At 71.4% G+C, this 57,671-nt stretch carries 47 protein-coding genes (2 of these 47 running past the window's edge); 23 read left to right on the top strand and 24 right to left on the bottom strand.

What is annotated here, in order from left to right:
- Positions 1–611: the 5' portion of a TetR family transcriptional regulator gene (locus NUT86_RS18085; RefSeq protein WP_026170093.1), read on the bottom strand. It extends 37 nt beyond the left edge of the window; 611 of the gene's 648 nt are visible here — the first part of the coding sequence; its start codon is at positions 609–611; its stop codon lies beyond the left edge, outside the window.
- Between the two features lie 930 nt (positions 612–1,541).
- On the opposite strand from NUT86_RS18085, the gene NUT86_RS18080 reads away from it, so the two are divergent.
- Complete coding sequence (locus NUT86_RS18080; protein ID WP_274736390.1) at positions 1,542–4,190, top strand: outer membrane protein assembly factor BamB family protein; 2,649 nt, start codon at positions 1,542–1,544, stop codon at positions 4,188–4,190.
- A 48-nt stretch (positions 4,191–4,238) separates the two neighbouring features.
- On the opposite strand, the gene NUT86_RS40460 is transcribed toward NUT86_RS18080, so the two are convergent.
- Positions 4,239–5,186 carry a hypothetical protein gene (locus NUT86_RS40460; RefSeq protein WP_342456250.1) on the bottom strand — a complete coding sequence of 316 codons (948 nt, stop codon included), beginning with the start codon at positions 5,184–5,186 and terminating at the stop codon, positions 4,239–4,241.
- Positions 5,187–5,392: 206 nt separating this feature from the next.
- On the opposite strand from NUT86_RS40460, the gene NUT86_RS18070 reads away from it, so the two are divergent.
- A complete protein-coding gene (locus NUT86_RS18070; RefSeq protein ID WP_234017637.1) occupies positions 5,393–5,932 on the top strand; it encodes a hypothetical protein in 540 nt (179 codons plus the stop codon).
- 18 nt (positions 5,933–5,950) lie between these two features.
- Here the strand turns inward: NUT86_RS18070 and NUT86_RS18065 are convergent, their stop codons facing one another.
- The 3 genes from NUT86_RS18065 to NUT86_RS18055 form a co-directional block, all read right to left on the bottom strand.
- Positions 5,951–6,793 (bottom strand): enoyl-CoA hydratase/isomerase family protein, encoded by an 843-nt coding sequence (locus NUT86_RS18065; RefSeq protein WP_274736386.1) that lies wholly within the window; start codon positions 6,791–6,793, stop codon positions 5,951–5,953.
- A complete protein-coding gene (locus tag NUT86_RS18060; protein WP_018092269.1) occupies positions 6,790–7,272 on the bottom strand; it encodes a Zn-ribbon domain-containing OB-fold protein in 483 nt (160 codons plus the stop codon). The genes NUT86_RS18065 and NUT86_RS18060 overlap by 4 nt, the downstream gene beginning before the upstream one ends.
- A gap of 72 nt (positions 7,273–7,344) precedes the next feature.
- A complete protein-coding gene (locus tag NUT86_RS18055; RefSeq protein ID WP_159487819.1) occupies positions 7,345–8,496 on the bottom strand; it encodes a lipid-transfer protein in 1,152 nt (383 codons plus the stop codon).
- Between the two features lie 105 nt (positions 8,497–8,601).
- Between NUT86_RS18055 and NUT86_RS18050 the strand changes: the two genes are divergently transcribed.
- Complete coding sequence (locus tag NUT86_RS18050) at positions 8,602–10,239, top strand: FadD3 family acyl-CoA ligase (protein ID WP_159487821.1); 1,638 nt, start codon at positions 8,602–8,604, stop codon at positions 10,237–10,239.
- 210 nt (positions 10,240–10,449) lie between these two features.
- Here the strand turns inward: NUT86_RS18050 and NUT86_RS18045 are convergent, their stop codons facing one another.
- The 5 genes from NUT86_RS18045 to NUT86_RS18025 form a co-directional block, all read right to left on the bottom strand.
- Positions 10,450–11,037: a TIGR03086 family metal-binding protein gene (locus NUT86_RS18045; RefSeq protein WP_093639739.1), complete on the bottom strand. Its 588-nt coding sequence runs from the start codon at positions 11,035–11,037 to the stop codon at positions 10,450–10,452.
- 161 nt (positions 11,038–11,198) lie between these two features.
- Positions 11,199–12,749, bottom strand: a complete 1,551-nt coding sequence (locus NUT86_RS18040; RefSeq protein WP_159487823.1) for a class I adenylate-forming enzyme family protein — start codon at positions 12,747–12,749, stop codon at positions 11,199–11,201.
- Between the two features lie 209 nt (positions 12,750–12,958).
- The gene (locus NUT86_RS18035) at positions 12,959–13,162 is read right to left on the bottom strand and encodes a hypothetical protein (RefSeq protein ID WP_018092264.1); all 204 of its coding nucleotides are present in this window, start codon (positions 13,160–13,162) and stop codon (positions 12,959–12,961) included.
- Positions 13,163–13,543: 381 nt separating this feature from the next.
- Entirely contained in the window at positions 13,544–13,834 is a 291-nt protein-coding gene (locus NUT86_RS18030) for a laminin G (RefSeq protein ID WP_093639733.1), read from the bottom strand.
- 210 nt (positions 13,835–14,044) lie between these two features.
- Positions 14,045–16,987 (bottom strand): AfsR/SARP family transcriptional regulator, encoded by a 2,943-nt coding sequence (locus NUT86_RS18025; RefSeq protein WP_274736381.1) that lies wholly within the window; start codon positions 16,985–16,987, stop codon positions 14,045–14,047.
- 358 nt (positions 16,988–17,345) lie between these two features.
- On the opposite strand from NUT86_RS18025, the gene NUT86_RS18020 reads away from it, so the two are divergent.
- The 6 genes from NUT86_RS18020 to NUT86_RS17995 all read left to right on the top strand — a co-directional run bounded on the left by NUT86_RS18020 (position 17,346) and on the right by NUT86_RS17995 (position 25,288).
- Positions 17,346–18,572, top strand: a complete 1,227-nt coding sequence (locus NUT86_RS18020) for an amidohydrolase family protein (RefSeq protein WP_274736380.1) — start codon at positions 17,346–17,348, stop codon at positions 18,570–18,572.
- 229 nt (positions 18,573–18,801) lie between these two features.
- Positions 18,802–19,713, top strand: a complete 912-nt coding sequence (locus tag NUT86_RS18015; RefSeq protein ID WP_274740527.1) for an LLM class F420-dependent oxidoreductase — start codon at positions 18,802–18,804, stop codon at positions 19,711–19,713.
- A 123-nt stretch (positions 19,714–19,836) separates the two neighbouring features.
- A complete protein-coding gene (locus NUT86_RS18010; RefSeq protein WP_159487829.1) occupies positions 19,837–20,622 on the top strand; it encodes an SDR family NAD(P)-dependent oxidoreductase in 786 nt (261 codons plus the stop codon).
- A 115-nt stretch (positions 20,623–20,737) separates the two neighbouring features.
- A complete protein-coding gene (locus NUT86_RS18005) occupies positions 20,738–21,862 on the top strand; it encodes an LLM class flavin-dependent oxidoreductase (protein ID WP_274736377.1) in 1,125 nt (374 codons plus the stop codon).
- A 28-nt stretch (positions 21,863–21,890) separates the two neighbouring features.
- The gene (locus NUT86_RS18000; RefSeq protein WP_274736375.1) at positions 21,891–23,630 is read left to right on the top strand and encodes an N-acyl-D-amino-acid deacylase family protein; all 1,740 of its coding nucleotides are present in this window, start codon (positions 21,891–21,893) and stop codon (positions 23,628–23,630) included.
- Between the two features lie 197 nt (positions 23,631–23,827).
- Positions 23,828–25,288 carry an aldehyde dehydrogenase family protein gene (locus tag NUT86_RS17995; protein WP_274736373.1) on the top strand — a complete coding sequence of 487 codons (1,461 nt, stop codon included), beginning with the start codon at positions 23,828–23,830 and terminating at the stop codon, positions 25,286–25,288.
- 227 nt (positions 25,289–25,515) lie between these two features.
- On the opposite strand, the gene NUT86_RS17990 is transcribed toward NUT86_RS17995, so the two are convergent.
- On the bottom strand, positions 25,516–26,292 hold the full coding sequence (locus tag NUT86_RS17990; protein ID WP_274736371.1) for a helix-turn-helix domain-containing protein: 777 nt from the start codon (positions 26,290–26,292) through the stop codon (positions 25,516–25,518).
- A 53-nt stretch (positions 26,293–26,345) separates the two neighbouring features.
- Here NUT86_RS17990 and NUT86_RS17985 point away from each other — a divergent pair, with 53 nt between their 5' ends.
- A complete protein-coding gene (locus NUT86_RS17985) occupies positions 26,346–26,735 on the top strand; it encodes a hypothetical protein (protein WP_266445475.1) in 390 nt (129 codons plus the stop codon).
- A gap of 80 nt (positions 26,736–26,815) precedes the next feature.
- Here the strand turns inward: NUT86_RS17985 and NUT86_RS17980 are convergent, their stop codons facing one another.
- On the bottom strand, positions 26,816–28,336 hold the full coding sequence (locus NUT86_RS17980; protein WP_274736368.1) for a CehA/McbA family metallohydrolase: 1,521 nt from the start codon (positions 28,334–28,336) through the stop codon (positions 26,816–26,818).
- 173 nt (positions 28,337–28,509) lie between these two features.
- Here NUT86_RS17980 and NUT86_RS17975 point away from each other — a divergent pair, with 173 nt between their 5' ends.
- The 3 genes from NUT86_RS17975 to NUT86_RS17965 all read left to right on the top strand — a co-directional run bounded on the left by NUT86_RS17975 (position 28,510) and on the right by NUT86_RS17965 (position 32,907).
- Positions 28,510–29,334: a TIGR03619 family F420-dependent LLM class oxidoreductase gene (locus NUT86_RS17975; protein ID WP_274736366.1), complete on the top strand. Its 825-nt coding sequence runs from the start codon at positions 28,510–28,512 to the stop codon at positions 29,332–29,334.
- 395 nt (positions 29,335–29,729) lie between these two features.
- Positions 29,730–30,128: a VOC family protein gene (locus tag NUT86_RS17970; protein ID WP_018092251.1), complete on the top strand. Its 399-nt coding sequence runs from the start codon at positions 29,730–29,732 to the stop codon at positions 30,126–30,128.
- 133 nt (positions 30,129–30,261) lie between these two features.
- Positions 30,262–32,907, top strand: a complete 2,646-nt coding sequence (locus NUT86_RS17965) for a bifunctional FO biosynthesis protein CofGH (protein ID WP_274736363.1) — start codon at positions 30,262–30,264, stop codon at positions 32,905–32,907.
- A gap of 193 nt (positions 32,908–33,100) precedes the next feature.
- Here NUT86_RS17965 and NUT86_RS17960 read toward each other — a convergent pair whose 3' ends face one another.
- A complete protein-coding gene (locus NUT86_RS17960) occupies positions 33,101–33,364 on the bottom strand; it encodes a hypothetical protein (protein ID WP_018092249.1) in 264 nt (87 codons plus the stop codon).
- 727 nt (positions 33,365–34,091) lie between these two features.
- Here NUT86_RS17960 and NUT86_RS17955 point away from each other — a divergent pair.
- Entirely contained in the window at positions 34,092–35,210 is a 1,119-nt protein-coding gene (locus tag NUT86_RS17955; RefSeq protein WP_159487841.1) for an ADP-ribosylglycohydrolase family protein, read from the top strand.
- A gap of 169 nt (positions 35,211–35,379) precedes the next feature.
- On the opposite strand, the gene NUT86_RS17950 is transcribed toward NUT86_RS17955, so the two are convergent.
- The 3 genes from NUT86_RS17950 to NUT86_RS17940 all read right to left on the bottom strand — a co-directional run bounded on the left by NUT86_RS17950 (position 35,380) and on the right by NUT86_RS17940 (position 38,410).
- Entirely contained in the window at positions 35,380–36,165 is a 786-nt protein-coding gene (locus tag NUT86_RS17950) for an SDR family oxidoreductase (protein WP_274736359.1), read from the bottom strand.
- A gap of 106 nt (positions 36,166–36,271) precedes the next feature.
- Positions 36,272–37,057, bottom strand: a complete 786-nt coding sequence (locus NUT86_RS17945) for a DUF2690 domain-containing protein (protein WP_274736357.1) — start codon at positions 37,055–37,057, stop codon at positions 36,272–36,274.
- A gap of 129 nt (positions 37,058–37,186) precedes the next feature.
- A complete protein-coding gene (locus tag NUT86_RS17940) occupies positions 37,187–38,410 on the bottom strand; it encodes an aminotransferase-like domain-containing protein (RefSeq protein ID WP_159487845.1) in 1,224 nt (407 codons plus the stop codon).
- Between the two features lie 221 nt (positions 38,411–38,631).
- On the opposite strand from NUT86_RS17940, the gene NUT86_RS17935 reads away from it, so the two are divergent.
- The gene (locus tag NUT86_RS17935) at positions 38,632–39,513 is read left to right on the top strand and encodes a hypothetical protein (RefSeq protein ID WP_018092243.1); all 882 of its coding nucleotides are present in this window, start codon (positions 38,632–38,634) and stop codon (positions 39,511–39,513) included.
- A 138-nt stretch (positions 39,514–39,651) separates the two neighbouring features.
- Here the strand turns inward: NUT86_RS17935 and NUT86_RS17930 are convergent, their stop codons facing one another.
- The 3 genes from NUT86_RS17930 to NUT86_RS17920 form a co-directional block, all read right to left on the bottom strand.
- Positions 39,652–39,861 (bottom strand): DUF397 domain-containing protein, encoded by a 210-nt coding sequence (locus tag NUT86_RS17930; protein WP_026170084.1) that lies wholly within the window; start codon positions 39,859–39,861, stop codon positions 39,652–39,654.
- 208 nt (positions 39,862–40,069) lie between these two features.
- Positions 40,070–40,936, bottom strand: a complete 867-nt coding sequence (locus NUT86_RS17925) for a helix-turn-helix domain-containing protein (RefSeq protein WP_274736355.1) — start codon at positions 40,934–40,936, stop codon at positions 40,070–40,072.
- Between the two features lie 261 nt (positions 40,937–41,197).
- On the bottom strand, positions 41,198–41,959 hold the full coding sequence (locus NUT86_RS17920; protein WP_026170082.1) for a GOLPH3/VPS74 family protein: 762 nt from the start codon (positions 41,957–41,959) through the stop codon (positions 41,198–41,200).
- 224 nt (positions 41,960–42,183) lie between these two features.
- Here NUT86_RS17920 and NUT86_RS17915 point away from each other — a divergent pair, with 224 nt between their 5' ends.
- On the top strand, positions 42,184–45,444 hold the full coding sequence (locus tag NUT86_RS17915; RefSeq protein WP_274736352.1) for a serine hydrolase: 3,261 nt from the start codon (positions 42,184–42,186) through the stop codon (positions 45,442–45,444).
- Between the two features lie 327 nt (positions 45,445–45,771).
- Positions 45,772–47,205 carry a glycosyltransferase family 39 protein gene (locus NUT86_RS17910; RefSeq protein WP_381283282.1) on the top strand — a complete coding sequence of 478 codons (1,434 nt, stop codon included), beginning with the start codon at positions 45,772–45,774 and terminating at the stop codon, positions 47,203–47,205.
- Between the two features lie 294 nt (positions 47,206–47,499).
- On the opposite strand, the gene NUT86_RS17905 is transcribed toward NUT86_RS17910, so the two are convergent.
- A complete protein-coding gene (locus tag NUT86_RS17905) occupies positions 47,500–47,889 on the bottom strand; it encodes a hypothetical protein (protein WP_026170081.1) in 390 nt (129 codons plus the stop codon).
- 279 nt (positions 47,890–48,168) lie between these two features.
- Between NUT86_RS17905 and NUT86_RS17900 the strand changes: the two genes are divergently transcribed.
- Positions 48,169–49,005 (top strand): isocitrate lyase/PEP mutase family protein, encoded by an 837-nt coding sequence (locus NUT86_RS17900; RefSeq protein WP_018092236.1) that lies wholly within the window; start codon positions 48,169–48,171, stop codon positions 49,003–49,005.
- Positions 49,006–49,316: 311 nt separating this feature from the next.
- Here the strand turns inward: NUT86_RS17900 and NUT86_RS17895 are convergent, their stop codons facing one another.
- The 4 genes from NUT86_RS17895 to NUT86_RS17880 all read right to left on the bottom strand — a co-directional run bounded on the left by NUT86_RS17895 (position 49,317) and on the right by NUT86_RS17880 (position 53,236).
- A complete protein-coding gene (locus NUT86_RS17895) occupies positions 49,317–49,601 on the bottom strand; it encodes a hypothetical protein (protein ID WP_018092235.1) in 285 nt (94 codons plus the stop codon).
- 241 nt (positions 49,602–49,842) lie between these two features.
- Positions 49,843–51,852 carry a DNA helicase RecQ gene (recQ, locus tag NUT86_RS17890; protein ID WP_159487851.1) on the bottom strand — a complete coding sequence of 670 codons (2,010 nt, stop codon included), beginning with the start codon at positions 51,850–51,852 and terminating at the stop codon, positions 49,843–49,845.
- A 239-nt stretch (positions 51,853–52,091) separates the two neighbouring features.
- Positions 52,092–52,613 carry a hypothetical protein gene (locus tag NUT86_RS17885; RefSeq protein WP_274736345.1) on the bottom strand — a complete coding sequence of 174 codons (522 nt, stop codon included), beginning with the start codon at positions 52,611–52,613 and terminating at the stop codon, positions 52,092–52,094.
- Positions 52,610–53,236: a hypothetical protein gene (locus tag NUT86_RS17880; protein WP_274736343.1), complete on the bottom strand. Its 627-nt coding sequence runs from the start codon at positions 53,234–53,236 to the stop codon at positions 52,610–52,612. The genes NUT86_RS17885 and NUT86_RS17880 overlap by 4 nt, the downstream gene beginning before the upstream one ends.
- Before the next feature lie 529 nt (positions 53,237–53,765).
- Here NUT86_RS17880 and NUT86_RS17875 point away from each other — a divergent pair.
- The 5 genes from NUT86_RS17875 to NUT86_RS17855 all read left to right on the top strand — a co-directional run.
- A complete protein-coding gene (locus tag NUT86_RS17875; RefSeq protein ID WP_274736341.1) occupies positions 53,766–55,118 on the top strand; it encodes a sensor histidine kinase in 1,353 nt (450 codons plus the stop codon).
- Positions 55,115–55,780: a response regulator gene (locus NUT86_RS17870; protein WP_274736339.1), complete on the top strand. Its 666-nt coding sequence runs from the start codon at positions 55,115–55,117 to the stop codon at positions 55,778–55,780. The genes NUT86_RS17875 and NUT86_RS17870 overlap by 4 nt, the downstream gene beginning before the upstream one ends.
- Positions 55,781–55,867: 87 nt before the next feature.
- Entirely contained in the window at positions 55,868–56,350 is a 483-nt protein-coding gene (locus NUT86_RS17865; RefSeq protein WP_274736338.1) for a helix-turn-helix transcriptional regulator, read from the top strand.
- Between the two features lie 5 nt (positions 56,351–56,355).
- Positions 56,356–56,766 (top strand): VOC family protein, encoded by a 411-nt coding sequence (locus NUT86_RS17860; protein WP_159487863.1) that lies wholly within the window; start codon positions 56,356–56,358, stop codon positions 56,764–56,766.
- A 382-nt stretch (positions 56,767–57,148) separates the two neighbouring features.
- On the top strand, positions 57,149–57,671 hold the 5' end (the start) of the coding sequence (locus NUT86_RS17855) for an ATP-binding cassette domain-containing protein (protein ID WP_446750825.1). Its footprint extends 1,865 nt past the window's final position; the window shows 523 of its 2,388 coding nt (coding positions 1–523); the start codon lies at positions 57,149–57,151; the stop codon falls past the right edge of the window.

Raw genomic sequence — 57,671 nt, 5'->3', positions numbered from 1 at the left:
ACCAGCAGCGCCAGATTCGGCTTGAGCTCGGCCTGTTTGACGCCCCAGCTCTGGAAGCCCTTCTGGTGTGCGGCAACCGCGGCCAGCATCGCGACGATCGAACCGGCGATGGCGGCCGGGCTCACGTCCTTGTCGACCTTGTTCTTGCTCTGGAGTTCCTTGATGGAGTCCGTAAGGGAGTTGGTGACGGCATTGAGGATCTTCATGCGGATCTTGTAGAAACGCTTGTCGCCCTCGGCCGCACCCAGGTCGATGACGCGCAGAATCGCGTCGTGCTTGCGCCAGAAGGAGAGAAAGCCCTCGACCAGATCCTCCGCGGCCTGCCAGGCGGATTTGCCCACCCAGGAGCGTCCGGCGACAAGATCGGTCAGAGTGGCGCCTTCTTTGGCCATCTCCTCGGCGATTTCGAGGACGGCGCCCTCGACGTCCGGGAAGTACTGATAGAACGTTGCGGGTGAAGTCCCCGCTTTTCGGGCTACATCGATGACCTTGACGTCCCGATAGGGGGACGAACTGAGCATTTCACTGAGGCAGTCGAGAAGCTTTTGCCGCGTCGCCTGTCCGCGGCGGCCGGCAACTCTGCCGTCGACGGTTCGAACTTGTCCTGTCATGCCGTCAGCTTACCGAGGGGTGATCGGAGCGCGATTTGGCTGCCTGCAAATGGGGATGGGGGAGTTAGGGGTGCGTGGCCCCGGGGAGTGCCCTGGTGGCGGGCCCGCGCGCGATCACGGCTTGTATGGCGCCGCTTGGTCCGAACCGGTGAACGGTGTTATCAACAGCCTGTGGACAACTTTGGTGGATAAGTGGTCACCCTCCGTGCAACAAGTGCACGACGATGGCCGTCAGTTGAACTTCACCCCTACTTCTCCGCCGACTCCGCCGCCCCCTTCGGGCCTCGCGGGAATCGGACCTGCGTTCGAATTGCCGTCGCGCATACTTCGCGAACCGGCGCTAGCGTGGACATATGGCCGCCGTGGTGGTCGGCGCTGTCCGCTGCCCGCACGTCAATCAAGGCGCCACGCCAGGTGCGATGCCGCCGAAATGACCTTCGAACGCGCAGAATTGGGGCGTGGGGCCGGGAGCGACGACGGGGAGGGCAGGGCCGGTGGGGGGTGAGTGTGTGCGGTCGGCGGAAAGGCATGATTTCGGCCACCGCGGCCACCGGATGCCCCAGAGGCTCAACCGTTCCCCTGAGGTGCGCGTCAAACGGAATGGTGAACGTCCATATATCGGGCGGTGCCGCGCGCAGGGGAGCCGCAACCGGCCGGTAACCCGCTCGGCAATCGCCCGTCGCTGGACGTATCGGAGCACGTCAGGCGGGGTGGGGTGACGTCGGGTAACAGGCCCGGTGCGGGCTACGGGGGGTATGCCGTGACACGGCGGACAGGCCCCGGGTTCGCAACCGTCGGCTCGGCCAGGAAGAATCAGCACGCGTACGGCCGTTTCGGCCAGGCGGTGAGCGCTGCACGGGGCAGTGGCTCTCGGCGGCTCGTGGCTATTGAGAGTCTCTTTTTTACGCCCCACGGGGAGGTGGCAGGTAAGTGGTGGAGCAGCTGAAGCAGCTGACGCAGCACGATCCCCGGCGGATCGGCCCGTTCGAGGTGCTCGGCCGTCTCGGGGCCGGCGGCATGGGGCTGGTCTATCTGGCGCGCTCGGCGTCCGGCCGGCGCGTGGCGATCAAGACGGTGCGTACCGAGCTCGCCGAGGACCAGCTGTTCCGGGTCCGCTTCACACGCGAGGTCGAGGCGGCCCGCGCGGTCAGCGGCTTCTACACGGCCGCGGTGGTGGACGCCGACCCGCGCGCGGCGGTGCCCTGGCTCGCGACGGCCTATGTCCCCGCGCCCTCCCTCGAGGAAATAGTCAATGAGTGCGGGCCGCTCCCGGCCCAGGCGGTGCGCTGGCTGGCGGCCGGGATCGCCGAGGCGCTGCAGTCCATCCACGGTGCGGGCCTGGTGCACCGCGACCTCAAGCCGTCGAACGTGCTGGTCGTCGAGGACGGCCCCCGGGTGATCGACTTCGGTATCGCCTCCGGGGTGTCCAACACCCGTCTGACGATGACCAATGTGGCCGTGGGCACGCCCGCCTACATGTCACCCGAGCAGGCCCGTGACTCGCGCAGTGTGACGGGCGCGAGCGATGTCTTCTCCCTCGGGTCGACGCTGGTCTTCGCCGCCACCGGCCATGCGCCGTTCCATGGCGCCAACCCCGTCGAGACCGTCTTCATGCTGCTGCGTGAGGGCCCCGATCTGGCGGGGCTGCCGGACGAACTCCGTCCGCTCATGGAGTCCTGTATGCAGATGGAGGCCGGCCAGCGGCCGTCCCCCGCCGATCTGCAGCCCCAGCTCGCGCCGCACCTCTTCGGCTCCGGCAGCGACGACAGCGGTACCGCCTCGGCGTGGCTGCCGCCCGGTGCGGTGGGCCTCATCGAGGGCCGGCGCGGCGGCCGCACCGCCGTACCCGGCAACGGCCAGCGGGCCGGTTCCGGCCGCGGCGCGAGCCGTCCGGCGCCCGCCGCACCGCCGGCCCCGCCCGTGTCGCCCCCGATGCCCGCAGCACAGCCCGCCCAGGCGCCGCGGCGGCCGGAGAGCGCCCCCGCCGCCGCGGAGTCCGGCTGGCCCGGCCAGATCGGCGCGGGCCCCGGCGCGCACCGCGGCGGCGACCCGCGCGGTGCCCACCCCGGCCCGATGCCGCAGGCCGCGGTGCTCGGCCCGGACGCCTCGACGGCCCGGGTGACCCCGGTCTCCGCGCCGCCGCCCACCGCCGCGCCGTCCCCCGCTGCCGCGCTGTCCTCCGCACCGCCCGCCCCGTCGGCCGCTCCCGGGGAGGGTGCCGCCGGTCCCGTACAGCTCGGTGGCTCGCCCGCCCCGATAGGGCCGGGTCCGCGCGCCGACGCACCGCCGCCGCGCGGGCAGGCCGGTGCCGCGACGAACTGGGTACGGCCGCCCGGCGCCGGGCCCACGACCGGGGTGCCCCCGCAGGGCCCGGCGCACGGCGGGGAGAGCCCGGCCCGCAATGAGGCCGCACCGCCCCCGCCGCCCGAGGCACCGCCCGCCGAACCGGGCCGCTGGCGCCCCTGGCGGTTCCGGATGTCGAACGATGTGTGGGGCACCCCCGCGGTCGCCGACGACCTGCTCTACGTCACCTCCTTCGAGGTGCATGCGCTCGATGTGGCCAGCGGGCGCCGCAAGTTCAAGACCCGCGACGTCGCCTGGGCGATGGCGGTCGCGGACGGCCGGATCCATGCCTCGGACGGCCCGAGCCTGTACGCGCTGGACGCCGGCGACGGCACCGAGCGCTGGCGGCTGACCACCGAGGGCTGGGTCTACGCCCTCAAGGTCGACCGCGGGACCGTCGTCACCAGCACCCGTGGGGGCGGCGTCCAGGCGTGGGAGGCCGGCAACGGCGAACTGCTGTGGGAGACCGGCGGCGTCCAGACCGACTTCGAGACCGCCGAGGCCGGGCCCGTGGTGCACGAGGGCACGGTCTTCGTCTGGGCCGACGCCCGGCTGAAGGCACTGGAAGCGCGGACCGGCGCCGAGCGCTGGTCGTATCCGGTGGGCGACGCCGCGGCCTGCGGCGGGGTGCCCGTGCGGCTGCTGCCGGCGTCGGACGGTGCGGTCTACGTGGTGGCCGGCACCCGGGTGCTGGCGATCGACATCGCACGCGGCGATGTGCGCTGGCACTTCGAGGCGCCCGCGGTGTTCCTGAGCCCGCCGGCCTTCGCCCCCGGTCCGGCCGTCACCGGCGGCGGGGTCTATCTGGCGGACTACCTCGGCACGGTCTACGCACTGGACCCGGCGGACGGCCGCGACCGCTGGCGGATCGCCACCGAGGCACGGCAGTCCACCGAACCGGTGCTGGTCGCGCACGGCGCGGTCCATCTGGGCAGCGGCAAGGCGCTCTACACACTCGACGCGGTGACCGGCACCCCGCGCTGGCGGTTCCAGGCCGGTGCGGAGGTCGTCGGCGCACCGGTCGTCGCGGAGGGCCGGGTGCACTTCGGCTCCGCCGACCACTGCCTCTACACGCTCGACGCGATGGGCGGCCAGCTGCGCTGGAAGCTGGAGACCGGCGGCGAGATCACCGGCTCGCCGGTGGCGGTCGGCGGTGTCGTGTACGCCTGCAGCAAGGACCGTTGTGTGTACGCGCTGGACGCGGCCAAGGGGACGGGGCTGGCACGGCGGCCGTGAGGTCGTGAGGTCGTGACTTCGTGATGCCGTGATGTCGCGATCGTGCGTCTACTCGCGTTCTTCCGGGGGCTGTTCGCGCCGTTCGGGTTGCTCGGGCGGTGCGGGGCGCGGCTGTCGCTGCTCCTTGCCCCACTCCACCGGAGGTGTGGGCGGCTGCTTATGGGCCGGCATGGTGGGCGGCGGTGGGGGAGCCGGTTGCGGCTGCTGCGGGGGCGGTTGCTGTGGCCGTTGCTGTGCTTGTGTCCGCTGTTGCTGTTGCTGTTGCTGTTGCTGTTGCTGCGGGGGCGGTGGTGGTGGCGGGGTGATCGGCAGTGGTGTGGTGGGGGTGTCCTCCTGTTGCCCGTAGGGGCCACCTCCGGGTCCGCCGGGACCGGCCGGGGGGCCGGCAGGTCCGGGTCCGGTCGGGTACGGCTCGGGGTTCCATTCCTCGGCGCCCGGGCGGCCCGCGTCCCACGGTTCGGGAGTCCCCGGAGGGTAGGGCGTGTACGGGTCGTAGGGCGTGCGCTCGTCGTAGCGCCCGTCGTGCGCATAGCGTCCGTAGCGGCCGTCGTCGTACTGCCGGTCGTCGTAGCCGGGGTCGTAGGCCCGGCGGGGGCGGCCCCGCATGATCAGGGCGCCGAGCAGCAGCAGTGCGCCGCCGCCGAGGGCGTTGGCGACGCCCACCCCCAGACCGCGGGCGCCGGCCGTCAGCTCGGTCGCGGCCTGTCCCTGGCGGACCATCCACAGAATCGTGAAACCGAGCACCACCAGGCCCGCGAGGGTGACCAGCACCCGGGAGCGCAGGGCGACACCGATCAGGGTCAGCAGGGCGGCGAACGCCATGGGGAGCAGGAGGGACCCGAAGAGGGCGGCGCTGGTGCGCGTGAGCCCGTTGAAGAGGTCCTCGATGCGCACGTCATTTCCGTGACGGCCGTCGTACCAGGGACGGAAGGGGCTCCAGACGGCGGCCGTCGCTCCGACGAGGGCGATCAGCGACCCGAGAACGTTGCGCACCACGGGCGTCGCCTCGCTTCGGGTCGTCCGGTCATCCTCCGGGACCGACGCTACGCCTGAGCCCCTGCACGCGCGAGACAAGTACGCCCGCATGCGTGGCCGGGGCCCGTAAGGGGTGTCACCGGCGCTTGCTAGGGTGCCGTGCACGCGTCAATTCAAGAGTGACGGCTCAGCGGTTTCCACGGGGGATGGGCAGAATGCAGCAGCGCATGCGCAGGGGTACGGGCACCCGCGGGGGCGCCCGTACGGGTATCAGGGCAGCGGTCGCGGCCGGGCTGGCGCTGGTGACGGTGGCGACCGTCAGCGGCTGTGCCTTCGGCCGGCCCCGGGTGGCGATCCCCAGTTCCTTCCCGAGCCCGACGTTCTCCAGCGGGTACGACCCGAGCGACCCGACCCCGTCGTACGAGCCCACCTTCTCGCCCTCGCCGACCCAGGAGACCTACGACCCGGACGGGCGGTCGGACGTCAGCGGCAGCGGCTGCGACTTCTCCGATTCGCTGCGCCAGTTCACGTACACGGTCTCCATCACCAACCCGTCCATGAACGATTCCTTCTCCTACGACATGGCCGTCAACTGGATGAAGGCCAAGCCGGCTGACGGGAAGGCGTACGGGCTGCACGAGCGCTCGATCACCGTCGGTCCCGGCGACACCGAGACGTACACCGCCAAGTACACCGTCAACCAGTCCTCCATCGGGCGGTTCTGGTTCACCTGTGAGATCACCCGGGCGCACAAGAGCCGTATGTGACCCGTAGGGGAGCGGTCGTCACCTGACCAGGGGCCGGCCGCTCCGTCCGCCGTCCTGGCCGTCGCCCCGCCCGCCGTGCCCCTCACCGGGCCCGTCGCCGTGCCCCTCGCCCTGCCGCTTGCGGGCGGCGAACAGCGCGGCCTGGCGGTCCGGGGGCAGACTGCCCAGCGCGATCAGATGGGGAGCGTGCGCCAGGGCCTGCGCTCTGGCCGCCTCCTTGGCCGCCCACAGGGCGCGTACGGTGCCCTGGACCGCCTCGGTCGGCTGGGCGGCGAGCACGGCCGCACGGTGCCGCGCCACCTCGGCCGCGGCGCCGGGTGCGGTCAGCTCGGAGACCAGGCCGGTCTGGTACGCCCGGAGTGCGCCCAGCCGCTCCGCCGTCCCCATCAGGGCCAGCCGGGCGGCCTCCCCGTAGGGCATCCGCTGTGCCATATAGAGGGACTCGTAGGCGCTCACCATCCCGTAGGTGGTGTGCGGGTCGAAGAATGTGGCGTTCTCGGCGGCGACGAGGAACTCCGCCTCGCCCAGGAGATAGAAGGCGCCGCCGCAGGCCATGCCCTCGACGGCGGCGATGACCGGCTTCCACAGGTCGTTGGACTTCGGGCCGATGCGGAGCAGCGGGTCGTCGAGGGAGTAGGGCGAGGACGGCTGGGGGACGTTGACGGAGCGGTCGATGCCGGTGCAGAAGGCCCGGCCGCCGGTGCCGGTGAGCACCACGGCCCGTACGGTGTCGTCGAAGCGGAACGCCCGCCAGGTGTCCGCGAGTTCGGCGGCGGTGGCGAGGTCGACGGCGTTGTGCCGCTCGGGCCGGTCGAGGGTGACCAGTGCGACCCCGTCCTCGATCTCCGTGCGGACCGTCATGGCCGCTCCAGGAGCCAGCGGGGTACGGTCACGCCTCCCGGCATGGTGTGGAAGACGGCCTTCACCGGGGCGCCGATGCGCAGCCGGGCCGGGTCGACGGAGTTGAGGGGGGCGTCGGCGGCGGTGACGAGGTTGCCGACGAGGCGGATGCGCGGGGCCTCGGCCAGCTCCACGACGATCGCGTTGTAGCCCGGCTGCTCGGCGTACGCGGGCAGCAGCGGCGGGTGCGGCAGCACATAGGACCAGATGCGGCCGCGGCCGCTCATCCGCTGCCAGCGGGCGGCGAAGGACTGGCAGTGCGGGCAGCACGGCCGGGGCGGGAAACGCAGTTCGTCGCAGTCGGCGCAGGCCTGGACGCGCAGTTCGCCCCGGGCGGCGTACTCCCAGAAGGGCGCGCCGTCCTCGTCCGGGACGGGAAGCAGCAGGTCGGCGCCGTTGTCGGGCCGGTTGTCAGTGGCGGGTGCCACGATCGGTGTCATGGCATCACGAACGGGCTCACGGATGGACTCACGCAGCGGCTCACGAGCGGACTCCCGAGTGTTCATGACCTCTCAACTCCTCAGCAGCAGGGCCGAGGTGGGGACTCCCTCGCCCGCGGTGACCAGGCAGGTGGCGGCGTCGGGGACCTGCGCGGTGCTGGTGCCGCGCAGCTGTTTGACGCCTTCGGTGATCAGGTTGAAACCGTGTACGTACGCCTCGGAGAGACCGCCGCCGCCGGTGTTGAGCGGGAGGCGGCCGCCGATCTCCAGCGCGCCGCCCTCGGTGAAGGCCGCGCCCTCACCGCGCCCGCAGAAGCCGTAGCCCTCCAGCGAGAGGGGGATCAGGGGGGTGAACGCGTCATAGATCTGTGCCACATCGACGTCCTGCGGTCCGAGGTCGGCGCCTTTCCACAGGTGCCGGGCGGCCGTCCAGGCGGGGCCGGTGAGCGGGTCGTCGTTCCAGTAGTTGACCATGCCGTGGTGCTGGGCGGGCAGGCCCTGGGCGGCGGAGTGGACGTAGACGGGCCGCTGCCGGCAGTCGCGGGCGCGCTCGGCTGCGACCACGACACAGGCCAGCGCGCCGTCGGTCTCCAGGCAGTTGTCGAAGAGGCAGAGCGGCTCGCTGATCCAGCGGGCGGTCATGTACATCTCGCGGGTCAGCGGGCGTTCGTACATGATCGCGGCCGGGTTCTGGTTGGCCCGGTTGCGGCAGGCGAGCGCGACGTTGAAGAGGTGGTCGCGGGTGGCGCCGTATTCGTGCATATAGCGGCGGGCCAGCATGCCGATCTCGTCGGCGGGGCGCAGCAGTCCGAAGGGGCGGGTCCACTGTCCCGGAGTGGGCAGCTGGACCCGGGTGTTCTTCCAGGGGCGCGGCCCCGACCCGCGTTTACGGGACCGCCAGGCGACGCCGACGCTCGCCTGGCCGGTGGCGATCGCGGCGGCCAGGTGGGCCACCGTGGCGCAGGAACCCCCGCCGCCGTAGCCGACCTTGGAGAAGTGGGTGACGTCCCCGGCGCCGATGGCCTTGGCTATCTCGACCTCGTCGGTCTCCTCCATGGTGTAGGAGGCGAAGGCGTCCACCTCCGAGGGGGCGATCCCGGCGTCGTCCAGTGCCGCGACGATCGCCCGGCAGGCCAAGGTCTTCTCGGATTCCGGGAGTTGCCGGGCGAACGGGGTCTGTCCGATGCCGGCTATCGCCGTAGCGTCCTTGAGGGTCGCCCCCATCGCCACCTCCGTGGTCGGTCGCCAGTACTGACAGCGGAGGAGGCTACCGCTAATCTGACGGGCAGTCAGCTACTGGCGTACAGCTCTTCGGCGGGAGGCAGCGCGATGCGCGACGACGTGGAGGCGCGGGCGGACCTGGAGTACGGCGCCATCCCCGGCCTGGTGCGCGCCGCCGCCCGGCGGTACGGCTCCCGGGAGGCCGTGGTCGAGGGCCGCACCCGGATCTCGTACGCCGAGCTGGGCGAGCGGGTGGAGCGGGCGGCGGCCGCCTGTATGGCCTCCGGGGTCGTGCCCGGCGACCGCGTGGCCGTATGGGCGCCCAACACCCTCGACTGGATCGTCTCCGCCCTCGGGGCCGTCACCGCGGGCGCCGTCCTCGTCCCCGTCAACACCCGCTTCAAGGGCACCGAGGCCGCCTACCTCCTGCGCCGCACCCGCGCCAAGCTCCTCTTCATCACCGGCACCTTCCTCGGCACGTCCTACATCGCCGCACTCCGCCGCGCCGCCCGTGAAGGCACCGGCCACGGCCCGCTGCCCGGACTGCCGCGGCTGGAAAAGGTCGTGGTGCTCTCCGACGACGCGCCCGCCGACTTCGTCACCTGGCAGGAGTTCCTCGCCGGCGGCGCCGCGGTGCCATCGGAGACCGTCCACGACCGGGCCGACTCCGTGGGCTCCGACGCCCCCTCGGACATCATCTTCACCTCCGGCACCACCGGCCGTCCCAAGGGCGCCGTGATCACCCATGCGCAGACCCTGCGCGCCTACGACGTCTGGAGCGAACTGGCCGGCCTCCGGGAGGACGACCGCTACCTGATCATCAATCCCTTCTTCCACACCTTCGGCTACAAGGCCGGGATCATCGCCTGTCTGCTGCGCGGCGCGACGATGATCCCCCAGCCGGTCTTCAGCGTGGAGACCGCGCTCGCCAAGATCGCCGCCGAGCGGATCTCCGTCCTCCCCGGCCCGCCCACCCTCCATCAGCAGCTCCTGGACCACCCCGCCCGCGCCCGGCACGACCTCTCCGCGCTGCGCCTGGTGGTCACCGGCGCCGCCGTGGTCCCCCTGGAACTGGTCGAGCGGCTGCGCAGCGAGCTGAAGATCTCCACCGTCCTGACCGCCTACGGCCTTTCGGAGAGCTCGGGCGTCGTCACGATGTGCCGCCGCGGCGACCCGCCCGAGGTGATCGCCGCGACCTCGGGCCGCGCCCTTCCCGGCACCGAGGTACGGATCGTCGACGCCGCGGACCGCCCGCTGCCGCCCGGCGACCCCGGCGAGGTGCTGGTCCGCGGCTACCACGTGATGTCCGGCTACTTCGAGGACCCGGCCGGCACGGCCCGCGCGCTCACCCCCGACGGCTGGCTGCGCACCGGCGACGTGGGCGTGCTCGACGCGGACGGCAACCTCCGGATCACCGACCGCATCAAGGACATGTTCATCGTCGGCGGCTTCAACGCCTATCCCGCCGAGATAGAGCAACTCCTCGGCCGCCACCCGGACATCGCCGACGTCGCCGTCGTCGGCATACCCGACCCCCGCCTCGGCGAGGTGGGCAAGGCCTATGCGGTCCGCCGCCCCGGCTCCCTGCTCACCGCCGACGATCTGATCGCCTGGTCCCGCCGCGAGATGGCCAATTACAAGGTCCCGCGGGAGGTCGCCTTCGTCACCGAACTCCCGCGCAACGCCAGCGGCAAGATCCTCAAGACCCGGCTGCGGAAGGGTGCCGCGGGGCCCGCCCCCGCGTGAGGCGGCCGACCCGCCGGCCTGCCCCCGCGCCTGTTCCCGTCGCACAGCCACACCGCCACACCGCCACACCGCCACATCGCGTCCAGGGCACTCACCGCACTCGGCGCACTCACCGCACTCGGCGCACTCACCGCACTCGGCGCGGCACGTCCAGCGCCGCACGCGGAAGGACCGGGCACCGCCCCGTCGAGCCGTTCCGGGCCCCCGGGCCTACGACGTCGGAGGTGTCCAGTCCGGCCGGCGGCCGCTGAGCGCCACCACCCGGTCGAGGAACGGTGCGTCCGCCGCCACCTCCACCGGCGGGCCGAACGGCCCGCGCTCCGGGCTCTCGGCGAACTGCGTGAGCAGCGCGTACGAGACCCCGAGGCTCGCCGTGTCGGGCGCGTACTCCTGGCCGGTGGCGCGCGCCAGGTCCCAGCCGTGCAGCACCAGCTCATTGAGCGCGATCCGGCCCGCGATGGCCGCGGGAAGGGCCACTCCGCCCGCCTGGGTCTCGCCCTCCCAGGCCTCCGGGGCGTGCCAGGCCTCCGCCATGCCCTGCAGATTCCGGTCCAGTTCGGTGCGCCAGCCGGGCTCCACATCGGGCTCCGTCGCACCGGGGTCGACGCTCGTCATCGGCCCGAGGTTCTTGCGCGCCGCCTCCTGGAAGGCCGCGGCCAGCCCGACGAGGTGGCCCAGCAGATGGCGCACCGCGTACGCCTCGCAGGGGGTGGGGGCATCGAGCTGCTCCTCGGCGGTCCGGGCCGCGAGCTGTGACACCAGCCGCGCCTGTGCCGCGAAGTCGATCGTCTCGGTCATCGTCCGGGTCCTTCCGTCCTGCCGGGGGCGTCCTGCCGGGGCCGGCCCCGGACGCATACCGCGCACACCTCCGGCGCCACTCCCAGTGAAGACTCCACCGGCCCCCGGAACTCATCGCCACACCGCCGTACGTCTCCCGCCACACCGCCGCACGGCTCCGGCTACTCCGTATACCGCTCCCGCAGCACCGTCTTGAGCACCTTGTTCAGCGGCCCGCCGCGCGGCAGCGCGCCGACGGTCTCCAGCTGCTCCGGCAGTTTCTGCGTCATCAGCCCGGCCGCCCGCAGATGCGCGGTCAGCCCGGCCAGAGTGAGCGGCGGTGCGGCCGGATCGGCGGGTGTGACGACCGCGCACACCCGCTCGCCGCGTTCCCGGTCCGGCAGTCCGATCACCGCGGCCTCCGCCACCGCCGGATGGGTGTGGAGCAGATCCTCGATCTCCTGCGCGGAGATGTTCTCGCCCTTGCGGATGATGATGTCCTTGAGCCGCCCGGTCAGCACCAGATGCCCGTCGGGGCGCAGCAGCCCCAGGTCCCCGGTGCGGAAGGAGCCGTCGGCGGTGAACGCCTCCGCGGTCAGCGCCGGATCCGTGTACCCACGGAAGAGCATCGGCCCCTTGAGCGTGACCTCGCCTGTCTCCCCGGTGCCGGCCGTGGACCCGTCCGGCCGGACGATCCGTACCTGCGCTCCCACGACCGGTTTGCCGACCGTCCGCGACAGCTGCTCGTCGCTGTCGTACGGCGTCCCCATCGCGATCATCGGGCACTCGGTCATCCCGTAGCCGTGCACGATCGCGCACCCCAGCTCCCGGCCCGCCGCCGCATACAGCTCCGGCGGCATCGGTGCCCCGCCGCCGGACAGCAGCCGCAGCGACGGAATCAGCCGTCCCGCGTGCGGCAGCTGCCGCCGGTAGCGGCGCGACTCGTCCAGGAACGCCTGGTAGAACGCGGTGCTGCCGCCGGCCATGGTGACCCCGCGCCGCCGGTAGACGGCGGCCGCGCGGCCCGGCTCGAAGGTGTCCAGGACGACCGCGGGAAACCCGCTGACCAGCATCGCGATGACATAGTCCGGACCGGCGATGTGCGCATACGGAAAGGCGATCGAGCCGATGTCGTCCGCGGACATGCCGAGCGCGGTGGCCAGCCCGACACCACCGGCGATCAGGCCGGCATCGCTGTGCTCCACCCCTTTGGGATCGGAGGTGGTGCCGGAGGTGTAGTAGATCCAGGTGGTGGCCCCGTCGCCGGCCGGTGCCGCGGCGGGCAGCCCGGCCGGGTCCGCCGTGGGCAGCCCGTCCCCGACCGGCAGCACCCGCACCCCGTCCCCGGCGAGCTTCCGGACCATCGCGGTGTGGTCGAACCCCCGCCACACGCCCGGTACGAGGACGAACTCCGCCGCCGACTCCGCCAGGATGAAGCCGACTTCACGCTCCCGGTGGAGCGGAATGACCGGTGTCTGTACGGCCCCCAGCCTGGCCAGCGCCAGCGACGCGACCACCGTCCCGATCCGCGTCGGCAACTGCCAGGCCACCCGCGTCCCGGCCCCGATCCCCAGCTCCCGGAACCCGGCCGCCACCCGCAGCGCCTCGTCCCGCACCCCGTCGAAGGTGACGCTCCGACCGTCCCCGTCGAAGAACATCGGTCTCCCGCACGAGACCCGGGCGCGGTACTCGACCAGTTCCCAGAGCGTGTGTATACGGGCGGGTTCGAACACGGCGCGCCTCCTGGCTACGAGCGGAGCGGGGCGGGGCCGGCCCGACGGCCTCGGCGGGCCTGAACGGCGCGACTGTAGCAGCAAAGCTGATGGATCGTCAGCTCTGAGTGACGCGGATCTGTGCGGCAGGCGGAGAGGCTGCCGAAACCGAGCGGGCCCGTCGCGGTGCGACGGGCCCGGCCCCCGTGAAGGGGCGGTGCTGCGTTCGGTCAGTGCTGGACGGAGCCCTGGGGCGCGGTCGGGATGTGGTTGTCGGGGGTGGCCGTGTTGGCGACTATGGGCATGGTGCTGTCCTGGGCGGAGAAGCCCGGGGTGGCGGGGGTGTGGCTGTCCGCCATCGCCGGAGTCGCGGCGCCGCCGGCGGCAGCGGCCGCGAGGGCGACGGTGACGAGGGTGCGCGTGAATCGGCTCATCTGAACTCCTTGAAGAGGTGAGTCATGAACAACAGAAGCTTGCCGTTCATAGGCCGTACATTCGATCAGGTGTCCTGAAATAGCTGCAGAATGAGGGGAATTGCCGTTGTGGGGTGCCGCGGCACCCGGCACGCAGCCAGGACCCTTCTGCGCCGGAGCACGCGAAAGGGGCCGACTTCGATGACTCCCCCCTTAGGAATGTCATCGAGGCTGGCCCCTTCGGTCCCCCCGTACTTCCCCCCGTTCCCCCGTACGTCCCCCGTACGTCCCCCCGTACGTCCCCCCGTACGTCCCCCGTACTTCCCCCGTTCCCCGGTCTCCCTCCGGGGCGTCTTCCCGGGTATCCCCCTGATTCCCGGGCTCACTTGATGCCGGTGTCGACTACTTGGGGTCGATGATCGGCCGAGTGCTGTCCTTCGCCGTCACGGAGTGACCGTCATGGGGAGCGCCCGCGGCACCGGCGACAGGAGCGTGCCCTTCCGCCGGCTGGATGGGACGCGTGCTGTCCATGGGCTGGATCGGGCGCGTGCTGTCCATCGGCTGAATGGGGCGCGTGCTGTCCATGGGCTGGATCGGACGGGTGCTGTCCATGGGCTGGATGGGACGCGTGCTGTCGAGCGGCTTGACGACATCCTTCTCGTCACCCGGGCGAGGCTGGTTCTCGGTGGCCATACGATCAACTCCTACGTGTGGGCGCTTTTGGCGCACCCGCCCGGCAACTCCCCCGTGGGTCGCCGGACGGGCGAACCGCGGCCGAACACCTTATCGGTGGGGCTCGCTCACCGAGCCGCTTGCCCCCCGAGGCGGCGGATCGGTTGAGAAGAGACTGCCGTGTGGCGATGAACGATCGATAAACGCCGGAGAGGCACGCCTTGGCTGCCGCTAAGCGACCGCCACCGAGGTGGGAAACCGCTGCGCACCGCTGTTCTGCGGCAGTCCCAGCCTCTTGTGAATCGTCTGCACTTCCTGCTGGCAGACCTGTGCGCGCCCAGTGTGCCCGATCTCGCTCAGAGCGTCTCCGAGTACCGCGAGTGCGCTGGCGCGCCAGCGGTCGCCACCGCTGCTGCGGAGCGCGGCGACCGCGAGTTCAGCGTAGTTGGCCGCCTTGGCGGGCTGATGTGCCGCCAGTTCCACTTCTGCCAGGCGCAGATACGTCATGCCTTCCCAGAACCGCTGCCGGGTGTCCTGGAAGCTGACAAGGGCCTCGGTCAGTTGTTGCGTGGCCTCCTCCAGGCGGTCGGCCAGCGTGAGGGCCATGCCCAGGTTGTACTTGCCGTTGGCCAGCCGTCGCGAGGCACCGCACTCCTCGTACAGCGCGACACCCTGCTCGGCGAGCGCGACCGCGCTGTCCACCCGCCCGGTGTCCAGATGAACCCGGGAGAGGTTGCAGAGCGCGCTCGCCTCCGACTGCTTGTTGTTGATGTCGCGGTAGGAGAGGAGAGCCTGGTTCAGATAGGCGTCCGCCTCGTCGAGCCGACTCTCGATACTGGCGATGATGCCCCGGTCGTTGAGTCCGTTGCAGGCGGAGAAGTCGTCGCCTGCGGCCAGTCCGCGCAGCGTCGCCAGCTTGGCGTGCTCATCGGCTTCGCCGAGCCGCCCGGACTGGGTGTAGATGGGGGCGAGGATCCAGTGCACGCGAGCCGCGGCGTGCTGGTCGTCGGCCTTCAGCGCGGCGGCGAGCAGGGTGAGACTGGCTTGCTCGAACTGCCGGTTGCTGGCACCGGAATCCGCCATGTCCCTGGTGAGCACCAGCAAATCGACGGCACGCCGCAGGGAGCCCGGTGCGGTGTTCTGCAGCGCGCAGGCGATCAGGCATCGGGTTTCACTGAACAGCCAGCTCATCGCCTCGGCGCGGTCCTCGAAGACCAGACCGGGATAGTGCGGCGTCTCCATGTGGTCGACCAGGATGTCGCCGGGGAGTTCGAGGGGGTATCTGTGCGCAGCTGTCGCCAGATAGAAGTCCAGGAGCCGCGACACCGCCGCATCGCGCTCCTCCGGCGGCTGTTCGTCGCGCTCCGCGCAGGAGCGTGCGTAGAGGCGTACGAGGTCGTGGAAGCGGTAGCGGCCGGGTGCCGCGGATTCCAGCAGTGAGGTGTCGACGAGGGATTCCAGCAGGCTCTCGGTCGTATCGGCGTCCATGCCGAGGAGGGCGGCGGCCGCGGCCAGGGAGATGTCCGGGCCGTCGGCCAGACCCAGCAGCCGGAAGGCCCGTGCCTGCTGGGGTTCGAGCTGTCCGTATCCCAGTTCGAAGGTGGCGGTGACGGCGAGGTCGCCGGCCCGCAGCTCGTCCAGACGGCGGCGCTCGTCGGCCAGTTTGCTGGCGAGCACGGAGACCGTCCAGGTGCGGCGGGAGGCCAGGCGGGAGGCGGCGATACGGATGGCAAGCGGGAGGAATCCGCAGGCACCGACCACGTCCATCGAGGCCTCGCGCTCGGCGTTCACCCGCTCTTCGCCGACGATGAGGGTGAAGAGGGTGAACGCCTCGTCGGGGCTCATCACATCGAGGTCGATCAGATGCGCCCCGGCGAGATCTATCATGCGCGCGCGGCTGGTGATCAGCGCTGCGCAGCCCTCGGTGCCGGGGAGCAGCGGGCGGATCTGTGCGGCGTCCCGGGCGTTGTCCAGCAGGGCCAGCACGCGGCGGCCGGCAAGGGCGGAGCGGTAGAGGGCGGAGCGCTCCTCCAGGCCGTCGGGGATCGCGGAGTCCGGGGTGCCGAGGGCGCGCAGGAATGCGCCGAGCACGGCCTCGGGCTCGGCGGGGGTGTGTCCGGCGCCCTGCAGGTCGGCGTAGAGCTGCCCGTCGGGGAAGTGCTCGCGGGCGGCGTGCGCCACGTGCACGGCGAGGGTGGTCTTGCCGACGCCGCCGATGCCGGTGAGCGCGGAGACCGCCATCACGCTGCCCTCGCTGGTGGCGAGCCGGTCGCCCAGCTCGGCGACGAAGGGGGTGCGCCCGGTGAAATCGGCGACGGTGGCGGGAAGTTGCTGGGGGCGGACGACGACATGGTCGGCGTGGTCCGAGCCGTCGCTGAGCGTGAGGGGTGCGTCCAGGTCGGCGTCCGCGCGGAGGATCCGCTGCTGGAGTTCCGAGAGTGAGGCGCGGGGCTCGACGGCCAGTTCCTCGTCCAGGAGCCGACGGGTGTCGGTGTAGACGGCCAGTGCCTCCGCCTGCCGGCCGCTGCGGTACAGCGCCAGCATGAGGAGTTCCCGCAGTCGCTCACGCAGGGGGTGGGCGGCGGTGAGGGCGGTCAGTTCGGAGACCGCCTCGGCGTGGCAGCCGACTTCCAGGTCGAGTTCGAGGCGTGTCTCCACCAGGGTCAGCCGCCACTCGTCGAGGCGGGTGCGCTGGGTGTCGGCGTAAGGGCCGGCGAGGCCGGCCAGGGGCTCGCCGGCCCACAGTGCGAGCGCGGCGTCGAGGAGCTCGCGGGCGCGGCCGCGATCGCCGGCGGCCTTGGCCTTTTCGGCCTCGGCCGCGTACTGCTCGGCATGGTCCAGGTCCAGGTCCAGCGGGCGGCCGTCCACGGAGCGGATCGCATAGCCGCCGGACTCACTGACCAGGGCGGCTGCGTCATCACCCAGCGCCTTGCGGAGCCGCGAGGCGTACGTACGCAGCGCGGCGAGCGCGGCGTGCGGCGGTTCCTCGCCCCACAGTGCGTCGACAAGCTCGGGTGCGGTGGCGGTACGGCCGCCACGCAGCAGCAGTGCGGCAAGCAACGCACGCTGCTGCGGGGATCCCGCTGCCAGCTGCGTAGCGCCGCGCCAGGCCCGCACGGGACCGAGCACGGAGAAGCGGAGCCGCTCCCGTCCCTGTCCCGGACTGTGGTCCATGTCTCCCCCTGCCTTGTGCCATCCGTTCGTACCGTTCGCATCGGTTCACCGTGCGCAACGGTCAGTCTGCCTTGTCCCAGCCCCTTACGTCAGTAGGGGTCCGGAGCATGCACAAAGCCTCCTCGGGTGATCAGGAGGTGTATGCGCCAGCGCACAAGAAGGCGCGGAAGGTCCGCTTCCGCGCGCCCTCTGGCCGGTAGTTGCCCCTGTGCGCCCTGAATGAGTCCCACCCTGCCCTTCCGCCGCTCGGGCCGCACTCCGTTTCTCTGCCGGCCCTCCCGGCAGGGAGCCATGTCCGCGATCCGTGCCCAGGACCGCATAGCTGACGCATCGTCAGATCGGCGCTACCGTATCCGCCATGGAGACCTTCCCCAAGATCATCTCGGTGGACGACCACACGGTGGAGCCCCCCAACGTCTGGCGGGACCGGCTCCCGTCGAAGTACCACGACATCGGCCCGCGCATCGTCCGGGCGCCCGTGAAGGAGATGACGTTCGTGGGCGGAAAGTTCGCCCCAAAGATGGGTGACAAGGGTGACGGCGGGCCCATAGCCGACTGGTGGGTCTACGAGGACCTGCACCGTCCGCTGACCCGTCTCGACACGGCCGTCGGCTACGCGCGCGACGACATCAAGCTCGAAGGCATCACCTACGAGCAGATGCGCCCGGGCTCCTTCAGCGTCCCCGACCGCCTGGCCGACATGGACGTCAACCACGTCCAGTCCGCCCTCTGTTTCCCCACCTTCCCCCGTTTTTGCGGCCAGACGTTCACCGAGGCCAAGGACCGTGAACTGGGCCTGCTGGGGGTGCGCGCCTACAACGACTGGATGGTGGAGGAGTGGTGCGGCCCGCAGGCGCGGGGCCGGCTGATCCCGCTCACTCTCGTGCCCCTGTGGGACGCCGAGCTGGCCGCCGCGGAGGTACGGCGCAACGCGGCCCGCGGCGTCCGCGCCGTCTGCTTCAGCGAGATCCCGCCCCACCTGGGCCTGCCCAGCATCCACACCGACTACTGGGACCCCTTCCTGCGTGCCTGCGACGAGACCGGCACGGTCGTCGCCATGCACATCGGCTCGTCCAGCAAGATGCCCTCGACCTCCGCCGACGCCCCGGCCGCCGTCGGCTCGACGATCACCTTCGCCAACTGCTGCTTCTCGATGGTCGACTGGCTGATGAGCGGTAAGTTCGACCGCTTCCCGAACCTGAAGATCATGTACGCCGAGGGTCAGATTGGCTGGATCCCGTACGTCCTGGAGCGCGCGGACGTGGTCTGGGAGGAGAACCGCGGCTGGGGCGGCGTCGCCGACAAGGTCCTCCGCCCGCCGTCCGAACTCTTCACCGAGCACGTCTACGGCTGCTTCTTCGACGACGCCTTCGGCCTGAAGAACCTGGACGCGATCGGCGTGGGCAATGTGCTGTACGAGACGGACTATCCGCACTCGGACTCCACCTGGCCGAAGTCGAGGGAGGTCGGGGAGTCCCAGATGGGGCACCTGGCGCCGGACGTCGTGGAGCGGATCGTCCGGGGCAACGCGATCTCGCTGCTGGGGCTGACGGGGGAGGGGCTGTGGGCGGGGGCAGGGGGTTGAGGTGTGGGCGTGTGCTGACGGGGAAGCGGTGGCCGGTGGCGGGCTGAGGCTGCGCCGCTTCCCGTGACGGAGTCCCGGCCCCGGCACCCCGCCCCTTGCCCGATGAGGCTTCAGGCACGACGATGTCCCGCGCAAGCTATGTGACGGTGTGTCAGATATAGCTGGAGGGCCGGTGGGCGGCGTGCGTGATGGGGTGTGGCGTCCGGAGGACGGGCGGCTGGTGTGGGGGATGCAGTTGCCGGTGCAGTCGCAGAGCACGCTCTTTGCGGAGGGCTGGGAGGCGGCTGCGGGGCCCGTTGATCTGGTCGAGATCGCGCGGGTGGCGGACCGGTGCGGGTTCGCGTACGTGGCCTGTTGTGAGCATCTGGCGATTCCGCGGCGGCTGGCCGAGGCGATGAGCACCGTCTGGTACGACCCGGTGGCGACGCTCGCGCATCTGGCGGCGGTCACGGAGCGGGTCCGGCTGCTCAGCCATGTCGCGGTGGTCGGGCTCCGGCATCCGCTGATCACGGCCAAGCAGTACGCGACGCTGGACCGGCTCTCCGGCGGGCGGCTGATCCTCGGGGTGGGTGCCGGGCACGTACCGGAGGAGTTCGAGGCGCTCGGGGTGGACTTCGGGCGGCGTGGGGCGGTGCTGGACGAGACCGTCGAGGCGCTGAAGGTGGCGCTGGGGCCGGACGAGTTCCCCAAGTTCACGGGGGAGCGGTTCGCGTTCGAGGGGCTGGGCCAGGCGCCGCGGCCCGTGCAGACGCCGCGGCCGCCGATCTGGGTGGGCGGCTCCTCGCCCGCCGCCGTACGCCGGGCCGCTGAGCGTGGCGACGGCTGGCTCCCGCAGGGCGACCGGCGCGAACAGCTGCCCGGACAGATCACCAGGCTGCGGCGGCTGAGGGAAGCGGCCGGAATCGAGGAGCCGGTCGTGATCGGCACCATCGCCGAGCCGCTGTACGTCGGCGAGCCGGGGTGGGCGGTCGGCCGGCGGACGCTGTCCGGGGCGCCGGAGCGGATCGCCGACTCGCTGCGGGAGTACCGCGCGATGGGCGTACAGCAGATTCAGGTGCGGTTCCGCAGCCGGAGCCGCGAGGAACTGACCGATCAGATGCTGGCGTTCGGGGCGGAGGTCGCGCCGTTGCTCAACGGCTGAGGGGCTGAGGGGCTGAGGGTGGTGGGGCAGGTGGCCACCCGTAGGCGGCCCCCCGTACGCCCCGCCCCGGGCGCTCGGCCAGGCGGTTCGGCGGACGTTCTCACCAGTGGAGGAGTGGCAGGCATGGGCAAGCTCGACGGGCGGGTTGTCATCGTCACGGGTGCGGCGCGTGGGCAGGGGGAGCAGGAGGCGCGGCTGTTCGTCGCGGAGGGTGCGCGGGTGGTGCTCGGGGATGTGCTGGACGCGCAGGGCGAGGCGCTCGCCAAGGAGCTGGGGGAGGGCGCCGCGCGGTACGTCCATCTGGATGTGACGCAGGAGGCGGACTGGCAGGCCGCGGCCGTCGCCGCCAAGGATGCCTTCGGGAAGATCGACGGGCTGGTCAACAACGCGGGGATCCTGCGCTTCAACGAGCTGGTGTCGACGCCGCTGGAGGAGTTCCAGCAGGTGGTGCAGGTCAATCAGGTCGGCTGCTTCCTGGGGATCCGTACGGTGGCGCCCGAGATCGAGGCGGCCGGTGGCGGCACGATCGTCAATACCGCCTCCTATACGGCGCTGACGGGGATGGCCTTCGTCGGTGCGTATGCCGCGACCAAGCACGCGGTCCTCGGGCTGACGCGGGTCGCCGCGGTGGAGCTGGCGGCCAGGAAGATCCGGGTCAACGCGGTGTGCCCGGGGGCGGTGGACACCCCGATGACCAACCCGGCCGCGCTCGACCCGGGCATCGATCCGGCGGAGTCGAAGCGGGCCGTGGACGAGCTCTACCAGAAGCTGGTGCCGCTGGGGCGGATCGGGCAGCCGGAGGAGGTCGCCAAGCTGGCGCTCTTCCTGTCGTGCGAGGACTCGTCGTACATCACCGGGCAGCCGTTCGTCGTCGACGGTGGGTGGCTGGCCGGGGTCAGCATCATCTGACTGAACGTCAGGTCCGTGCGGTGGCGGCTATTGACGCTCTCCGTGCGCGGTGGAACAGTCGGCACATCGAATCTGACGGTACGTCAGATATGGCCATCAGGGACGGTGAACCTCCTTGGAATTCGGGCTCTTTGTACAGGGATATGTGGGCAAGCGGGCCGAGACCGACCCGCTCGCGGAGCACAAGGCGCTGATGGAGGAGACCGAGTACGTCATCCAGGCGGACAAGTCCGGCTTCAAGTACGCCTGGGCGTCCGAGCACCACTTCCTGGAGGAGTACTCGCACCTCTCCGCCAATGACGTCTTTCTGGGGTATCTGGCGCACGCGACCGAGCGGATCCACCTGGGATCCGGCATCTTCAACCCGCTCGCGCAGGTCAACCACCCCGTCAAGGTCGCCGAGAAGGTCGCCATGCTCGACCATCTCAGCGAGGGCCGCTTCGAATTCGGCAGCGGACGGGGCGCCGGCAGCCACGAGATCCTGGGGTTCCTGCCGGGCATCACCGATATGAACCACACCAAGGAGATCTGGGAAGAGACCATCGCCGAGTTCCCGAAGATGTGGCTCCAGGAGGAGTACCCCGGGTTCCAGGGCAAACACTGGCAGCTGCCGCCGCGCAAGATCTTCCCCAAGCCGTACGGGGCCTCGCACCCGGCGATGTGGTACGCGGCCGGCTCGCCGTCCTCGTACGCCATGGCGGCGAAGAAGGGCCTGGGGGTCCTCGGCTTCAGCGTGCAGAAGGTCTCCGACATGGAGTGGGTGCTGGAGCAGTACAAGACCGCGATCCGGGACGCCGAGCCGATCGGTGACTTCGTCAACGACAACGTGATGGTGACGTCGACGGCGATCTGCGCCGAGACGCACGACAAGGCCGTGGAGATCGCGGTCAACGGGGGACTCAACTACCTCCAGTCGCTGGTCTTCCGGTACCACGACACCTTCCCCCGGCCCGAGGGCATCCCCGAGTGGCCCGAGCTGCTGCCCGACTACACCACCGAGATCATCGAGCTGCTGATCGCCGAGGAGCTGATGATCTGCGGCGACCCGGACGAGGTGCTCGGGCAGTGCAAGCGCTGGGAGCAGGCCGGCGCCGACCAGCTGAGCTTCGGGCTGCCGATCGGGGTCTCGTACGAGGACACGATGAACACGGTCAAGCTCATCGGCGAGCACGTGATCCCGAAGATCGACACGGATCCGGTGCACCGCACGACCCGGTTCCGGCCGGCCGCGGGCAGCTGAATTCCGCAGAGGGGAAGGGGCGCACACCGTGCTCGACCATCTGATCAAGGGCGCGACCGTCGTGGACGGGACGGGCACGCCCTCGTACACCGCCGATGTCGGCATCCGTGACGGCCGTATCGCCGTCGTCGTGCCGCCCGGCACCGTCACCGAGGAGGCGCGGAGCAGCGAGGACGCCACCGGGCTCGTCCTCGCCCCCGGCTTCGTCGATCCGCACACCCACTACGACGCACAGCTCTTCTGGGATCCGTACGCGACGCCCTCGCTCAACCACGGGGTGACGACGGTGGCGGGCGGCAACTGCGGCTTCACGCTCGCCCCGCTGAACCCGGCGCGGCCCGCCGACGCCGACTACACCCGCCGGATGATGTCCAAGGTCGAGGGCATGTCCCTGGTGGCACTCGAGGAGGGCGCGCCCTGGTCGTGGAGCTCCTTCGGCGAATATCTCGACGCCCTGGAGGGGCGGATCGCCGTCAACGCGGGCTTCATGGTGGGGCATTGCGCACTGCGCCGGTACGTCATGGGGGAGGACGCCGTCGGCGGGCAGCCGACGCCCGCGCAGCTGGAGCGGATGCTGGCGCTCTTCCACGAGGCGATGGCGGCCGGGGCGTGGGGTTTGTCCACCACCCAGTCCGCCACCCACTCCGACGGGGACGGACAGCCGGTCGCCTCCCGGCACGCCGCGCCGGCCGAGCTGCTCGCGCTGTCGCGGGCCGTCGGTGAGCACGAGGGCACCCAGATCGAGGCGATCGTGGCCGGCTGCCTCGACCAGTTCAGCGATGCCGAGATCGAGCTGCTCGTCGAGATGAGCGCGGCGGCCGGGCGGCCCCTGAACTGGAATGTGCTGACCATCGACGCGGCCGTGCCCGAGCGGGTGCCGCGGCAGCTGATCGCCAGTCAACGGGCCCGGGAGGCGGGCGGCCGGATCGTGGCCCTGACGATGCCGATCCTCACCCCCATGAACATGTCCCTGGGCACCTTCTGCGCCCTGAACCTGATCCCCGGATGGGGCGACATTCTGGGCCTGCCGGTCCCCGAACGGATCGAGAAGCTCCGCGACCCCGGGGTCCGGGCCGAGATGCTGCGGCGCGCGGGCAGCAAGGAGGCGGGTGTCTTCCGGCGGCTCACCCACTTCGGCCGGTATGTCATCGGGGACACCTACTCCCCGGCGAACGAGGGCCTGACCGGGCGCGTCGTACAGGACATCGCGGCCGAGCGCGGCCAGGAGCCCTTCGCGTGCCTGGTGGAGATCTGCGCCAACGACCAGCTGCGGACGGTCCTGTGGCCGATGCCCACCGACAACGACCCGGACTCCTGGGCGCTGCGCGCCGAGACCTGGCAGCACGAGGACGTGCTGCTCGGCGGGTCGGACGCGGGGGCGCATCTGGACCGAATGTGCGGCGCCCCCTACACGACGCGCTTCCTCGGCGACTGTCTGCGCGGCCGCAAGCTGATGGGTCTCGAACAGGCCGTGAAGATGCTCACCGACGACCCCGCACAGCTCTTCGGCCTGCGGGAGCGGGGACGTATCGAGGAGGGCTGGCACGCCGATCTCGTCCTCTTCGACCCGGAGCGGATCGACGCGGGCAAGGCCACGCTCGTGCACGATCTGCCCGGCGACAGCCCGCGCCTGGATTCCAAGGCGATCGGCATCAACGCGGTGTGGGTCAACGGCGTCGAGACGATCCGCGAGGACGTGGTGACCGGCGCGGTCCCGGGGACGGTACTGCGGTCGGGGCGGGACACGAGGACGGTGAGCACGAAGTGACGGGTGTGGGGCGGGGACAGGCGAGGGGCGAGTGAGGCCATGGTGAGCGTGGGACGGAGTGCGGGCGAGGGGACGGGTGAGGCGATGGTGGGCGTGGGGCGGAGTGCGGGCGAGCGGCAGCCTGGAGTGCGGCGCGTGGGGCGGAGCCTGGGTGGCTTGCGGTGCGGCGCGCCGGGCGCGGTGGCGGTGAGCGCCAAGTGACGTCCCCCGGGCGGCTGTTCATCGGCGGGGCGTGGGTCGAGCCCGACGGCGGCCACTACGAGGTCATCGACCCGGCGACGGAGGCGGTCGTCGGGCTCGCGCCCGAGGCGAGCCGGGAGCAGGTGTACGAGGCGGCGTCCGCGGCGGGCGAGGCCTTCCAGGCCTGGTCCCGTACGGCGCCGCAGCGGCGTGCCGAGATCCTCGACCGGGCCGCGGAGGTGCTGCAGCGCGACTTCGCGGCGCACGCCGAGCTGGCGCAGGCGGAGAGCGGTGCGACGACCGGCACGGCGCGCGGCATGCAGGTGGCGGTGGCGGTGGCGCGCTTCCGGCGCTATGCGAAGGGGGCGCTGGAGCCCGTGGAGCAGGGGCTTCCGCCGCAGATCAACGAGGCCGGGCCGATGGGGAAGGCGGGTGTGCTCGGAGCCCTGGCGGTACGGCAGCCGGTTGGCGTCGTCACCTGCATCACCTCGTACAACAACCCGTGGGCCAACCCGGCGGGCAAGGTCGCCCCGGCCCTGGCGATGGGCAACACCGTCGTGGTGAAGCCCGCCCCGCAGGACCCGCTGTCGGTGTACCGGATGGCGGCGGCGCTCGCTGAGGCGGGGGCGCCACCGGGGGTCGTGAACGTCGTCAGCGGCGCCTCCCCGGCGGTCGGCGAGGCGGCCGTGGACGCGCCGGATGTGGACATGGTGAGCTTCACGGGCTCGACGGCCGTGGGGCAGCGCATCGCCGAGGTGTGCGGCCGCGGTATGAAACGCCAGCTCATGGAGCTGGGCGGCAAGGGTGCCGCGGTGGTCTTCGACGACGCGGACCTGGACTCGGCGGTGGCTGGCATCGGCACGACGTACTCCTTCTACAGCGGGCAGATCTGCACCGCGCCGACGCGGGTGATCGCGCAGAGAGGGGTGTACGAGGCGCTGGTGGAGCGGCTGACGCGGTACCTCGGGCGGCTGACGGTCGGCGATCCCCGCGCGCCGGGGACGGTGGTCGGACCGGTGATCTCGGCCGCGCACCGCGACCGGATCGAGTCGTATGTGGAACTGGGCAGGAAGGAAGGCGCCCGGGTCGTGGCGGGCGGCGAACGGCCGTCCGTGCCGGAACGCGGCTTCTATGTCGCGCCGACGCTGCTGGCCGACTGCACCAGGGACATGCGGGTCGTACGGGAGGAGATCTTCGGCCCGGTGGTCGTCGTCCTGCCCTTCGACGAGGAGGACGAGGGGGTGGCCCTCGCCAACGACAGCGACTACGGGCTCATCGACTACGTGTGGTCCGGCGATGTCGCCCGCGCCTTCCGGGTGGCACGGCGGCTGCGGGCCGGAGGGGTCGGGGTGAACACCGTCGGACGGAACATGGAAGCGCCGTTCGGCGGCTTCAAGAAGAGCGGGGTGGGGCGCGACGTGGGCTCGTACGCGCTGCATGCGTACAGCGAGTTGCAGTCGATCGTGTGGCCGGGGTGAGTGGGGTTGGGTGAGTTGGGCTTGTTGGGGTGAGTGGGTTGGGGTGAGTGAGGGTGGGGTGAGCGGGGTTGGGGTGAGCGGGGCCGGGTGGTGCTGACCGTCGGCAGGGGGACTCACGGGCTCCTCCGACGGACGGGCAGTGCGGCCGTTCCGTCCTGCCAGTCCTGCCAGTCCCGCCTGTCCTGCCAGTCCGGCCTGTCCCGCCAACCCCGCGGTGACGCCCCGGACTACGCTGCTCTGATCGTCACGCCCCGGGCCAGGAGCCGGCTGGGACGGAGACCGAACATCGCGTGGAATGCGCTGCTGAAATGGGAGGGGCTGGCGAACCCCGCCTCCACGGCCGCCGTGCTCAGATCCGGCCAGGTCTCCAGCAGGAGCGCCACCCGCAGCATGCGCGTCCACAGGCGGTAGCGGCGGAAGGTCGTCCCCGTCTGGGCGCGGAAGAGCCGGAGGAACGTCGATACGGACAGGCCGGCTTCCACCGCCAGTTCCTCCGCCGAGAGCTGCCGCCCCGGGTCCTCCGCCAGCCGCAAGGTGGCCTGCCGGATCCGCGGGTCCCTGGCCTCCGTGCGGTCGTCCGGACCGGCGAGGTCCAGCCAGCGCAGGGCGGCCGGAAGCGGGGTACTCCCGTCCATCTGCGCGGCCAGCCGCGTGAGCGGGAGTTCGTTGCCGTGCCCCCGGGCGAGCTCGGCGCTCCCGCTCATCATCCGACGGCACGCCCGCTCCCGTGGCGAGGCGGGGTCCAGGTAACAGAACGCCATCCGGTTCCCGTGGGAGACGATGCGGTGCCGCACCCGGGCCGCTATCAGTGCGGTACGGGCGACCTGGCGGGTGCCGTTCTCCAGCTGGACCGTGAACTCCTCGTCCACACCCACCGCCAGACAGCTCACCGAGCCGGAGTGGATGTCCAGCGCCAGGGACGGTCCCACGTACAGCGCCTGACCGGGCCACAACCACAGCGCGGCCGGCACACCGCACGTTTCTGAAAGCGGCACCGATGGCATGCAGGCATGCTAGCCAGCACTTCGACCACCCTTCCCACCTCTTGGAATGACACATGTGGCTCGACCGCGTCACCACTGCTCTGCTCCTCCTCGTCGGGTTGGTGAACCTCCTGCCCGGCGTCGTCGCCTTCGCGCCGTCGAAGATCACGACGGCGTACGGAGTGCCTGCCGAGGGCCCCGGCTCCGCCGATCTGACGGTGCTGCTGCGCCACCGGGCCGTCTTACTGGGGCTCGTCGGACTCGCCCTGCTCTGCGCGGCGTTCGTCCCGTCCTTCCACCTCCCTGCCGTCACGGCCGGGGCGATCAGCATGGGGTCCTTCCTGTTGCTCGCTTACTCCACACCGGGTCTCCACAGCGCCACGATGCGCGTGGCACGCATCGACATAGCGGCGATCGTGGTGCTGGCCGTCGCCGCCGTCCTCATCTTGCGGAAGAGCGCCTGAGCGTCCGGTACGCGGAGGCACGCCGGGCGTCGCTCACCGTCCGCCGCTCGCCGCGCCCGGTCGGCCTAAGCCGGTCGGGCTCAGCCCCAGCGGCCCAGGAAGACCGGGTTGGTCATGGCGGCCATGGGGCCCGGCAGGCCCGGTGTCGTCGAGGGGTGGCGGACTTCCGCGCGTATGTAGGCGGCGTAATCCGGGGTGGTCCGCCAGCTGACGGTGCCCTCGCCCGAGGGCGGCAGCGGGGTGGAGTACAGCCGCCCCTGGTCGGTGACGAAGGAGACCGTGCACCCGGGGGCGCCGGAGACCGTCAGCCGCGCGGTGACCTTCGTCGTACGGGATACCGCCAGGCGCTCGGCGATTCCGGCGTGTTCGCCCCGCTCACCGGTGACGGAGAAGGACAGACCGACCTTCGACGACTCGGCGATCCAGACCCGGCCGGCCCGGATGCCGTCCTGCAGCGCCCGGCGCGAGAGATCGTCGGCGAGCACCACGGTCTGCGGCAGGCCGACGACATCGGGGTCGCGATGGGCGTCGCTGTGGCCGACGGCCGGCAACCAGTCAGCGCGGCCCTGGGTGTGGGCGACCAGGGTGTTGTCCCACTCGGCCAGGGTGATCTCGTCATCGGGGGTGTACGGGCCGTTCCAGACCTCCACCGCATCGGCTTCGTTCAGCCCGAACTTCCAGTTGCAGCCGATGCAGGTGGCGTGCGGATGGGCCGGGATGACCAGGCCTCCGGCCCGGCGGATGGCGCGCGCGAACTTCCCGAAGGCGTTGTCGCGGGCACGGTAGCGCCAGTCGATGAAGACCCCGGGGTCGGTGCCCAACGCCACCACGTGCCCATTACGGGTGGTGACCTCCTCGCCGGTCAGGATCAGCAGGTCATCGCCCCACAGACCGTCCCAGGCACCGTGCGCGGAGGTGGTGTTGTGCTCGGAGGTGTTGATGAAGTCCAGTCCGGCGGCGCGGGCCAGCGCGGCGATCTCGGCGGGGGTGCGCTTGCCGTCGGAGTGGACGGAGTGCAGATGGCTGTCGCCGCGGTACCAGGCGCGGCCCCGGCCCCGGGCGCGCTCGGGCGGATGGACGGGCGCCGGGGTGTGGCCCCGGGGGCCGTACTTCAGGGTGATCGTGACGTCGTAGGGCAGCCCTTGCGGGGCGACGGTGTACGGGCCGAGGGCGATGTGCCAGGTGCCGGCGTTGACGGGGCCCGGGAGGTAGCCGGGGGTGGCCTCGTCGGCGCGCAGGAAGAACTCCGTCCGTGCCCCGCCCGACCAGCCGCGGAAGCCGGCGCCGCCGAGGTCCGTGCCCCGTTCGTCGAAGATGCCGATGTCGCAGGCGTTGCCGGCCGTGCCCTCGGGGACGGTGGGTCTGTCGTAGCGGTAGGCCACCGCGATCTCGCACACCCCGCGCGGTACTTCCACCGGCAGATACACGAAGTCGGGTGAGCCCGTGGGCAGATGGCCGGTGACCCGCCGGGTCTGCTCGCCCGGCCCGCCTCCGGGCCGGCCGCCCGCGGGCGCTGCGTCGGCGAAGCTCACACGTCCGAGCGTAAGCGCGCCCGTCGCGCCCGCAACCGCCGAAAGTCTCAGTACATCGCGTCGTTCCATCCCCGCCCCCCACGCCGTGTCATGTCCGATGTGTGCCGCCTCGCGGCAGGCTCGTTGCGCCGTGTGAAAACTGTTGTACGCGGGTGCGACACCGAGGGAAAGGGCTGTGGATAACCGTCGGGCGGTGAGGCACCATGCGGTCACGCACACGCCCGACGCGGAGGTGTCCCAGCATGCGGATCGCGACCACGATCTTCCTGACCGACGAGACGATCCGGCCGGACCGGCTGGGCCGCGAGCTGGAGCAGCGCGGATTCGCCGGTCTCTATCTCCCCGAGCACACCCATATCCCGGCCAGCCGGGACACCCCGGCTCCCATGGGCGAGCCGCTGCCCCGTGAATACGGCCGAACCCTCGATGCGTTCATCGCGCTCGGCCAGGCAGCCGCGGTCACCGAGCGGCTCGCCCTCGGCACCGGCATCACCCTCGTCTCCCAGCACGACCCGGTCGACCTCGCCAAGCAGATCGCGACCCTCGACTTCCTCTCCGGGGGCCGCTTCACCCTCGGCATCGGCTATGGCTGGAACGTCGAAGAGGCCGCCGACCACGGGGTGGAGTGGTCGACCCGGCGCGAGCTGACCCGCGACCGGGTGGCGCTGATGCGCGCCCTGTGGGCCGCGGAACCGACCGCGTACAAGGGCACATTCGGGTCCGTACGGGCGTCCTTCGCGCACCCCAAGCCGGCCCACGGCGCGCCACGCATCCTCCTCGGCGGCGCGGCCGGACCCAAGCTCTTCGGGCAGATCGCCGAGTACGCGGACGGGTGGCTGCCGATCGGCGGGCGGGGGCTGACCGAGACCGTTCCGGTGCTGCGGCAGGCGTGGTCGGACGCCGGGCGCTCGGGTGAGCCGGTGGTGGTGCCGTACGCGGTCCACCCGTCGCCCGGGAAGCTGGCGCACTACCGCGAGCTGGGCCTGCAGGAGGTGGTGCTGCAGCTGCCACCGGCCGGGGAGGCGGAGGTACTGCGGACGCTGGACGACTTCGCGCAGTACTTGTGACGCACGGCAGCGCACCGTACCGGATGGGTGACGACGGGCGGGCGCGTCCCGGAGGCAGCCCCTTGCGGGAGGCCTGACGGACCGCGGAGGCCTGACGGACCGGGGCGGCCTGACGGACCGGGGGCGACCGCACCGGGCGCGCCCTAGGACCAGCGGTGTACGGCCCTTCCCGTCCGGGCCGGTACCGGAGACCGATTCGCATCCGCCCCCTCCGGTCGTAGCGTCGAAGGTGAGGACCCGTTGAGCCACCCGCAGTCAACGGTCCAAGGAGATCGGTCCACGGTCCAGAAGACCGAGGGTCCGAACGATCCCGCAGATCAGGGACCACGTCGATCAGGGACCACGTCGATCAGGGACCGCGTCGGTCACGGGACCAGAGAGATCAAGGAGACCCCATGCCTCGCCTCGACCACACGATCGTCCACAGCACCGACCGTTTTGCCTCCGCCCGTTTCCTGGCCGATCTGCTCGGCGTCCCCGAGCCCAAGGCGTTCGGCCCCTTCGCCGCCCTCAAGCTGGACAACGGTGTGGCCCTCGACTACGCCGAGCATGTCGCAGGCGGCGAATTCGTCCCGACGCACTATGCGTTCCTGGTGACCGAGGAGGAGTTCGACGGGATCTTCGGCCGTATACAGGAGCGCGGGCTGTCCTACTGGGCCGACCCCATGCACTCCAAGCCTCAGGAGATCAACACCCGGGACGGCGGCCGCGGTGTCTACATCCTTGACCCCGATGGCCACAACATGGAGTTCCTGACCCGGACGTACTCGGACGAGCTGCTGGCCAGTATGTAAGCGTGCGGTGCGCCGCCGCCGGGAAGTGCCCCCTCCGCACCCGGACGGAACCTCCGTCCGCAGTGATCAGCGGCACATCAACGGCCCTTTCTCCGGCGGCGGGGCTGTCGGTGGGCGCTCGTATGCTCGGAGGATGACTTCCAGCGCGCAGGTACCTGACCAGGCCTCCGACCAAGGGACCGACCGCGAGACGCACGCCGGGCCCGCCGCCGGCCGCCCCACGGCGAACGCGATGCGCCGCGCGCTCAAGCGGGCCCGCGACGGTGTCGCGCTGGACGCCGGCGAGGCCGCGGTGCTGCTGCAGGCACGCGGCGAGGACCTCAGGGACCTGTGCGCCTCCGCGGCCCGGGTGCGGGACGCCGGCCTGGAGGCCGCGGGCCGCCCCGGCGTCATCACGTACTCCAAGGGCGTCTTCATCCCCCTGACGCGCCTGTGCCGGGACAAGTGCCACTACTGCACCTTCGTCACCGTCCCCGGCAAGCTGCGCCGGGACGGCCACGGGATGTTCATGTCGCCCGACGAGGTGCTGGACATCGCCCGCCGCGGCGCCGAAATGGGCTGCAAGGAAGCCCTGTTCACCCTGGGGGACAAGCCGGAGGACCGCTGGCCCGAGGCCCGCGAGTGGCTGGAGGCGCACGGCTACGACGACACGCTCTCCTACGTCCGCGCCATGGCCATCCGCGTCCTGGAGGAGACCGGTCTGCTGCCGCACCTCAATCCCGGGGTGCTGTCCTGGACGGACTTCCAGCGGCTCAAGCCCGTCGCCCCCTCTCTGGGGATGATGCTGGAGACGACCGCCGAGCGGCTGTGGAGCGAGCCCGGCGGTCCCCACTACGGATCGCCCGACAAGGAACCGGCCGTCCGGCTGCGTGTCCTGGAGGACGCCGGCCGTTCCAACGTCCCCTTCACCACCGGGCTGCTCATCGGCATCGGCGAGACGTACGAGGAGCGCGCCGAGTCCCTCTTCGCGCTGCGCCGCATCCAGCGCGCCTACCACGGCATCCAGGAACTGATCATGCAGAACTTCCGCGCCAAGCCGGACACGGCGATGCGCGGAATGCCGGACGCCGAACTGGAGGAGCTGGCCGCGACGATCGCGGTGGCCCGGCACATCATGGGCCCCTCGACCCGTATCCAGGCGCCGCCCAACCTGGTCGACGGCGAATACCAGCTGCTCATCGACGCCGGGATCGACGACTGGGGCGGCGTCTCCCCGCTGACCCGCGACCATGTGAACCCCGAGCGCCCCTGGCCGCAGATCGACGAGCTGACCGAGCGCTGCGCCGCGGCCGGCTTCGAGCTGCGTGAACGGCTCCCCATCTACCCGGAGTTCCTCCAGCGCGGTGAGCCCTGGCTCGACCCCCGCCTGCTGCCGCACGTCCGCGCCCTAGCCGACCCGGAGACGGGCCTGGCCGTCGAGGACGCCCCCGTGGTGGGCCGCCCCTGGCAGGAGCCCGACGAGGGCTTCACGATGAGCTCCTCGGGCCGTACGGACCTGCACCACACCATCGACACCGAAGGCCGCACCACCGACCGCCGCGACGACTTCGACGAGGTCTACGGCGACTGGGAGGCGCTGCGCGAGGCCGCTGCCCCCGGGATGGCGCCGGAGCGCATCGACTCCGACGTACGCCAGGCCCTGGCGCAGGCCGCCGACGACCCCACCCGGCTCACCGACGCGGAGGCCCTGGCGCTGCTGCACGCCGACGGGCCCGCCCTGGACGCGCTCTGCACCCTCGCCGACGAACTGCGCCGCGACACCGTGGGCGACGACATCACCTACATCGTCACCAGGAACATCAACTTCACCAACGTCTGCTACACCGGCTGCCGCTTCTGCGCCTTCGCCCAGCGCCGCACGGACGCCGACGCCTACACCCTCTCCCTCTCCCAGGTCGCCGACCGCGCCCAACAGGCCTGGGACGTGGGCGCGGTGGAGGTGTGCATGCAGGGCGGCATCCACCCCGACCTGCCCGGGACCGCGTACTTCGACATCGCGCGCGCCGTCAAGGAACGCGTCCCCGGTATGCATGTGCACGCCTTCTCGCCCATGGAGGTCGTCAACGGCGCGACGCGCACCGGGCTGTCCATCCGTGAATGGCTCAGCGAGGCCAAGGCCGCCGGTCTGGACAGCATCCCCGGCACCGCCGCCGAGATCCTCGACGACGAGGTCCGCTGGATCCTCACCAAGGGCAAGCTGCCCACCGCCACGTGGGTCGAGGTGGTCAAGACCGCCCATGAGCTGGGCATCCGCTCGTCCTCGACGATGATGTACGGCCATGTCGACCAGCCACGCCACTGGCTGGGCCACCTCCGCCTGCTCGCCGAGATCCAGCAGGAGACCGGCGGCTTCACGGAGTTCGTCACCCTCCCCTTCATCCACACCAACGCCCCCGTCTACCTCGCCGGTATCGCCCGCCCCGGCCCCACCACCCGAGACAACCGCGCGGTGACGGCCATGGCCCGGGTGCTGCTCCACCCGCACATCACCAACATCCAGACCAGCTGGGTCAAGCTCGGCGCGGACGGTGCCGCCGAGATGCTCCGCTCCGGCGCCAACGATCTGGGCGGCACCCTGATGGAGGAGACCATCTCCCGGATGGCGGGGTCGAGTTACGGCTCCTACCGCTCCATCCAGGACCTCATCGCCATCGCCGACCGGGCCGGCCGCCCGGCCCGCCCCCGCACCACGGCCTACGGCCCGGTCCCCGAGGAACGCCAGGCCGCCGCCCTCGCGTCGGACGGTCATCTGCCGGAGCTGCTGCCGGTCGTGGAGTAGGCGGTGGGAGAGCCGCTAGCCGCGGTTATCCACAGCCCCGTTCCCGCAGCTCCGCCGACGGCTAATCTGCGGGAGCGGGGCAGATGATCCGCGGGAGCAGGGCAGAAAGGGCTCGTGAGGGTTCCGGGGCCGGTCAGCGGTAGGCCGCGCCGTCATGACCGTCCTCGGTCGGCGGCCGTACCGCCACGGCCGCTCAGTCCCCCACTCCTCCCTCGTACTCCGCCTCGTGCTGCAGGATGCACTGCTGCCACTGCGACAGTGCCTCCTCGCGGTCGCCTCCGCTGTCCTGGGCGGCGACGATCAGCGCGTCGGCCGCCATGGCGGCGAGGCGTACGGCGATATGGCACACATCGCTCTGGGGGAGCGGCCGAAGGAGTTCCACCGCGCCGTCGCTGTCTCCGGAGAGCGCGGAGGCGACGACAGCCATGGTGGTGCGATCCCACTCGTACTCGGACATGGGGAGAGCATGCCCAACGGGCGCCACTGCCATCATCGAACGGATGAACGCCCAGGTGGGGGCGGGAGGGGAAGGAGGGATGGGAGAGGCGTGGGCCATCTGGTGGGACGAGACCGGTGGCCACTGCGCGCCTGACCTGAGGGCGGGCGCCGCACGAGGCGCGGTTGGTGAAGGCGTCCGTCGAGGAGCGGCGAGAGGCGCTGTGCTCCCCGCCGCGCGACGGGCGGCCGTCTGGGCAGGGGTGACCGGGCTGGTCGGCTCATGGGGCGGGTCCCACGTCCGGATGACCGGCGCCGCCTCAGCCCAGTTGACGGACCGGGCCGGGCAGCGCACCAGCCGGACGGCCGCACAAGGCCGGCCCCCCACGGCCCCACGCCCTCCCCCTCGACGCGACCCCTCCCGGCTCGCCGCGCCGAGCACTGCCCCGCACCGCCCCGCCCCGCACCGCCCCGCCCCGCACCGGCCGACCCCGTACCCCTCGGGCCCCCTCGGGCCGGGACCCATCGGGACGGTACCGACCAAAAGCCTCCTTACGAATGACTATTCGCAATACCCTCCTGGCCAAAAATTGATCATTCCCGGTCGATTACAGTGCTGCGCCAGGGGCCCCGCAAGGTCCCCCGGGACGTAGTGAGCTTCAGGAGGGCGCAGTGAGCGAGCGTAGCGAGCGTGCCGTTCAGAGGTGCGCGCCGCGCGAATGCGAGGCCGAGCGACGCGAGGTTTCGGCATGAGCGTGGCGGGCGGCGGCGCCATCTGGGGGCGCGCCGAGCAGCAGGATTTCCGCAGCCGGGTACGCGGCTGTCTGCTCGGTGGTGCCATCGGCGATGCGCTCGGCGCCGGTATCGAATTCGACTCGCTCGACGCGATCCGCAAGGCGCACGGCCAGGAGGGCGTGACCGATTTCGTGCCCGCCTACGGGCGGCGCGGCGCGGTCACCGACGACACCCAGATGACCCTGTTCACCGTGGACGGTCTGATCCGGGCCCAGGTGCGCCGCGACACCGGAGCCTGGCACCCGCCCACCGACGTCCACCGCGCCTACCTGCGCTGGGCCGTCACCCAGCGCGACTGGGGCCCGGACGAGCGCAAGGAGGACGACGGCTGGCTGGCCCGTGAGGAGTGGCTGTACTCCCGGCGGGCACCGGGCCGGGCCTGTCTGAGCGGCCTCGGCGACGAGGCGATGGGCACGCTGGACCACCCCAAGAACCCCGATTCGAAGGGCTGCGGCGCGGTGATGCGCTCCGCGCCGTTCGGGCTGCTGGTCGGCTGGGAGCCGCAGCTCGTCTTCCAGCTCGCCGTCGAGTGCGCGGCGCAGACGCACGGCCACCCCACCGGCTATCTGGCGGCCGGCGCGTTCGCGGTCATCAGCCATTCGCTGGCCCGTGGTGAGGACCTCGACGGCGCCGTGCAGAAGGCGCTGGCCCATCTGGCTACCCGCCCCGGCCACGAGGAGACCAGCGACGCCCTCAAGCGTGCGCTCGGCGCCGTACGGCAGGGCATGCCGACGCCCGCCCGGGTGGAGTCCCTGGGTGAGGGCTGGACGGCCGAGGAGGCGCTGTCGATCGGCGTCTACTGCGCACTGGTCGCCGAGGACATCCGGCACGGCCTCCTGCTGGCCGTCAACCACGGCGGCGACAGCGATTCCACCGGCGCCATCTGCGGCAATCTGCTGGGCACCCTGCACGGCGAGACGGCGCTGCCGCCGGTCTGGCTGGTCGAGCTGGAGGGCCGGGACACGATCCTGCAGCTGGCCGACGACTTCTCGATGGAGATGACACAGGGCGCCGCGCTGCACGGCCCGGCCGGCTCGTCGCCTGGCTGGCTCGCCCGCTATCCGAGGGCTTAGCCCGCCCGCTATCTGAGGGCTTAGCTCGCCCGCCATCCGAGGGCGTAGGGAGTGTCTCCCCGGTCTCCGTGGGCCTGCGACGCTCCCCCAGCTACCGCTGGGAGGTGCCCCCAGGCACCGCACCTCGCGGCGTTGTCGAAGGGAGAAGTGCGCATGCCCGGCGGGTGGGCTACCGCATCAGCTCCCCCGCATTGACCAGCAGCGACTGGCCCGTGATCGCACGCGCCCGGTCGGAGGCCAGAAAGACCACGGTCTCGGCCACATCCGCATCCGTCGCCAGCTCGGGCAGTGCCATCCGCTCGGTGAGCCGGGCCAGCACCTCGGCCTCCGGGACGCCTTCGCTCTGCGCCTGGAACCGTACGTACGCCTGCACCGGCGGGCCCCACATCCAGCCGGGCTGCACGGTGTTGACCCGTATCCGGTCCGGCCCCAGCTCGCGCGCCAGCGAGTACATCGCCGAGACCAGCCCGCCCTTGGACGCCGCATACGCCGCCTGCTGGACCTGTGACGGTGCGGCGACCGACGACTGGGTGCCGATCATCACTACCGAGCCGCCGCCGCGCGCCGTGAGCGACGGCAGACAGGCACGGGTCATCCGTAGTGTGCCGAGGAGATTGACGTCCACCACACGGTGCCAGGAGTCGAAGTCGGCGTCCCGCAGTCCCCCGAAGAGCGAGTCCAGGGCGGCGACATGGACCACCGCGTCGATCCCGCCGAACCGCTCCACGGCCAGCTCGGCCAGCGCCGCGCACTGCGTCTCGTCACCGATATCGGTCGCCCGCCAGGCCGTACGCGCGCCCGACGGGTCCAGCTGCGCCGCCGACTTGGCCAGATTCGCCTCCGTACGGGCCCCCAGCACCACCGAGGCACCCTCCCGCACACAGGCCGCCGCGACCTGATGGCCGAGCCCGGCTCCTACACCCGAGATGACGACGGTCTTGTTCCGCAGCAGCATCTGTGCCTCCCGGCCGGGCCGCCCAGCTCACGTCTGATGGGGCGTCAGGTTAGGCCCGGGGGCCGGGGAAGGCCAGAGCTCTTCGCCAAGACGGAGGCACGCAGGGTCACTCCCAGGGCACATGCTCCGTCGCCTCGAAGCAGTACTTGACCCAGGTGACGGTGCGGCGGGGGCCGGTCATCGGCACCGCGCACAGCCGCACCCGGAAGGTGGGGCCGACGGTCGCCATGGTCGTGTACTTGTCGTGCCGGTAGTCGATGGAGGCGCTGCGGGCCGCGCCGCCGGACACCCGGAGCGTCACCATGTCCCCCGGCTCGCCGTTGACGATCCGCCCCCATACGGCACCGCAGCTCTTGCTGTAACGCAGGTGGATGCGGACCGGGTTGCCCTCCTTCGGCTCCCAGGTAGTGGCGTCATACGCGCACCCGCTGTCCTTGGGACTCTTGCCGTCGCAGCCCGCCCCTGGGCAGCCGGGCGGTGGCTCCTCGAAGAGCTTCGGCAACTGGTCGGCGCCCACGGTGGCCAGCGCACCGGCGACCGCCGTGACGACACCCACGACCAGCGCATGCCGGGCATGCACCCGCAGCCACCGCCCGGCCCCGCGGAGCCGCGCCCGGACGCGGTACGGGAGCGGCTCACGAGGGGTGTTGGGATCGGGGCCTGGCCCGGCGTGCGGCTCGCGAGGGGCGTCGGGATCGGGATGGGGATCGGGATCGGCATCGGGGCTGGGGCCCGACGGGCCGCGCCCCGGGTCATCCTCAGGCGCCTCCGCCAGGTCGCTCTCCGACGTGTCCGCCAGGTCGCTCTCCGACGTGTCCGCCGGGTCGTTCTCCGACGTGTCCGCCGGGTCGTTCTCCGGCGTCTCCGCCGGATAGTCCGGGCCACTGGTCATCCGGCCTCCCGGGAGGTTCACTGGAGGTCCACGCGCCGTGGACCTCCAGTTTCCGGCAGGGCGACGGTCGTCCGAAAGCGGATTTTCCGCCGCCCGCCGCGTCCCGGCGCAGGCGCCGACCGTACGCGCTCACGCGTGCCGACGCGCGCCCCCCAGCGCCTTCTTCAGCCGGTCGAGCCCCTCGCGAATCTCCTCCGGCGGGTGCGTCACGAACGACAGGCGGGCGGCCGTGGCGTCCGGCGGCCCGGCGAAGAACGGCGCGCCGGGGACGTACGCGACGTCATGCCGCACCACCTCGGGCAGCAGCGCCGTCGCGTCGTACCCCTCGGGCAGCGTCGCCCACACGAACATGCCGCCCGCCGGACGGTTCCACCGCGAGCCCTCGGGCAGCGCCGCGGCCAGCCCGTCGACCAGCGCATCCCGCCGCTCACGGTAGGCGTCGCGCACCCGCCTCAGATGCGCGTCCAGGTCCGCGACCGCCAAGTACCGCGCCGCCGCGGCCTGGTCCACGGTCGAGGTGTGCAGATCGGCGGCCTGCTTGGCGATGACACAGGCGCGCCGCAGCGCGGCCGGCGCACGCAGCGAACCCAACCGCAGACCGGGCGCCATCACCTTGGAGAACGAGCCGAGCAGCGCCGTACGGTCCTCGGCCCCGGGGAAGGACGCGACCCACGGCACCGGCTCGCCCTCGAAACGCAGCTCTCCGTACGGGTCGTCCTCGGCGATCCACAGCCCGCGCCGGGCGGCGACCTCGGCGACCGCTGCCCGGCGCTCGGCGGACAGCGTGCGGCCGGTCGGGTTCTGGAAGGTCGGCACGACATAGAGCAGCTTGGGCCGCTCCCGCGCGGTGATCTCGTCCAGCGCGACCGGGTCCAGGCCCTCGTCGTCGGTCGGCACCGGCACCACCCGGGCGCCGGCGAAGGAGAAGATCTGCAGCGCCGCGAGGTAACAGGGGTCCTCGACCAGCACCACATCGCCCGGCTCCAGCAAGGCCGTGGCCAGCAGTGTCAGCCCCTGCTGGGAACCGGTGGTCACCAGCAGGTCGTCGGCGTCGGTGGCCAGTCCGCGCGCGGTGGTGCGCGCCGCGATGGACTCGCGCAGCGCCGGACTGCCCTCGCTGGTGGAGTACTGCAGCGCCCGCAGCGGGTCCTCGGCCAGCACATGCTGGAAGGCGGCCGCGAGGCCCGCCGTATCGAACAGCTCGGGCGCGGGCAGCCCGCCGGCGAACGAGATGACCTCCGGCCGGGCGGTGAGCGCCAGGATGTCGCGCACGGGCGAGCTGCCGGTCCGCGCCGCACGGGCGGCGAGCCCGGGGACGGGGGTGGCTGCGCGGGCAAGTATCGCGTCCGGCATGGCGACTCCAATCGCTCGTGGTCTGCGATTAACCATCGTTAGCTGCAGATGCCCGGCAGCTTAAGCGGCCCGGGAACGGAAAGCAGGGGTGCCCGCATGATGAGCTGGTGCGGGTGAGGGCCGCGTACGGGCCGGGGCGGTTCCGTGCGCGCGGTCTCCCGCGATTCGCGCACCGCCCGCCCCCTCCCCATCTGATGCTGTGTCAGCTAAACCTGTCTGTCATGACCGCAGACAGCGAAGGAACGCCAGAGGTCACCACCGCCGCGGCCGTCGACACCGGGCCCGCCGCCTACGCCGAGCTGGCCGCCGTCGGCCCCTACGGCGTGCATCCCGGCCATGCGCTGATCACCATGGTCGAACCGCATCCCGGCCATGAATACGCCTACAACCGCTGGTACGAGGACGACCACTACATCGCGGGCGCCATGGCGATGCCGTGGATCTTCGCCGGCCGCCGCTGGGTGGCCACGCGCGAGCTGCAACTGCTGCGCCGCCCCGAGAAGTCCGCCGTCGCCCGGCCGGTCACGGCCGGCTGCTACCTCTCCACGTACTGGATCACCGCGGGCCGCTACGACGAGCACATGAAGTGGACCGTCGGCATCAACAAGCGCCTCAACCGGGACGGCCGGGTCTATCAGGACCGTACGCATGTCTTCACGGCCTTCCAGGACCATCTGGCGACGGTCTACCGGGACGGTGCGGCGGGCCCCCGCGACTTCCACGCACTGGACCACCCCTACGCCGGGCTGGTGCTGGAGGTGATCGACGCGGACGGTCCGGAGCGGCGGGAGGCGCTCCTGGAGTGGCTGTGTGCCCGGCATCTGCCGCGGCGGCTGTCGGGTTCACCCGCCGCGATGGTCACGGTCTTCCGCCCGACGCCGCTGCCGGGGGACCGGATGTCGTATGTGCGGCAGGTCGAGGGCGTCGACACCCGGCTGACCCTGCTGTGGTTCCTCCAGCGGGACCCGCGCGACGGCTGGGCGGAGCAGTTCGCCGGCCTGGAGGAGGAGGTCGCGGAGTCGGGACTGGGGCGGGTGGAGCTGGTGGCGCCGTTCCTTCCGACCGTGCCCGGGACGGACCGGTATGTGTCCGAACTGCGCTGACTGATGCGGCCGGCGGCCGTCCGCGCACGGCTGCCGGCGCGCCGGAGAGGACCTGGGCATGGCCGAGCCCCCTCGGCCGGGACGGCGATCCAGTCGAGAGGGCTCACATCTGCGGATTGCGGACGGTGACGGCTCAGGTCACGCCGCGTCGAACGCGCCACCGGCGACGTCCGACACAAAGTGGCTCCAGGAGGAGTTGTCGAACGTGAGACGCGGACCGTCGGGGTCCTTGGAGTCCCGCACTGCGATGGCTGCGGCGGCAGGCACGGCGATTTCCACGCAAGCGCCGTTGCCACCGGAGTACGAGGACTTGGTCCAGGAGAATGCGGAATTGGGCTGCACGGCCATGTTCACTCCAACTCACTCTGAGTTACCGCGGATTCGGTACTGATGACGCTACGCGCCAACATCACCAGCCGCAGAGGCCGTTCACCCGTACGAAGGGCATATTTCTTGATCTCTTTTCATCGGGGCGACGGCAGGTGTACCGTGCGATCCCTTTCGCCGGAATCCCAGATTCCGCGCTGATTCCGCGCTATTGACTCCCTGGCAGGCTTCATCTCATGGCGTCTGCATGGGATTTCGCCGCCTCGGCGATGAACTCCCGGCTGTGCTCGGCACTCAAGGCCTGCGCACGCAAATGCTCGTACATGATCGTGTATTTGTGCACATCGCTGGTCTTCTCCAGATAGAGGTCGCTGGTGACGCCCTCGATGTACACCACGCTGGAATCGGCGGCATCGTCGAATTCCAGGATGGAGAACGTTCCCGACATTCCGGCATGCGCACCGGTGTCATACGGCAGAACTTGCACCGTCACATGCGGCAATTGGCTCATCTCGACGAGATGGTCCAGTTGCTCGCGCATGATCAAATGGCTGCCGACCACGCGCCGCAGCGCGCTCTCGTCCAGTACCACCCACAGCCGCAACGGACGCTCGGAGTCGGTGACCCGCTCCTGGCGGCGCATCCGCACCTGAATGCGCTTCTCCAGATGGTCGGGCGCCAGCTCGGGGACCGTGCCGGGAATGACCGCCTCGGCGTATCCGGGGGTCTGCAGCAGGCCGGGTACCAGCAGGGACTCGTAGATCCGCAGCGAGGCCGCCTCGGTCTCCAGGCCGATGTAGACGCTGTAGGGGATGTCGCCGAAGGCGTGCCACCAACCCTGCTGACGCGAATCCTTGGCCATCTGCATCAGCGAATCCACGATGCGGTGGTCCTCGACCTCGTAGACCCCGCACAGATCGCGGACATCGCGCTGGCTGATGCTGCGGCGGCCGTTTTCCAGGCGGCTGATCTTCGACTGGGAGACCAGCAATGCCTCGGCCACCTCCTCCGCCGTCATGCCTTTGAGCTCACGGAGCCTTCGCAGCTCCTGGCCCAATCGGCGTCGCCTGACGGTGGGATTGACATTGGACGCCACGGGACGTGCACCTCCGGCTCCGTACTGCTGTCGTTTCCTTTTCAGCAGACTGCCACTCCGAGGTGACGCCGCGCAGTGAAACGCACACAGAAGGCGAGCGAGCGGATGCGCGGGGTGGCGGGCCGGCCGTTGTCCAGGAACGGTCGGTCCGCCACCCCGCGCTTGGTGCTGCGGCTCCCGAACGGGACTTTGGGGCGGGTGGTGCGGGTGATGCGGGTGCTGCGCTGGGTGGTACGAGGTGTCGTACGGCGTTCTACGGCGTCAGCGGGCGCCCACCCGGGCCATCCGGCCGTGGCCGTGCCGCGACTGGACCGGCGCGCCGGCCGGGTCCGCCGTGGCCCGTGCCGCCGGTTGCCGGACGGCTGTCGCGCCGGCCGCCTGCTGCCGCCGAGGCTGGACCGCGACACCGTTCTGCACATCCATGACGGCGTGTGCGACCAGTCCGCCCATCGGGTCGTGCCGGATCAGATCCCGGAGACGGGAGCGCGATGAACGCCCTTCGTTCCCTGGATACAGATGCTTGCCGAGTCCGACCGCATGGGCCAGCGCGGCGAGCGCCGCGGTCCGCGGGTCCGGGGGTACGCCGGTGCGGATCGCGTTGTCCAGCCGGGCCCTGATTTCCCGGCTGATGGCCGTCTCCGTCGCTTGGTAGCGCGTCGTCGGCAATACCCCGCACATCTGTCCCGCCACGGCATGGACCATGCCGCACCGTTCGAGATGCGTGAGGTAGGTCTGGCGCAGCCCGAGTCGGGGCCCGCCGATCCAATGGACCGCGCGCACCGGACTGCCGCGTCGGCGCAGCAGTTCGAGCGCGGAGTCCAGAGTTGGATCTCCTGTCGGCCGTGCCATCACCACGGCGATACGATCCCCGTCTGGGGCTATCCGTCCTGCCAGAGCCAGCTCTACTAGCTGTGCCCCGGCCAGGCCGAGGTCGAGCGACTGCGGCTGCGCTGTGGTCCCGGTGGTCGGGTCCAAAGCGAGCAGCAGAAGCTCCTCCGGAATTGTTCTGCGGCTCCTGCCCATCCATGCCTCCCCGCGTGGATGAATGACAGGGTGACCCCTCTCACATTCATCTGTCGAGAGTGCGTGGGGGGTTCGGTATGGAACCGGTAGGTATGTCGTTCTCGTCTTGCACCTCGGCGACATCTTTCTGAGGGGTGCGGTACCTACCGGTACGCGTGGCGGCGAGATGGGGCCACGTGGACACAGGACACTTGGGAACACTGGGCCAGGCAGCAGTGGGACGTATGAAGGAGACATCGGTGGCGGGCGAGTCCCCCGACAAGTCGGACAAGAAGCAGTCGTCGGGGAAGACGGCGCGGAGCGAACGTGATCCGCGGCTGTCTGCCTTCCGCGGGGAGCCGGACGAATCGGCGAAGGAATCGGGTTCCGGGAAGAACCCGAAGCCTGAGGGCGGGGCGGAGGCCGCGGCGGAGCCGAAGCCTGCTCCGGCGCCGGAGTCCACGGCTGAGGCGAAGCCGGCGGCGAAGGCGGCGAAGCAGGCGGCGAAGGCGAAGTCCGGGGCGAAATCCACGTCCGGGGCGAAGGCGAAGACCGGGCCGGACAGCGCGGAGAAGCCGGAATCCGGGGCGGAGCCCGCGTCGGCGGACGGTCCCGGGGCCGGGGCCGAGTCGGGGTCCGAACGTGCGTCTGAGGAGCCTCAGGGGGCCGAGGAGGGCGCCGAGGGCTCCGGGGGTGGCGACGAGCGGCTGCGCGCCGCTGTGGCCGCCTGGGTCGCGGGCAAGGACGATGAGGACGCCGAGGAGGACGCCGAGGCGGGTGAGGGTGGCGACGGCGGAGCCGATGCCGCCGCGGCGTCGGATGCGGAGTCCGAGGCGGCGTCGGGGGCGAAGTCCGGGGCCGAGGCGGGGGAGAAGGCCGGTTCCGGTGCGGCCGAGAAGGCCGGCGCTGAGGCATCCGAGGTGTCCGAGGACGCGGGCGGGGGTGCCGAGGGTGCTGCCGCAAAGGGGGAAGCAAAGGCGGAGGCGCAGGCTGTCGTGGCGTCCGACGTCGAGGCTGACCCCGAGGCCGACGCTGACGCCGAGGCCGACGCTGGCCCCGAGGCCGACGGTGACGCCGACGCGGGTCGTGGCGGTTCCGAGGCCGGCGCCAAGTCCCAGCCGGAGTCCAAGTCTCAGCCGGAGTCCAAGGGCAAGAGCGAGCCCAAGGGTGAGAGTGAGCCCAAGGGCAAGAGCGAGAGCAAGGCCGAGCCCGAGGCCGAGCCTGCGTCCGGGGACAAGCCTGAGTCCGGGGCTCAGGGTGCGTCGCGGTCCAAGGGTGCCGAGGTCGTGGACCAGCCGACCGCCGTGTTCAAGACCGTCGGGCCGCAGAAGGGCAAGCCCGGTGGGGCTGCCGCTGCGGCGGGTGCGGGCAACGGTGACGGCAAGGGTGACGGCAAGGGCGACGGCAAGGGTGGTGAAGAGGCCGCCGCCGGGACCGAGGAGTCGGCGGTCGACAACGCGACCCGGGTCTTTGCCTTCGCGAATCTGAAGGGGGAGGGTGCCGAGGCCGAGGCCGTCGATCAGGCGACCACCGCGTTCAAGATCTCCCCGCCCGCCAAGGGCGGCGACGCGGCCACGAGCAAGGCCAAGGACAAGGCCGAGGCCAAGGACAAGCCGGAGAGCACCGGCAAGCCCGGGAGCAAGGGCACGTCGGACGCCACGGACAAGGCCGGTGCCAAGGGCACGGATAAGGCCGGTGCCAAGGACAAGGCCGGCGCCGAGTCCAGCAGCGGTTCCAAGAGCGCGTCCAAGCCCGAGGCCAAGACCGCGGCCAAGAAAGACTCCAAGCCCGAGGCCAAGGGCGAGGCCAAGGCTGCGAATGTCGCCGAGCGGGACTCGGAGCGGACCAGTCAGTTCGTCGCGCTGAAGTCGGCGGACGACGGCACGGCGGGCAAGTCGCTGGGCAAGACGGCGCCGAAGACCCCCGCCCGTACGCCCGACAAGGCCGACGACAAGGCCGACAAGGCCGAGGACAAGCCCGGGGAGAAGGCGAGCGGCAAGGCCGGTGCCAAGCCGGCCGGTAAGGCGACCGGCGCGCTGCCGGCCGCCGAGCCCGCGAAGTCCGCGAAGGCCGCCGCGCCGACCGCGCCGTCCAAGCCCGCGGACCGGCCGGGCGCCATGCCGCCCGCCACCACGGGCGCCACGGCCGCCCCGTCCGAGCTGCCCGAGACCGAGCGCACCAAGCAGCAGCCGCTGCCGCCGCTCGACCTCCTGGCGCAGCTCACCAACACCCCGCCGCCGCCCGAGACGCCGCTGCGCACGGTCGTCCGCCGGTTCAAGATCTGGACCCCGCTGGCGGTGCTGCTGGTGATCATCTTCGTGATCGCCCAGGCGGTGCGCCCGCTGCCCGACCCGACGCTCACCGTCGGCGACGCCAAGTCCTCGTTCACCTTCGAGGGCGGCAAGCTCACCGTCCCGTGGCCCGCGGAGGGGCAGGCGGCGGTCAAGGTGGTGGGCTCCGGGGACGTGGGGACGTTCGGCCCGCAGAAGCCGGTGCCGACCGCGAGCGTGGCCAAGATCATGACGGCCTATGTCGTCCTCCGGGACCACCCGCTCAAGAAGGGCAAGCCGGGCCCGCAGATCGAGGTCGACGCCAAGGCGGTGACCGAGGGCGGCTCCACGGACGAGTCGCGGATCGAGGGGCTCCGGGCGGGGCAGAAGTTCAGCCAGCAGGACATGCTCAAGATGCTGATGATCCCGTCCGGCAACAACATCGCCCGGCTGCTGGCCCGTTGGGACACCCAGTCCGCCAACGAGGGGGCGTTCGTCAAGAAGATGAACGCCGCCGCCAAGGACCTGGGCATGAAGAACACCACCTACACCGACCCCAGTGGCCTGGACCCGAAGACCGTGAGCACCGCCGTCGACCAGCTCAAGCTGGCCGAGGCCGTCATGAAGTTCGACGCCTTCCGGCCGATCGTCGCCATGACCAACGCCGAGATCCCGGGCCTGCCGGGGCGGATAAACAACAACAACGACAATCTGCTGCTGGAGCCCGGACTGAGCATCAAGGGCATCAAGACCGGCTCCAGCACCGCGGCCGGCGGCACGCTGTCCTGGGCGGCCTACAAGACGGTGGACGGCAAGGACCGCCTGATCCTCGGCACGATGCTGGACCAGCACTTCAAGGGCCTGGACCCCAACGCCGGCAACAGCCTCACCATGGTCAAGAACAACAGCCAGAAGGTCATCGCAGCCGTACGCGAAGCGCTGACCTCGGCCACGGCGGTGAAGAAGGGGCAGGTCGTCGGCTATGTCGACGACGGTCTGGGCGGGCTGACTCCGGTCGTCGCCACCAAGGACCTGAAGGCGGTCGGAGTCCCGGGCCAGAAGCTGACGTTGAGCGTCGGTGACGGGGGCAAGACCGTCCCGCACACCGCGAAGGCCGGTACCGAGGTCGGTGTGCTGACCGTCGGCAACGGCGAGAGCATGCAGAAGGTGCCGGTCGCCCTGCAGAAGGACCTCGTCGAGCCGTCCTTCGGAGCGAAGCTGATCCGCATCACCTGAGCGGGCCGGGGGCGGCGGGCGTCCGGCCCGCGGCCCCCGCTTCACCGCCGCCCGCGGCCCCTGGTTCGCCGGCCCCGCCCGGTTCCGGGGGCCTGATCCCTTCATGTCCCGCGGCCACCGCGTGCGTTCCTCCCAGGCCGCCGCCCTGCTCGCCCGTCTGGTTGTCCACCGGCGGCCCGCTTTATCGTGAGCCTGCCTTTCTGACTGTCTGTCCGTCCGTCCCGCGCGTGACCGGAGTCCGTCATCGACGTAGCGCAAGCGCAGAAGACGTACGCACCCGCCGTCACCGCCCGCGGTACCTGGGTGGCGCAGGGCGCGGCGGTGCTGATGCCCGCGGGGCTGATGCTGTTCCTGGGGGCGTGGGGGATCCGCCGGCAGGACGCCATATGGCGGGACGAGGCGGTCACCTACGACATGGCGCACCGCAGCCTGGCCGACCTGTGGTCCACGCTGCTGCATGTCGATGTCGTGCACGGTCTGTACTACGCGCTGATGCATGTCTGGTTCGCCGGCTACGACGCCACCTTCCGCGGCGCGTTCGGCGATGCGGTCGGTCTGCGGCTGCCGTCCGTGGCGGCGATGACGGTCGCCGCCGCCGGGGTCGCCCTGCTGGGGCAGCGCCTGGTCGGCCGGCGGGCAGGGCTGCTGGCGGGCTTCACCTTCGCGCTGATCCCGGTCGTCCAGCAATACGCGCAGGAGGGCCGCTCGTACGCGATGGTCTGCGCGCTGGTCGTCTGGGCCACTTATGTGCTGGTACTGGCCTCGGCCGGTCCGCGCAGAGGGCTGTGGCTCGGCTATACGGCGCTGATGCTGGCCGCCTGTCTGCTGCACGAGTTCGCGGCGCTGGCGCTGCCCGCGCACGGCGCCGCGGTGGTCCTGGCGCGGCTGCCCCGCCGCGTACTGCGCTCCTGGCTGCTCGCCTCGGCCGCCGTCCTCGCCGCTCTGGCCCCGCTCGCGGTGTTCAGCACCCGGCAGTCGGCGCAGATCAGCTGGCTCATGTGGCCGGACCCCCTCCAGCTGCTGACCTTCGCCGTGCTCGCCGTCCTCGGCATCGCCTGCGCCCGCGTCCGGATCCGCTCCCGCGGCCCCATCGGGCTGCGCGCCCTCGGCGTCCCCCTGCTGCTTCTGCCCACCCTCCTCCTGCTGCTGCTCTCCCATGTCGAGCCGGCCTACGTGGACCGCTATGTCCTCTACTACGTCGTGGGGTTCGCGCTGCTCGCGGGCGCCGCGCTGGCGCGGCTGCTGCGGCCGGCCGACGAGCGGGGCCAGACGCGTGGACGGCGGCTGCGGCGGGCGATGGCGGTGGTGCTGCTGCTGGCGGTGCTGCTGCCGGTCAACGTCCATCTGCGCAGCCCGGACAGCCGGGTCGACGATGTCACCGCGGTCGCGCACGCCGTACGGGAGGTGTCCGAGCCCGGCGACGGGCTGCTGTTCATGCCGTCCCGGCGGCGGATCTGGCGGGCGACCCTGCCGCGCGACTTCCGAGGGCTGCACGATCTCGCGCAGGCCGAGAGCCCGTTGGCCTCACACACCCTCTACGGCACCGAGCGCACGGGCGATGTGATCCGTGACCGGATGCTGACCGCCCGCCGGATCGTCGTCGCCGGGGACCCGGACGGCCAGCCGGCCGACGACAACGACCAGGAAATCGCCAAGCGGTCCACGCTGCGCACCGCGTTCGAGGTCTGCAGCAGCCGGGAGGTCCGGGGCGCCAAGATCACGGTGTATGCGCGGCCGGGGGCGTGCGGCGGCGGGAGGTAGGCGGCGGGCTCGGGGGTGCACCGGCCCGGTGGGTTGGCGTGGGCAGGGGCGGTGTGGGCAGGGGCGGTGGGTGTACGGCCGGTGTGCGCAGGGGCGGTCCGGTCGTCGGCCGCCTGGGCTTCCCGGCCTGAGCGTTTCCCGTGCGGCCTTCCCCGCCCGATCGTTCCCCGCCCGATCGTTTCCCGTGCGGCCTTCCCCGCCCTGGTCGTCCCGCCCCGGTCGTCCCGGGTCCGGCTGCCCCCCCGCCTGGCCCCGCCTGGCACCGCCCGGCCCCGTCCGGTTGTTCCCGTACGGTCATTCCCCCTGAGGCGGTCGGAAGCTGCGGACCAGCTCGATGCGCCCGACGATATGCCGGTTGAACTCCGTCAGCTCCTCGGCGGGGACCCACAGTTCGAGGATTGTCTCGCCGCCCGCCTGCCGCACCGGATAGCGCTCGGCGAAGTCCGCCTCGACCTCGAAGCGGGTGACATGACCGACGCCGGAAGCCGGCACATTCCAGTCGCGGGCGATCCGGATCGCGTAGTCCTCGTTGAGCACGGGATAGAAGATCGGCTGGTCGGGCAGGCGCGGCGGCCAGGCGCGCCAGCCGGAGGCCTCGACCAGGGCGAGCTCCTCGGGGCCGGTGGGGCGCCAGAGGGTGAGGGTGGCGGGCGCGGTCCCGCTCCGGTGAGGCGTCTCGATCATGCTCGTACGGTACGAGGCCGGGGAGGGCGGGCGCGCGGCGATTTCGGGGCGTGGGGCACACGGGATGCGAGCCGGGCGGTGATGCGGGAGTCGTGGGGCGCGAGCCGGGTGGTGGTGCTGCGCGGTGGAGGGGCGCAGGGGCCCGGGCCGTGGCGCGCGGTTTCGAGGGGGTGGGCGGGGCGGTGGCGCACGGTGGCTGTACGCCGGAGTGGTCATGACTCCGTTCTTCGCCGCGAGTCTTCGGCACCTACCGATGGGACTCCGGCCTACGGTGCCCATATGAGCACCTCCCCGGAGTACGCCACCTTCCACTTCCATGCGCTGCACCACGCCGACCAGCCGCTGCTGCTGCCCAACGCCTGGGACGTCATCTCGGCCGTCGCACTCGCCGGGGCCGGATACGCGGCAGTCGGCACCACGAGCCTGGGCGTCGCCGCGGCCCACGGCTATCCGGACGGGCGCGGGCTCGCCGAGGTCAGGGACGCCACCGTGGCGCTGGCGCTGCGGCTCAATGGCCGGCTGACCTGCCCTTACACGGTCGACGTGGAGGGTGGATTCGGCGGCGACGCGGGGCAAGTGGGCGACCTGGCCGCCGAGTTGGCGGAGGCGGGGGCGGCCGGGCTGAACCTGGAGGACGGGCTGCCCGGCGGCGAGGGGCTGCAGGATCCGGTGCGTCAGGCCGAATTGATCAGCGCGGTGAAGGAGCGGGCACCGGGCCTGTTCCTCAACGCTCGGATCGACACCCACTGGCGTGCGGACAGCCCACCGCCGCTCTCGGTGACGCTCTCGCGCGCCGAGACGTACCTGGCCGCGGGCGCGGACGGCGTCTTCGTACCGGGCGTCGTCGCCGACGAGGAGATCTCGGTCCTGGTTGCCGAGATCCCCGCCCCGCTCAACATCCTCTTCGCTCCCGGCCGGCACACCGTCAGCCGTCTGGCGGAGCTCGGTGTACGCCGCATCAGCACCGGCTCGCTGCTCTTCCGGACCGCCCTGCAGGCCACCCTCACGGCCGCGGACGCCATCCGTACGGGCCAACAGCCGACGGAGGCGGCCGGGGCGGGCGGCGAGGTGCTGGGCTATGAGGAGGTACAGCGGTTGGTGGGGGAGGAGGAGTAGGGCGGAGGGCAGCGACGCCGGGGGCCTCTTGGGGCTGGGCTCGCTGTCCGGGCTGTCGGGGCCTATTTGCCTGACGGCCGGGGCTCGGGCTCGGTCCGGGTTCAGCCCGCGTTCAGCCCAGGTGGCCGGCTCGGTCCGGGGCCGGGCTCCATCCGGGCTCCAAATCAGGGTGCCCGGGCTCCATCCGCGTACCCGGGACCGGTTCGGGTGTCCGGCCTCAGTTCGAGTGTCAGGCGTCGGTCCGGGCGTACGGGTTGAGGCCTGGCCTGGGGGTTGAGGCCTGGCCTGCGGGTTCAGGCCCGGCGTACGGCTCAGGCCTGCTGGCCGCGGCTTTCGTGGCGTCGACGGTGGACGGCGATGGCCGTACCGGCCACGCCCAGTGCACTCGCGCCACCGATGAGCCCTGCCTTGGGCAGCTGGCCGGCCTTCTCGGCCAGTCCGGCCAGCCCGTTGTCGGGCAGCATGATGGAGGTCCGGCTCTCGGAGGGGGCGGTGGAGTCGGCGGCGAAGGCGGCGCCCGCAGGAAGCAGCAGCACGACCAGTGCACCGGTCGCGACGGTGGCGGTACGGATCACGGAGCGGCGCTGGGCCCGCATGGGTACTCCTCGTCGTGGGCGGCTCGGGCCGCCGTAGGGATGCGATAAGGCTCAGCACGCTACGGAGCGTCCTTAACGGCGATCCATCCGTTGTGTAACAGTCACCGAGATCTCTGGGATCGGTCGTGTGACGGAGCCCGTACCCAGGCCGGGCCAAAGCGGCTGAATTCCCCCTCCAGGCACACTTCATGACCCGGCCTTAGCCGAGCTCCGCAGGCCACTCCCCCCAGATCAGCCGCCCTCACCAATCGATGTCGTCCGGCGGCTCCGGCAGCTCCTCGTCTTCGGGCTCAGGCGCGGCGTGATACTCCTCGGCCGCCTTGGGCGTCGTCGCGGCGCCGGCGTCGGCACCACCATCGGTGCCCGCGCCCTCCTGGGTCTCCCGTCCGGCCAGCACATCCAGGATCTGCTGGCCGTACTTCGCGAGCTTGTTCTCGCCGACCCCGTTGACCGAGCCCAGCTCTGCCGTCGTCGTCGGCGCGAGCGTGGCGATCTCCCGCAGCGTCGCATCGTGGAAGATCACATACGCGGGCACGCCCTGCTCCTTGGCCGTACGGCCCCGCCAGCCGCGCAGCGCCTCGAAGACCGGCAGCGCCGCTTCCGGCAGATCCGCCGGCGCCGCGCGCTTGCCCTTCGCCTTCGTCCGGGCCGCCCGCGCCGCCTTCTCCGGCTCCCGCCGCATCGGCACCTCGCGCCGGCCGCCCAGCACCTCGCCGCTCGCCTCCGTGAGCACCAGCGTGCCGTAATCACCCTCGACGGCGAGCAGCCCCTGCGCCAGCAACTGCCGTACGACACCGCGCCATTCGGCCTCGCGGAGGTCGTCCCCCACCCCGAAGACGCTCAGCCCGTCGTGATCGAACTGGATGACCTTGGCGGTCTTCTTGCCCAGCAGAATGTCGATGATCTGGCCCGCGCCGAACTTCTGCCCGCGCTCACGCTGCAGCCGTACGACCGTGGACAGCAGCTTCTGGGCGGGGACCGTGCCGTCCCAGGTCTGCGGTGGCACGAGACACGTATCGCAGTTGCCGCAGGCGCTGCTCTCCTGCCCGAAGTAGGCCAGCAGCCGCACCCGCCGGCACTGCACCGTCTCGCACAGCGCCAGCATCGCGTCCAGATGGGCCGACAGCCGCCGCCGGTGCGCCTCGTCGCCCTCCGACCCGTCGATCATCTTCCGCTGCTGCACCACATCCTGCAGCCCGTACGCCAGCCAGGCGGTCGACGGCTGCCCGTCCCGCCCGGCGCGGCCTGTCTCCTGGTAGTAGCCCTCCACGGACTTCGGCAGATCCAGATGGGCCACGAACCGGACGTCCGGCTTGTCGATGCCCATCCCGAACGCGATCGTGGCGACCACGACCAGCCCGTCCTCACGGAGAAACCGGCCCTGGTGCTCGGCACGCGTCCGCGGATCGAGCCCCGCGTGATACGGCACCGCCGCGATGCCGTTGTCCACCAGGAACTGCGCGGTCTTCTCCACCGAGGCCCGCGACAGGCAGTAGACGATCCCCGCGTCCCCCGCATGCTCGTTCCGCAGCAGCTCCAGCAGCTGCTTCTTCGGCTCGCTCTTCGCCGCGATGCGGTACTGGATGTTCGGCCGGTCGAAGCTCGCCACGAAATGCCGGGCGTCCGCCATCCGCAGCCGTGAGGTGATCTCGGTGTGCGTGGCCTCGGTCGCGGTGGCGGTCAGCGCGATCCGGGGCACCTCGGGCCAGCGCTCGTGCAGCATCGACAGCGCCAGATAGTCCGGCCGGAAGTCATGGCCCCACTGGGCGACACAGTGCGCCTCGTCGATCGCGAAGAGCGAGATCTTCCCGCGGTCGAGCAGATTCAGCGTCTGCTCGACCCGCAGCCGCTCGGGCGCCAGATACAGCAGATCCAGCTCCCCGGACAGGAACTCGGCCTCGACGAGCCGCCGCTCCTCCAGATCCTGCGTCGAATTCAGGAATCCGGCCCGCACACCGAGTGCCCGCAGGGCGTCGACCTGGTCCTGCATCAACGCGATCAGCGGCGAGATCACGACCCCCACACCGCTTCTGACCAGCGAGGGAATCTGATAGCACAGCGACTTGCCGCCACCGGTCGGCATCAGGACGACTGCGTCCCCGCCCCCTATGACGTGCTCGATGATCTCCTGCTGGCTGCCGCGGAACGCGTCATACCCGAACACCCGGCGCAGCACCTGCACCGCCTCGCTTGCGTCCGAAGCGCCTTCCACATCCATGTCCACGACCACTTCCACGTCCGCCAGAGCCATTCCGAAAGCCTACGAGTTCCGCGGGGGTCGCCGTCGACCCTGTGGATAACTCACACCGTCCGGCACGGTCGGGCATTGTCCACCGCCGTCCGGCACTGTCCACCGCCGTCCGCCCGGACAATCAGCCGGACGTTCAGCCAGGACGAGATCCCCGCACAGAACGTGCGGCCCCGCTTCCCCCCCCCGCACAGTACGTGCAGCTCCGTCCCGCCCGAGCGCCGCCGTGCTCAGCTCGGCCCTCACCCGGCTTTGCGGCGCCGACGGTAGTACGCCACCGTCACCCACCCCAGGAGCGGGCCCCAGGCCAGCAGCGGCAGGTAGCAGGCGGTCATGAGCCAGGCCGCCGCGCCCTTCGGAGCGGTGGGGTCGGCCATCTCCTCGTCCCAGCCGAACGAGGACAGCACCGTGATCACGGTGACCGCGGCCGCGCCCAGCGAGGCGGGGACGACCGCGGCCGGGACGGGAACGTTCCGCTCGCCCAGGACGGGCACCCAGCGCGGCACCCGCTCGCCCCACGGCCGGACCAGTCCGAGGGTGAGCAACCCCAGCCCCTCGGCAACCAGGCTCAGCCCGATCAAATACAGCGACGTCCAGCCGGGAAAGTTGCTCCGGTGCATCGGATCACTCGCGCCGAACCCGAAGGGCATCCCGAAGGCGATGGCGCACCGCCACAGGCCCGACGGCAGCAGCGTCAGAGGTGCGGCGCGCGCCGCCCACCGCACCGCACGGGGAACGATCGGGAACCGTTCGATCGTCGTCATCGGGCCCCGGCCCCGTCGGCCTGCTGCTTCCCCCACCCCGCCGGCAGGGGCGGCAGCTCCGCATGGGTGACCTTGAAGCCGCCCTTCGTCACCGACGCGAACGGAGCCGGTGCCATACAGGTGCCGACATGCGGAAAGACGGCCTTCCCATCGACGACATCGACGTTCGACACCGCCCAGGAGAAGCCGAACCGCCCCCTGCCGGGACCGCCGCTCTTGACGCTGAAGCCCAGCCGGTCCCCGATCTCCTCGGGGTCCTCGGACTTGGTGACCACGGCGCTGAGCGTCGCGGTGTCGCCCCCGGTGGCCAGGCAGTCCACCGAGGCCTCCGCACGTCGGCCCTGCTTCTTCTCGGGCGACCAGTGGTAGATCGTGACCGTGCCCCGTGCGTCGGTGGGCATTCCCTGAGGCAGCCCTCCGACCGGCCTGCTGAACGGAGCCGCCTTCGCGTCGACGGCGAAGCGGATGTCGTCATGCGGCGAGTAGGCGTAGAAGACACGGGCCTGGCCGCTCACCCGGGCGAGCCCGGCCGGTGCCTTCTCGGCGGCCGTGGTGCCCGAGGGCGCGGCGGACGCGGCGGACGCGGCGGGGGTGAGCCCCGTCAGCGCGGCTATTACGGCCACGGCGGCGACGGCTCCCACTGCTGCCCTGCGACGACGGGAAGCGACGAAGCCGTGCTTCCTGGCTAGAGAGGACGAACGGCCGGAAGAGGAAGAGACGGAAGAGGAACGGCCGGAAGAGGAAGGGACGGAAGGCGAACGGCCGGAAGAGGGACGGACGGAGGGATTGGTGCCGGGCACGAGGAACTCCCTTGATACGCAGCAGCCTTGGCGGCCGCCGCCCTGTCGATGACGCCTCCAATCTGATGCCGGGCCGCCGGGCCGGACCATCTGCCGATCAGCGGATCTCGGGCGCCGGAGCGGGCGTCATCTCTGCCGTTCGGCGGAGGGAGCGCCGAGACGGCCGCTCGTAGGATCGATGACGTGGGCTTGACGGCGTGGGGGCGATGAACTCCGTGGGGATACATAGGGGGTGGGCCTGGATGAGGCGCCATGTTGACGCGGACGCGATATGAGGCGCCGCAACCTACCCCCGACCCCGCCCCCAACCCGGCCCTCAACTCCAACCCCGGCCTGGCCCCCGCCCCCGCCCGTGCTCGCCGCCATAACGGGCTGCGCAGCCCTGACCGCCCTCACCCTCGCGTACGGCACATGGGCAGCGATCCCCTACGGAGCCGTCCCGGCCGTCGTGTCCGCCACCCTGCTCCTCTGGACCGTTGCCTGCTGGCCGCGCTCGCGTGCCCGCCTCGCCCGCCCGCTGGCGCTCGCCGGAGGCCTGTCGCTGCTGACCACAACGTTCTCCGCCCCTCCATCGGCGCCCTGGGGATCCGTATGGCGGCTGGCCGAGATGGTGGTGCTGCTGATGCTCCTTGCCGTAGTGGCCCGTTGGGCGCCGCGTCGGCAGGCGGTGACCGCGGGTGTGGTGGCAGGCGCGGCGGTCGCGACATGGACGCTGCCTCTGATCCCGGCGCCGTCCGTGCTGCCGCTGGCCGGCGCCGCCGCCTTCTGGGCGCTTCCCGTGCTGGGCGCTGCTGTCGTGGGCGGCTATCCACGGCTGGTGGAACACCGGCGGCGCCGGCTGGTCATCGAGACCCGGCGCTCCCAGCAGCTCGAACTCGCCCGAGATCTCCATGACTTCGTGGCACACGACATCAGTGGAATCGTCGCGCAGGCACAGGCCGCCCGTTTCGTGGCCGCATCCGACCCGGGCCAGGCCCTGCCCGCCCTGGAACGCATCGAAAGGGCCGGGCTGCATGCCTTGGCGTCCATGGACCGCACGGTACGGATGCTGCACGAGGCGAACGGCAACGGCATCACCCGCCCGGCCGCCCCGGACGCCCCGGCCGCCCCGGAGCCCCCAGCTGCTCTAACGCCTCAGGAGGCCCCCGCACCCCAGGAAGCACCCACACCGGAAGCACCGACACCGAAAGCACCCACACCAAAAGGCCCGCCCCCGGAGGTCACTCCCCGCCCCGAGCCCCTACCAGGAGTGGACCAACTCCCCGCCCTCATCGAGCGCTTCACCGCCGTAGGTGCCACCGAGGCCCGGCTCACCATGCCGCCCGCCACGCCCGGAACCCTCTCCCGCGAAACCAGCTCCACGGCCTACCGGATGGTCGTGGAAGCCCTCACCAACGTCCGCCGGCACGCCCCCGGAGCGGCCCGTGTCGAGGTGACCCTCACCCCCGCCGTCCGTAACCCCGCCACCCACCCCGCACCCGCCCTCAAGATCGAGATCCAGGTCGTCAACGATGCCGGAGCCGCTCCCGCCACCGCCCTCCGCACCCGGCGGGCGCGCGACGGCCACGGCGGACGCGGCCTGAACGCCCTGCGTGAACGCGTACAGGCGACCGGCGGAACCCTCTCCTACGGCCCGTACGAGGGCGGTTGGCGGGTGCTGGCCGTGTTCCCGCAGACCCGCACGCTCCCCCAGGAGACGACATGAGCGGCACCCCCACCCGCATCCTCCTGGCCGACGACCAGGACGACGTCCGCAGCGGTTTCCGGCTCGTCCTCGACTCGCAGCCGGACATGACCGTCATCGGTGAGGCCGCGGACGGTGCCACGGCCCTTGACCTGGCCCGCCACCTCCGGCCGGACGTCGTACTGGCGGACATCCGCATGCCCCGCCTGGACGGCCTGGAACTCACCCGCCTGCTCGCGGGGCCCCAGGCCACCCGGCCGACCAGGGTGGTCGTGGTCACCACCTTCGACCTCGACGACTACGTACACACGGCCCTCCACAACGGCGCCTGCGGCTTCCTGCTCAAACGCTCCGGGCCGGCCCTGCTGATCGAGGGCGTGCGCGCGGCGATGGCGGGTGACGCCCTGATCAGCCCGCAGATCACCGTACGGCTCCTCCGGCGGCTGTCCCTGCCGCCGGCGCGCCCCCGTCCCACCGCCGACACCCTCACGGACCGTGAACGCGAAATCGTCCGCCTGGTCGCCCGGGGCTCCACCAACCAGGAGATCGCCACCGAACTCGTCATCTCGCCCGGTACGGCGAAGACCCACCTCGCCAACATCCAGTCGAAGCTGAAGGTCCGCAACCGCGTCGAGATCGCCGCCTGGGCCTGGCAGACGGGGCTCATCCCACCGGCCCCGTAGGCTCCCCGCCCCACGCAACGGCTCCGGACGCGGAGGCCGAGGCCGCACCACTGGGCAACGCCGACGCCTCGTGGCACGATCTCGTAGGTGACCAGCAGAGCCTCCGCGGAGCAGCACTTGCGCGACCTCGCGCGGCTGCGCCGCGTGCGCGACCGGATCGACCGCGAGTACGCGCAGCCGCTGGACGTCGAGGCGCTCGCCCGCGGCGTGAACATGTCAGCCGGGCATCTCAGCCGCCAGTTCCGGCGGGCCTACGGCGAGTCGCCGTACGGCTACCTGATGACCCGGCGCATCGAGCGTGCGATGGCGCTGCTGCGCCGTGGCGACCTCAGCGTGACCGAGGTCTGCTTCGAGGTCGGCTGCTCGTCGCTGGGCACCTTCAGCAGCCGCTTCACCGAGCTGGTCGGGGTGCCGCCCAGCGTCTACCGGCGCCAGGCGGTGCGCGCGACGGCGGGGATGCCGTCCTGCGTGGCGAAACAGGTGACCAGACCCGTCAGGAATCGCGAAGCGCCAGGTCACCGAACCGGTCAGGAATCGAGAAGCGCCGGCGACGAGCGGCACCTAGCGTGACTGCCATGGACATCACCCTTCACGCGAGCTTCCTCCCGCACCACGACCCGGACGCCTCCCTTGCCTTCTACCGCGACACCCTCGGCTTCGAGGTCCGCAACGACGTCGGATACCAGGGGATGCGCTGGATCACGGTCGGCCCGGCCGGCCAGCCCGGCACCTCCATCGTCCTGACGCCACCGGCCGCCGACCCCGGCGTCACCGACGACGAGCGCCGCACCATCGTCGAGATGATGGCCAAGGGCACCTACGCCGCCCTCCTCCTGGCTACCGGCGACCTCGACGACACCTTCACACGGCTGCAGGCGAGCGACGCCGAGGTCGTCCAGGAGCCGACCGAGCAGCCGTACGGCGTTCGCGACTGCGCCTTCCGCGATCCCGCGGGCAACCTGATCCGCATCCAGGAGCGGCGCTGAGCGTCCGGGATGACCGAGGCGGAGGCCGAGGCCGAGGCCGAAGTCGAGGCCAAGGCCCCCGGGGCCGACGCGCCGCCGCCGCAGCAGTGACCGGCTCGCCCCGCCTCCTTGGCACCGAGCGACTGCGCAAGGCGACCGCCGACGGCCCGGCGCCCCGCCAGAGCGCACCGCCCGGCGCCCCGCCCGAGCACACCGCGCGCCCAACCACAGAGGCACCGCGCCCCCGGCCCCAAAGGCACCACAGGCCGAGGCCCAGGAGAAACCAGACGTCCCGTGCAAGGCTTGCCAGATCGAGCCGGGCGACACCGACGGAACCCGTGACGGCGGCCCCGCGTAACAGATCGTGACGGCGGCCCGCGCAACAGAGGGAGACACGATGAGCATGGCCCCGAGGGCGGACACGCAGTCGCCTGCGCACGTGGCCGACCGCCACGACCTGATCCGCGTGCACGGCGCGCGCGTGAACAACCTCCAGGACGTCAGCATCGAGATCCCGAAGCGCCGGCTGACGGTGTTCACCGGTGTCTCCGGCTCGGGCAAGAGCTCGCTGGTGTTCCATACGATCGCCGCGGAGTCGCAGCGGCTGATCAACGAGACCTACAGCGCCTTCGTGCAGGGCTTCATGCCGACGCTGGCGCGGCCCGAGGTCGACGTCCTCGACGGGCTGACGACCGCGATCATCGTCGACCAGCAGCGGTTGGGCGCCGACCCCCGCTCCACGGTCGGCACCGCCACCGACGCCAACGCGATGCTGCGCATCCTCTTCAGCCGGCTCGGGCAGCCGCACATCGGCTCGCCCCACGCGTTCGCCTTCAACGTCCCCACGGTCCGGGCGAGCGGTGCGCTCACGGTCGACCGCGGTGCCGCCAAGACCAGGGCCGTGAAGAAGACCTTCACCCGTACCG

Origin of the sequence: Streptomyces sp. G7(2002) (assembly GCF_028870195.1) — a bacterium.
GTDB lineage: Bacteria > Actinomycetota > Actinomycetes > Streptomycetales > Streptomycetaceae > Streptomyces > Streptomyces nigrescens.
This window is presented reverse-complemented; position numbering and strand designations above follow the sequence as displayed.

Coding starts and splice junctions, on each gene's coding strand:
- NUT86_RS18015 (WP_274740527.1), top strand. CDS start 18,802: ATGCAGTTGCCGGTGCAGTCGCAGAGCACGCTCTTTGCGGAGGGCTGG.
- NUT86_RS17920 (WP_026170082.1), bottom strand. CDS start 41,959: ATGGGCAGGAGCCGCAGAACAATTCCGGAGGAGCTTCTGCTGCTCGCT.
- NUT86_RS17870 (WP_274736339.1), top strand. CDS start 55,115: ATGAGCGGCACCCCCACCCGCATCCTCCTGGCCGACGACCAGGACGAC.
- NUT86_RS18050 (WP_159487821.1), top strand. CDS start 8,602: ATGCGCGACGACGTGGAGGCGCGGGCGGACCTGGAGTACGGCGCCATC.
- NUT86_RS18070 (WP_234017637.1), top strand. CDS start 5,393: ATGCGCAGGGGTACGGGCACCCGCGGGGGCGCCCGTACGGGTATCAGG.
- NUT86_RS17965 (WP_274736363.1), top strand. CDS start 30,262: ATGACTTCCAGCGCGCAGGTACCTGACCAGGCCTCCGACCAAGGGACC.
- NUT86_RS18025 (WP_274736381.1), bottom strand. CDS start 16,987: ATGGACCACAGTCCGGGACAGGGACGGGAGCGGCTCCGCTTCTCCGTG.
- NUT86_RS17980 (WP_274736368.1), bottom strand. CDS start 28,336: ATGGAACGACGCGATGTACTGAGACTTTCGGCGGTTGCGGGCGCGACG.
- NUT86_RS17930 (WP_026170084.1), bottom strand. CDS start 39,861: ATGGCCGTGCAGCCCAATTCCGCATTCTCCTGGACCAAGTCCTCGTAC.
- NUT86_RS17885 (WP_274736345.1), bottom strand. CDS start 52,613: ATGACGACGATCGAACGGTTCCCGATCGTTCCCCGTGCGGTGCGGTGG.
- NUT86_RS17990 (WP_274736371.1), bottom strand. CDS start 26,292: ATGCCATCGGTGCCGCTTTCAGAAACGTGCGGTGTGCCGGCCGCGCTG.
- NUT86_RS17970 (WP_018092251.1), top strand. CDS start 29,730: ATGCCTCGCCTCGACCACACGATCGTCCACAGCACCGACCGTTTTGCC.
- NUT86_RS17910 (WP_381283282.1), top strand. CDS start 45,772: ATGCCCGCGGGGCTGATGCTGTTCCTGGGGGCGTGGGGGATCCGCCGG.
- NUT86_RS18020 (WP_274736380.1), top strand. CDS start 17,346: ATGGAGACCTTCCCCAAGATCATCTCGGTGGACGACCACACGGTGGAG.
- NUT86_RS18030 (WP_093639733.1), bottom strand. CDS start 13,834: ATGGCCACCGAGAACCAGCCTCGCCCGGGTGACGAGAAGGATGTCGTC.
- NUT86_RS17915 (WP_274736352.1), top strand. CDS start 42,184: ATGAAGGAGACATCGGTGGCGGGCGAGTCCCCCGACAAGTCGGACAAG.
- NUT86_RS18065 (WP_274736386.1), bottom strand. CDS start 6,793: ATGACGGTCCGCACGGAGATCGAGGACGGGGTCGCACTGGTCACCCTC.
- NUT86_RS17960 (WP_018092249.1), bottom strand. CDS start 33,364: ATGTCCGAGTACGAGTGGGATCGCACCACCATGGCTGTCGTCGCCTCC.
- NUT86_RS17950 (WP_274736359.1), bottom strand. CDS start 36,165: ATGCTGCTGCGGAACAAGACCGTCGTCATCTCGGGTGTAGGAGCCGGG.
- NUT86_RS17985 (WP_266445475.1), top strand. CDS start 26,346: ATGTGGCTCGACCGCGTCACCACTGCTCTGCTCCTCCTCGTCGGGTTG.
- NUT86_RS17905 (WP_026170081.1), bottom strand. CDS start 47,889: ATGATCGAGACGCCTCACCGGAGCGGGACCGCGCCCGCCACCCTCACC.
- NUT86_RS18010 (WP_159487829.1), top strand. CDS start 19,837: ATGGGCAAGCTCGACGGGCGGGTTGTCATCGTCACGGGTGCGGCGCGT.
- NUT86_RS18055 (WP_159487819.1), bottom strand. CDS start 8,496: ATGGGGGCGACCCTCAAGGACGCTACGGCGATAGCCGGCATCGGACAG.
- NUT86_RS18035 (WP_018092264.1), bottom strand. CDS start 13,162: ATGAGCCGATTCACGCGCACCCTCGTCACCGTCGCCCTCGCGGCCGCT.
- NUT86_RS17860 (WP_159487863.1), top strand. CDS start 56,356: ATGGACATCACCCTTCACGCGAGCTTCCTCCCGCACCACGACCCGGAC.
- NUT86_RS18060 (WP_018092269.1), bottom strand. CDS start 7,272: ATGACACCGATCGTGGCACCCGCCACTGACAACCGGCCCGACAACGGC.
- NUT86_RS17935 (WP_018092243.1), top strand. CDS start 38,632: ATGACCGCAGACAGCGAAGGAACGCCAGAGGTCACCACCGCCGCGGCC.
- NUT86_RS17895 (WP_018092235.1), bottom strand. CDS start 49,601: ATGCGGGCCCAGCGCCGCTCCGTGATCCGTACCGCCACCGTCGCGACC.
- NUT86_RS17955 (WP_159487841.1), top strand. CDS start 34,092: ATGAGCGTGGCGGGCGGCGGCGCCATCTGGGGGCGCGCCGAGCAGCAG.
- recQ (WP_159487851.1), bottom strand. CDS start 51,852: ATGGCTCTGGCGGACGTGGAAGTGGTCGTGGACATGGATGTGGAAGGC.
- NUT86_RS18045 (WP_093639739.1), bottom strand. CDS start 11,037: ATGACCGAGACGATCGACTTCGCGGCACAGGCGCGGCTGGTGTCACAG.
- NUT86_RS17900 (WP_018092236.1), top strand. CDS start 48,169: ATGAGCACCTCCCCGGAGTACGCCACCTTCCACTTCCATGCGCTGCAC.
- NUT86_RS17945 (WP_274736357.1), bottom strand. CDS start 37,057: ATGACCAGTGGCCCGGACTATCCGGCGGAGACGCCGGAGAACGACCCG.
- NUT86_RS17975 (WP_274736366.1), top strand. CDS start 28,510: ATGCGGATCGCGACCACGATCTTCCTGACCGACGAGACGATCCGGCCG.
- NUT86_RS17940 (WP_159487845.1), bottom strand. CDS start 38,410: ATGCCGGACGCGATACTTGCCCGCGCAGCCACCCCCGTCCCCGGGCTC.